Raw genomic sequence first — 57,671 nt, 5'->3', positions numbered from 1 at the left:
CTGGTAGCGCAACAGCGGCATCCCGGAGTCGGTCAGCGTGGTGACGACGACCTCGCCGACCCGGCCGTCGGGCTGGATGCGCTCGGCGGCCGTGTCGATGACCTCGACGACCAGGGCGTCCTCGTGCAGATGGTGGGTCGAGCCGGTCTGGTAGGCGCATTGGTAGCCGATGGGACCGGTCTCACTGGTCGAGTACGAGAGCGACCGCACCCGCAGCTCCGGGCGGGCCTCGGCCAGTTGCCGCTCCCGGCTCTCCCCGAGGATCTCCCCGATGTAGAGGAAGTTGCGTACGGCGGCCAGCGCACCGGCGGTGTCCTCGGTGAGCAGCTTGAGGCCGGCGGAGGGCGAACAGATGACGGTGTCCACCGCGTGGTCGCGCAGCACCTCGGGGGTCTCCGGGGAGGCCAGGGCGCTGCTGCCCATGGGGAAGGACATGGCGTCGAGCAGCCGCGTCACGTCCTGGGCGAAGCTGAACGCGCCGTTGAGCTCGGCCGGGTAGAGGAAGTTGGCCATGCGGCGGGGGATCGTCCCCAGGGCGCTGACCACGCCGCGGGCCCCGAGGAAGGCGACCCTCTCGGTGAACTCCCAGGAGTGGTAGAGGACCTTGCGCCGCCCGGAGGTACCGCTGGAGCGTAGGGCCAGCCCGGAACCGCCGTCACCCAGGACCAGGTCCTCCGTGCTGGGCGGGCAGGTGCTCTGCAGGTCCACCGGTGAGAAGAGCGGCATCCTGGCCAGATCGCGGGGGACCCGGATGTCGAGCGCCCCCGGCCATCCGGCGGCTGCGGCGGGATTCTTTCCGAGTGCCTCTACGGTTCGCGCCAGATTGTTCTGCTGGATTTCTTCCAGTTGCCTTCTGCTCAACGCCTGGAGATCGGCTGCCAGGTGAATCCGGGAGGCTTCACCGAGTGTCTTCTTCCGCAGCTCTGCGAATGATTCGGATTCCCGCAGCAATTTTCTTCCAGCTTTCATCGGTGTTCCGTCACGGATTCCGTCTCGCGGTAACCGGGCCATTTCGGCTGCCGCTTCTCGTTGAACGCTTCGACCCCTTCGACCCAATCGGCGGAGAAGGCCACGGCATACCAGCCCGCGTCCTCGATCTCCAGGCCGGTCGCGAGGTCCCCGCCGTGTCCGAGCCGCAGGGCGCGCTTGGCCGCCCGCAGCGCCACCGGAGAGTTCGCCGCGTAGGTGCGGGCGATTTCCAGGGCCGAGGCACGTACTTCACCCGCGGGGGAGAGGGTGTCCACGAGGCCCAGTTCGAGCGCCTCCACCGCGGGGACCCGGCGTCCGCTGAAGATCAGGTCGGCGGCGCGTGCCGCACCCACTCGCCGCGGCAGCAGCTGGGTCCCCCCGCCGCCCGGAATGACGCCGACGGCGGTCTCGGGGAGACCGATGACCGCGCCGGGATCGGCGACGATCACGTCGCAGGAGAGCGCCAGCTCGTAGCCGCCGCCCAGTGCGTAACCGTGCACCGCGGCGATCACGGGCATCGGCAGCGCCAGCACGCCGGCGTACGCAGCCCTGCTGACGGGGCGGGCCCGGGCCCGGTCCGACTCGGTGTAACTCCGGCGTTCCTTGAGGTCGGCGCCCACACAGAAAGCCCGCTCGGCCGTGGAGGTGATCACCGTGACGCCGACGGACCGGTCGCCCGCGAGGGCGGCGGTGGCGGCGGCCAGTGACGCGCCGAACTCCATGGAAACCGCGTTCATCGCGTGCGGCCGGTCCAGCACCAGCTCCGCGATCCGTCCCTGTCCCGGCCTGCGGACGACGATCGACTCACCGAACCTGCCTTCGATCACCGGCCCCACCCCAGATCGTCCGGACGCGCCTCGGGCGCGGCCGACACGGAGTGGGTGACGTCCGGCTCGCCGCCGGCCGGGGCGGTGGCCGGGGCGGCGGAGGAGGCGGGTGCGGCGGGTGCGGCGAGAGTGAAAAGGGCCGCAGCAAAAGCGAGTCCGGCTGCGGCGGAGAGTCTCATGGCGGAACTCGACACTGTATTTCCATTTCCGTAAGTCGTGATTTATCGGCGGGCCTCACCTTGCCATTGTGTTGCCCCCCACAACCAGGGCTTCAGCACGTCGCATCACCGCCAGGCGCGGATATGATGGCCAGCCGAACGGGCTGACCGCTCGCGCTTTATTTCCCAAAAGGATTTCAAATGGACATACCGGGCACCCCTGGTAGCGTTTCACCACTCCTCCTGAACGGCAGCGCCCTGCGGGCGTACGAGTACGCGTGTGAAAGGGAAAAGGTCACCTCGGCAGAGGTCGCGGCCGGCATCGGTTCGGACCTGGCGGAAGCGGAGGCGCTGATGCGATCACTGTGCGACCGCCATCTCCTGTGGCCCACCGCCGGTGGCGGCTACACCGCCAGCTCCCCACGCATCTTCGGCGCCCAGCTCATCGCCCCGGCCGTACGGGAGTTGACGGAGAGGCAGCAGCACATCATGGACATGATGGAGCAGCTGGACTCCCTCGCCGAGCTCTACGAACAGAGCCCCGCGAAACGGCTCCGTCGTCCCGAGATCGAGGTCCTGCCGGAAATCGATTCCGTGCGCAGCGCGCTGAACGGCCTGTCGGCGGACGCCGGCCAGGAGATCCTGACCTCCCAGCCCGGGGGCCCGCGCCCCGCCGAGGTACTCGAAGAAGCCCTCCAGCGCACCGAGTTGGTGCTCGGACGCGGCGTCACCATGCGGACCGTCTACCAGCACACCGCGCAGTACAACCCGGCCACCAGGGCCTACGTCAAGCACGTCGTCGCTCTCGGCGCCCAGGTCCGGACGCTCAGTGACGCCTTCATGCGGCTGATCGTCTTCGACCGGGAAACCGCGGTGCTGCCACTGCACGGCAATCCGCAGGGCGCGGTGATCGTCAGCGACCGGAGCATCGTGGACTTCGTCGTCCAGGCCTTCGAGCGGGTCTGGCCCGCGGCCAGCCCCTTCCCGGTCTCCTACGACCAGAACCAGGTGATGAGCACCTCCGAGGAGATCAAACTCGCCATCTCCCAGTTGCTGGTCGAGGGAGTGGAGGACAAGGTGATCGCCCGCCGGCTGGGCATGTCCCTGCGGACCTGCCAGCGTCACATCTCCGACGTCATGGCGCGGCTCGGAGCGCGCAACCGGCTGCACGCGGGCTACCTGCTCAGCAAGGTCATCGATGACCCGCGGTGAGCCCTCGTCGACCGGGTCCCGGCGGAACCGTCTGCCGAGCCGTCAGTTGCCGCGTACCGGTTCCGGGTTCAGTGTTGCGGGATGCCGGGCGGGCGGTCCGGGGCCACGCAGCGGGTGACGCCGATGCCGGCGGCCAGGAGCACGAGGCCCACGAGCAGGCCGACGGCCATCCCGGAGTGGGCGGGCGCGGGCAGCCCGGAGGCGGCGCCGCCGACGAGGAGGCCTGCCGTCATGTTGCCGATGATCTCGCCCACCGCGGTCACCACGCTCACGAGGGCGAAGACTTGGGTCAGCTGGCCCGGGGGAACGGTGTCCGCGGCCTCCACCTGGATCTTGGGGAAGGCCAGGCACTCCGCGACCGCGAAGAGGGTGAGTCCGGCGAGGATCACGACCAGCCCGCTGGTGAACGACAGCACCAGTCCGACGCCGCCCGCGACGGCCACGGTCGTGTAGAGCGCGCCCCGTGGCAGTCGCGCGAAGAAGGGGAGCAGGGCCAGCTGGATGGCGATGATGGCCAGCGGCTGATAGCTGAGGAACAGGGTGCGGTGCTCGGCCTGCGCCGGATTGACCACCTCGTAGAGCAGGACCATCGCGTACAGGAACCCCATCGCGAAGTAGATCGCGAAGGTATAGGCCAGCACGACGGCCACGGCGCGGTTCTTCAGCATGGTGAGACTCGCCCCGAAGCCGCGCGTGCCACGGGCGGGCACCTCGAAGAGGAGGCCGCGGCCCAGCAGACCCACCGTCACGCCGACAGCGAGTTCGACCGCCACGAGGACCACCAGGGCGGGGACCCCAGCCCGGCCCACCGGTCCGGCCGCGACGGGTGCCAGCACGTAGGCCACGTTCAGGAAGATGAAGAACACCTGGAACACCTGGCTGCGCCGGTGCTCACCCGCCGCGCCCGTCAGGAGCGACCGCACCGCGGGGCGGGACACGCCCACCCCGAGACCGGCCAGCACGGCGAAGAGGAAGAGAGCGGGATCCGCGGTAGTGACCACGACGGCGGCAAAGCCGGCCGCCTTCAACGCGGACGCGATCGTCAGCGTCCAGGCGGGGTGGAGCCGGCCGAACACCAGCGGGGTGCACACCGCACCCACCAGCGCGGAACCGACATGGACCGACAGCGCGAACGAAAAGACGGTCGGGTCGATCCGGCCGCCGTGCAGCACCGCCACGGGCAGCAGGGTGAGCACCATGGCCAGGCCGGCGTTGGACAGCAGGGTGAACCCCAGCCCCGCGGCGACCGCGGGCGGGTGCCCCGTCGCCGGCCTGGCGCTCTCCGTCACCCCGGTGGGCTCCACGCTCACCGGGCCTCATCGGCGGCGGTGACGGCCCCGCCTTCGGAGAGCAGCCGGTCGACCCAGGCGAAGAAGGCGTCGGCGAGCTGGGACCGGGCGGGCTCGGGGAGGGTGGAGAACTCGGCCATGGCCGTTCCCCATTCCCCGAGTACCGGGCCGTTCTCGGTGAGCAGCCAGTCCACGCAGAGATAGTCGGCCTGAAGGTCCGCGACGATCTGCTCGACGTCGCTGATGACCGCGGTCACATCCGGGTTGGCAGTGGCGGTGGCACCCTGGGCGACGTTGGCGAGGTAGGAACCCTCGGCCGGAGTGCGCAGCATGCTCGCGACGAACTTGCCCTCCACCATCGCGACCCGCAGGTCGCCCCGGTTGGGCAGGTACTCCTGCACGATGTAGTTCTGGCCGGTCTGCGAGACGATGTCGACGGCCGCACGGAGTTGCGCGAAGCCGTCCAGCTTCAGCACTCCGACGCCGGTGCCCATCTCGCGCGCCTTGAGGATGTACGGACCCTCGCCTATCTCCTCGCGGACGACGTCCAGGCCCCTCCTCGCGTAGCGGCCGAAGGGCAGGGCCACCGTTTTCGGCGTCCTGATGCCCAGTACGGACGCCCGCGCCAGGATGGCGAGCTTGTCGCGCTCCAGGCTCTCGGAGCCGACGAGGGAGCGGTTGAGCAACACCGAATCGCTCGCGTCGATGGCGCGGTAGACGCCCCGCAGGAAGTGCGTGGCCTGCGGGTCGCCGCTGACGTCGTCGACGATGTACGCCTGGCGCGTCTCCAGCAGGTCCACGCCGTTGTGCCACAGCCGGGGCCGGTCGCCGCAGGTGGGCACCAGCTCGTTGGCGGAGATGAAGCGGAAGGAGAAACCGTGCTTCGCGCACGGCTCGGCCCAGCGCTCCTCCATCCGTGCCGTGATCTTCTCCACGTACTCCGGAAGGAAGTCGTCCGGATGGCAGATCCAGGTCACCACGTGTTCAGTCGCCACGATCTCATTCCCCCACGAAAAGCCTTTGTCAGGCCGGTCATCAACACGGCGCCCGGTGCGGGCGCGGCCTCGAACACCGCAACTCTTGCAGGAGCACGATCGGTTCGCCTCGATCCGGCAGCCTCGGGTTCCTGCCTGGCGCCGATACGACAGGGGGCCCGCGGGAGGCCGAGCGCTCGCAGCCCCGGGCCGGGGGACCGGTTCGTCGGCGTCGAACCGACCGCGACCGCCGAGGCCGAGCGCCGGGTCACCCGCGACCACTCGGCCAACCACCCGGCCGCCGGCCCCCTCTGCGACGGCAAGGGAGCCCCGCCAGGCGGCCCGGCCACGGTGACTCCGCAACCGGAGAAGGCGGATGCCGCGACCGGGAACGCTCATGAGGCTGCTCCCTCCTCGGACGGAACGCGCCGGGGCGTCGCTCGTGCGGCGCAGCCCGGTGGGCCGGAGGCCGGCCGGGCCGAGCTCGTGGTCCACGCCGGGGGCCTGGATTCCGCACCGGCGGGCAGGGCGGTCGCAGGACCGAGCAGGAGGGGCGCCTGCCTTGAACCTCGCCCGGCAGGCGCCCCTTCACGGATGGCGAATGGAACCCCGGTCAGCGGATGCCGAGGGCGACGATCTGGGTGATCGCCTCCTGGGCGAAGTTGTCGTCGCTGACGAGGATCAGCAGCCGCTCACCGGAGGGGAGGCCCGGGCCCCACGTCATGCCCTCGGTGTTGTCGACGGCCGAGAGGCCCAGGGTGTCGAAGTCCGCCACGAGCCTCTTGCGCATCGGCGTGACGGACTGTTCGGCCAGAGACTCCATCGCCTGCACGTCGGTCGCCCCGCGGGTGGTGGCGTCGAAGAGGCGGATCTTGTAGCCCGCGCCGGCGACCCAGGTGCGCTCCAGCACCAGGTAGCGGTGGGGCTGGTCGGGGAAGGCGAGGAGGGACGGGACGCCGGTGTCCGGGCCCCAGGGGCTGTCGGGGTCGTTCTCGGCGAAGATCTTCTCCAGCGGGTAGGCGAACTGCCCGAGGACCTTCCCGGCGCGGTTCTGCTGCGTGACGCGGACCAGGGCGCCGTTCTTCGTGTCGGGCTCCGGGCCGTCCTGGAGGAGCGGGCCTTCGACGGCGCTGGTCACCACCTTGCCCTTGGAGCCGAAGGTGAGTGCCTCGATCGCCTGGTTCCGGCGCGGGCCGCGCTCCTCCGTCGTGATCTCGTAGTTCGCGGGCAGCTTCAGCTGCCCGAGGTGGTCGCCGGTGGGGGACGCGTACTGGATGGACGGCTGGATCACCGGCGGGCCGGCCGTCTTGGGCCGGTCGCCCTCCTGCCCCCACCAGTAGTCACAGCTGCGCGGGTCGACCCGGATCTCCTCCGGGTCGACGGCCTTGCCGTCCCCGGCCGTCGGCGCCGGGTAGACGGAGCCGTCGGGCTGGAAGAAGGGGTGGGTGCCGGTGAAGTCGACGGCGTGCACTCCGTCGGCGTCCACGTCCAGCCTGGCCGTGTAGAAGCGGGCGGGCTGGAGGTAGGAACGGTCGTCGCTGATGAAGACGTACTCGCCGGTGCACGGGTTGCGGTCGATGCCCGAGAGGCCGCCGACCGTGGTGTTCTGGAAGGCGAGCCTGTGCGGAACGGTCCTTTCGCCGAGGAGGCGGGCCTGTACGGCGCGTCCCGACCCCTCACCGGGGTCGCCCGGTTGGGCGGCGGACACCGCGGGGGACAGGACGGCGGTCAGGAGCAGAGTCAGGGCGCACGCGCGGCGCGTCAGAGAGGAACTCACCCGGTGATCTTGGCCCGTGGGAAGCCCGGGGCGCAGTCACCCAATCGGGTAAGGCTGCCGGATGCTTGCACCGGGACGGTGCTGTGGGACGGCGGGGTCCGCAAGGAGAGGGGCGGCGCACGTCGAAGTACGCACGTAGCGCCCACCCGGCACACAGGTGGGGGCCTTTCGGGGTTCGGGGGCGGCAGCCCGTACCCGCGGCGGCCTGTCCGCGACGGGTGGTGGCTCTGCCTGCGGCCCGGTCCCTCGGCCTCGGAGACGACTGGACGAACGCGGAGTACGAGTTCGAGCAGGCGCTCGCCGAGTACCGCGTGCCTGACGCGGCAGCGCGGCCCGCGGCGCCGACGCCCCGGAATCCCGTTCCTCACAGCCCTCCCAGCCGTGACCCTCGTTGACCGTCGGGTCCTCGGCCGTGGAGGCGTCGGCGAAACCACCACCGGACCGGAACGCGCCCGTGGCCGGTGTGCGGTGCGGCGCCATGAGGGTGAACGCCCGGTGCTGTGCGTCGTGGAGGACCGGTCCCGGTACGATCGCCGGCCGCGACCCCTGGGCGTTCGGGCCCGCCAACAGCCGGCGTCCGCGCCGGGACGCGTTGCCCTCGCGTTCCGGCGCGAGCCGGACCAGCGCGCCACCCCCGGTGAGCAGGCCGGCGAAGACCAGGATTCCCGGCAGCGAGTGGGCCGCGACGAGGACCGGGGCGCCCACCACGGAGGTGAGGAACACGACCCGCAGGCGCACGTTCCGTCCTGCGCAAGGTCTCCCTCGCGCCTCAGTCCGGCCATTCCCACTCGACGCCGTACACGCCGGGCGTGCACTTCGTGGGCAGCAGGTGCGTCGAGTGAAAGCTGTCGGGGGGCACGAGGTGTCGGCTGTGCGGCGGGGCGCCGAGCTGCTTGCAGTAGTAGTGCCAGCACTTCGACGGCACCGCCGAGGGGTGGAAGCGTACGTGGAGCAGGTAGGTCTGCAGGGGGGTGGTGATGCGGCGCTCGTGCTGGTGGGAGATGCCCGCGGTGGAGACGGAGCGGAGGGTGTACTCGACTGCTGCGGTCTCGTTCTGTGCCAGGCGGCGGCCGAAGGGGATGTCGGCGATCACGCAGTTGCGTTCCGGCGCGAACCGCAGGACCGGGGGCGGGCCGCAGGGGACGGTGATGTCGGCGGTGCCGGTCCTCGGCGAGTCCAGGGTGTGCAGGACGGTCAGGTGTCGTACGCCGCCGCGGACGGCTTTGACCACGACGGTGACGCGCATCTCGTCGACGAGGCGGTGCTCGTTCACGCTCACCGCCTCGTGGACGACCAGCCGTCGCAGGCCGGCGTTGAAGTACGGGAAGGCGTCGCCGAGGACCTGTTCGACATCCGAGTTCTCGCCGTACACCCCACGGACGGCGGCCAGGTCGTGCGGCGGGACCCAGCCGCGGGGTCTGCGCCTCAGCAGCGATCGCAGGGTGCCGTTCGGAAGGCCGAGAAAGGGTTCCAGGATGTCGACGGCGCGCAGGGACTGGGACTTCTCCGGCTGGCTGCGACCGCTCTGCCAGTAGCTGAGGGTGGCGAGACTGAGGCTGATTCCCTGCGACTGGAGGTGATCGCGTACGCGGTCCAGCGGCAGACCCCGCCGCCGCAGGGCCTCTTTGAACACGGCCGCGAACATCACGTCCGGGTCGTCGGTGTGGGGGGCGTTCGGCATGGCGTCTTCCAACAGGCGGATCTGTGGTCGGTGCGAGGGCCGGACTCCGTCGGGAGGTACCGGGAGGTGGGCCGGGGGCCGCTCGCCTGTCTCGCGAGCGGCCCCCGACGGTTCTGCTGCGGATGTGTTCAGTTGGTGTTGAGCGTCAGCCCGTAGTACCGGAGAGTGTCGTCGAGCGGCTGGAAGTAGGAGGAGCCGCGGGAGTTGACGCCGCCGGTGCACCGCTGATTGGTCGGGCCGCCGGACGTCATGCCCTGGGCCTGGTTGCCGGAGATGTACGCGCCGCCGCTGTCGCCGCCCTCGACGCAGACGCTGGAGGTGGCCAGGCCGCTGACGACCGTCTCGGGGCCTCCGTTCGGGTCGGTGTAGGTGACGGTGTTGTTGTACGAGCCGATGGCTCCGCAGGTCCAGCCGGTGGTGGCGCCGGACTTGCACAGTGCGGCGCCGGACGAGGCGCGGCTGCTGCCCCTGACGGCGACCGGGTTGCTGTTGCCCCAGGTGCCGACGCTGGTGACGATGGAGTGGCCGGGGTTGATGGTGTCGATGCCCATGTCGACGCTGCGGGTGCCGAGTGCGTAGCGGGTCTTGTAGCCCTTCGCGAAGGCGATCCCGTCATAGCGCAGGGTGTTGGTGACGCAGTGGCCCGCGGTCACCAGGTACTGGTTGCCCGCCCCGTCGCGAGCTCCGTACCCGACGGAACACCACTGGCTGGTGTTGTTGAACGTCATCTTGCTGCCGGGGTAGATCGCGGCCTTCGCCTCGACCTTCTCCTGGCCCCGCAGGATCTGGACGGCGGCGCCGTACTTGGCGGCCTTGGCGAGGAACGCCTTGGCGGCGGCTCCGCGCTCGTTGTTGACCTTGACCGTCACCTTGTCGGAGGCCAGGTCCACGGACCAGGCGACCACACCGGAGGGAACCTCCTTGGCGGCGACGGCGTCCAGCTCGGCCTTGATCTTGTCGAGTGCGGCCTGGCCTCTTCCGGGCACTCGGGCGTCGAGTCCGGCCTTCTCGATCTCGGCCGCTTCGGCGGTGCCGTCGGCGTTGACGGTCAGCTTGCCGGCGGTGTCGAAGAAGGCTCCGTCGCCGGATATCCCTCTCGCCCGGAGACCTGCGAGCTTGGCCTGCTGGGCATCCTGCCGGTCCAGACGGTCGGTCGCGGCTTCCTCGGTCACACCGAGCGAAGCGGCCAGCGCCCGGACCATGTCGGGCTGGTAGCGGGGGGCGGATTCCGTGTCCTGGGCCTGCGCCATGGTCTGGGTCCCCAGGAGGGCGGAGGCGGAGAGAGCGATGCCCACTGCGACAAGGCGGCGGGAGGTACGAGAGTTACGCACGCATATTCCTTTCGGATGACAGTCAGGAACTCGATGGGGGGTTTCGCCGGAATACACCGACAAGGCCGCGGCGAAAGGGGGTTCCTGCCTGGCGGAGAGTTCGGAACTCGCCGCGCCCCGAACTATTGCGTAGCGATTGAATGAACTTCAAGACGCGTGCGGGAGGCAATTTTTAACAGAAACAACGATGTCCCTGTTGAAGGGAAACGCGCCCTGCGGAACGTCAAGACGCTTGGTTTGAACAGCACTTCAGGAGGTATCGGGCCGGTCGTCAGGGCGGGCGAAGAGCGGGTCGGGCGGGGTGCGCCGGCCTTTGCCCGTGCGCGTACCCGGGCACGGGCCGACGTGACCCGCCGTGGAAAGGAGTTGTACGGGCGTGGGGCGCGACGAACCCCGCATTAATGTGCGCCGATCCATTCCGAAGAATTCGCCAGGACCGGAGCGAACAGCACTCTGCCATCATTTCCCGGTGACCCCGCACGCAACGGAAAATCGTGCCTCGATTTCCGCTCTGCGACCGCATCCGTCAACTGCCGCGGAAGCGGACAGGGGGGAGGCGGAAGCGTTTGTGCGGTCTCGTCAGCGGGCCGGTCGTAACGCTGGAGTCGGCGCCCGTGGCGTCCTCGTCGCCGGAGGCGACCACGCGCCCGGTGCGACGGCGCGCACGTGCGGTGTCACCGGCGGGCCACCGGCGGCTGCTGTGCCGCCGAAGGCTCTGTACGGGGCTGTCCGGCCCATGCGTCGACTCCAGTGCGGTGGGGGGTTCGGCCGGAACTCTGAGCCGGTCATGCCAAGGAGTTCCGCCTGCCCGGAACCATAGGGGCGCCGCGTGAGCGGTGGTATCAGGCGGCCTCTTTCACGGATACGCAGAAAACCCGACGCGTGCCGGGGTTCTGCGGGCACCGGCCGTCAGAAGGGTTCGTTCCTGTTCGCCGGAACCCGGCGGGTGGTGAGCCGGTTCGTCGGCCGATGCCGTTTCCGCCGGTCACCGGCCTCCCGCCGGCCTGGCGCGCTGCCCACCGCCGCCCCGGTGGGCGACCTCCCGGTCGCGGGGCCGTGCGGCCGGAGCTTCGGTGGCCGGATCCTGGCGCCCACGGCCCCCCCAGGCCGGGTTCTCGTGCGGTGGTGGGGCCCGCGCCCCCATGACGGCCGGGGTACGTATAGGTGTTTGGCCGATTCCGGATATTCAGAGCCCGGACCGGTTCGTAACGTGATGCGATCTGATCAGCGGTCGAGCGGACGTGCGGCAGCGGCGCGGCCCCCCCGCACCTCCACCGCAGTCCGTACCGGCAGAGCGAGAAAGCGCGAACCCAAGGAGACAGCGCCATGACCAAGGTCTATTTCCAGGTCAATGTCCCCATAAGGAACTCCGCACAGCCCGACCAGTGCGGACTGCACGTCTTCACCGGGCCGGCCGACACCTGGACGGAAGCCCTCCGCATCGCCCGCGAGGCCTGCGACTCGGCGATCGCCGCCCAGAGAGCGGGTGACGCTCTCCCGCGTCGGCGCTCGGGCGGCTGGGGAGAGCGCGGGCTGCGCCCTGGCTGGGTGTTCGACTGGTCGGCCGCGACCGTGGACGCGTGGGAGTCCGACACGATGCTCAGGGCGAACCGGTCTTCCGTGTCCCGCCAGTACGGGCGCCCCTGACAGCCGAGAGGGGCACTGCTGACGCGGTCCGTGCTCCGTGCTGCTTCGGCGTTCACTTCCTGCCCGGCATGCTCGTCCCGTCGTTTCAGAGGGTGCGGCCCAGGCGGTGGGCGAGGTCGCGGCGGGACAGCGCGCCGGTCTTGCGCATGGCGCGGGCGATGTGCTGTTCCACCGTCCGGGGGGACAGGTGCAGGGTCACGGCGATCTCCCGGTTGGTCAGGCCGGAGGCCGCGAGCTCGGCCACCTCCGTCTCTCGGGGGGACAACTCGTCGGCGTGCGAGGGGCGCCCGGGAGGGCGGCCCTTCCTGACCGGCCGCCGCGTGCGCAACAGGGCTCTGGTCCGCGCCGCGTCCCAGACGGCCCCCAGCTCGGTGAAGCGCTGGATGCAGGACTCCAGTTCGCCGATCGCCGCGAGGGCGGCGGGACGGCCGGGCAGCCGGTCCGGACGGCCGGCGGGTCCCCCGGCCGCCGCGGCCGGGCCGGAGTCCGCGTCGGCATCCACGTCCGGGTCGGCCTCCGCTTGGGCATCCGGTTCGGCGTCCGCCGCGAGCACGCAGCGTGCGGCGCCCTCCGCAGCCAGTGCCTGGGAGTAGGGCCGAGGCAGCGCCCCGTAGGCGGACGCGGCCTCCCGGTACAGTTCCGCGGCCCGCAGCAGCTCGTCCTGCCGCTGCCGGGCCGGCGCTTCCGTTTCGGCGAGTACGGCCCTGCTCCACACCAACGCGGCTCGCGCGGCGGGCGCGTCGCGCCCGCCGAGGCCCTGGGTGAAGTCCCGGACCATGGCGTGAGCGGCGGTCCCGTCGCCCGCGCGCGCCACCGCTTCCACTGCCCACGGCGCGAGCTCCGCGGCCCAGGGCCACACGCCCTTCTCCGCCACCACCGCCCAGGCGGCATGCGCGTGCTCCGCCGCGACCGTCACGTCCTGGCGGGCCAGGGCGAGGCGGATCACCGCGCCGACCGCGGTCGCCACCAGGGGCACGGGCAGCTTCTCCGTCCCGAACGTCCCTCGCTGGGACAGCCAGGACATCGCCTCTGCCCAGTCGCCCTGGGCGACGGCCAGCAGGCCTCGCACGACGTAGGCGTCGGAGGCGATGAACGGCATGTCGGAGGTCGCGGCGACGAAGTCCTCGCACCGCTCGGAAAGGCCGGTCCACCGGCCGGTCCACCACTCCTGGAGCAGCCGCGTCCCCAGCGCGTTGTACTCGGTGTACGGTGCGCCGCTCCGCGCGGACAGGTCGGCTCCCGCCGCCAACAGGTCCTCCGCCCGCTCGTAGAAGCCGAGCCAGACCGCGAAGTCGGCGGCGTTGCACAGACCGCGGGCCGCCTGCCGGGCGCGGAGGGGGTCCGTGCTCTCCGCGGGCAACTCCTTCACCAGGTCCCAGGCGTGCGGGTCGGCGCAGCTCATGGCGAGGCCCGTCCGACTGGCCAGAACCGCCGTGCGCATGGCCTCGTCCCCACTGATGTCCGCGGCGGCGGTGGCCTGGACCAGCCAACTCCGGTGGACATCGAGCGAGTTGCCCGGCCAGTAGGGGCTGGACAGGGCCGCCATGGCGCGTGCGGCCAGGCCCGGGCGCACCTCGCGCAGTTCGGCCGCCGCGACCTCCAACACCCGCCACCCCTCGGGGAACCGGCCCATCTGGTTGCAGAGCATCAGCCCCAGGTCGAGACGCAACTCCCCACGTACGGCCGGGGGGAGGGAAGCGTCCTGCACGATCTGCGCGAGCACCTCCACGGTCTGGTCCGAACGCAGTCCGGTGACCGCGCTGCGGGCCAGCAGCGGAGCCAGCCGGGCGCGGGCCCGCGGAGGGAGCCCCGGGGCGGCCAGCGTCCGCTCCAGCAGCGCGACGGCCTGCTGGTGCCGGCCGGACGCGGCCGCCGTCCCAGCCGCCTTCTCCACGGCCCTCAGCCACCCGCGGCTGTCGCCGGCCGCCCGGTGGTGTTCGGCCACCGCGTCCCATGCCACGGGCTGCTGGCGGCTCCAGACCTGCGCCGCCCTCCTGTGCAGGTCCTGGCGGACGGGCCCGGGTACGCAGTCGCGTACGGCCGCAGCTTCCAACGGGACGGCGAAGCCGTAGCGGCCCTCTCCCCGCTCCGTCAGGGCCGCGCCCGCCAATGCCCGCAACAGGGCGCTGCTCCCCGTCTCGGTGCCGAGCCCCGACACCGCGATCAGTTCCGCACGGCCGACGGGCCGGTCGAGGACGGCAGCCGCCCAGACCAGCGGGCGGTGCGCCGGGGCCAAGGCGTGCGTGCGACTCAGCACCAGTTCCGCCAGCCGGGTGGGCACACCGGCCGCGTCGATCTCCGCGGCCGTGCCCGTGAACGCCGGTTGCTGTTCCCGCAGCACGGCAAGCAGGTCGACGACCACCCGCGGCACTCCGCCGGTGCGCTCGTGCAGCCGACTCAGCGACTCGCCCGACCAGTCTCCGCCCAGCGCCGCCACGGCGGCGCGGCGGACGCGTTCTTCGTCCCAGGGCGTCAGCCGGTGCCGGAGCACCGTCAGACGGTGCGGATACGTCACCGGCGAGCCGCCCAGCGGCAGACCGGGAACGCCGAGTTCCTCGGGGCGGTAGGCCACCGCGGCCGCTGAACCCGGTTCCAGCCGTGCCAGCACCCGGCGCAGCTCTCGCAGCTCGTCCTCGTCCGCCCGGTGGACGTCGTCCACCAGCCACAGGGTCGGTTCCCGCCGGTTCCCGCCCGCCTCCGGCGGCGGGTCGCCGACGCCGCACCGCCACCACAGGGGGACCGCACCCGCCGCTCCCGGAAGGCCGGCCAGTTGCCGGAGCAGGTGACTCTTTCCCCCGCCGGCGACACCCTCGACGAACAACAGCGTCGCCCCGGCGCGCTCAGGGGCCAGGGCGCGGGTCAGGGCCCGCAAGACGGACTCGGGCGCCGCGATCACGCTGTCACCCTCGCTCTCCTTCTCCCGTGGGCCGAACACCTCCCGGGGCCGAACACGCCGCTTGTTCCGGGCGGTCCCGAACACGCCGCACCCTCGGCCCCCCCCCGTCAGGACCCTCCACCACCGGCATGCGGAAGCCTGCGCCGCTTCTGCGGGATGCCCTCTTGAGACACACCCTACGTCTGCGCCCGGTCGCCGGCCCGCGTGAGCCGGCGACCGTCACGTTGCAAGGCGGTCAACAGGAACTGCTTCGACTCCTCCGTCCGGAAGCCGTGCCAACACGGAGGCAGGTGTCATTTCCTCCCCCGCGCTGGGTCCCGAGGCGGCACGGCCGTCGACGCCGTCTTCGGACGGCCCCGTCCGGGGTGTACGGGGGCCAGGAAGCGCCCCGAAGTCCCAGAGGCACCGCCGTACCCCGCAGCGGCCTGCGATTTCGCAGGTCAGAAGGGATGCGGTGGCGTACGAGTCGCCTGCTGGGCAGTGCTCGGAGGCTCGCCCGGCACGGCGATGACGACCCCCTCGGCCGATTCCGCCCCCGTCCTGGCGAGGGAGCAGACGACTCCGCGAACCGCGGACGCGCTTCCCGCACGGCTTGGCACGAGCGAGCCGCTCAGGACGGGAGCCGCGGGCGGTGCGGGCACACCCCGGCGGGCCGCCCACCGTCCGCCCGCCCTTCGACGCCCGGCGTCCGGCACGTTCGCCTCCGCGGGTCTGTCCGATTGCGCCAGGGGGTGACTGCGGAGGGCTGGACGGTAGAACCGGATGGGAGAGGGCATGGGTGGATGACCCCCTGAACCACGAGGAGTTCCCGATGCGTGTTCTCTCACTTGTCTGCACGTTGAGCCCGTCGCCGAAGCCGTCCAGCAGCATGCACCTCGCCCACCAGGCGGGGGAGGAGTTCCGCAAGCTCGGCGCGCAGGTCGAGACCGTGCGCGTCGTCGACCACGACGTGCACCCCGGCGTGGGCCTGGACATGGGCGAGGGAGACGCATGGCCCGCGCTGAGGGAGAAGATGCTCGCCGCCGACATCCTGCTGCTGGCCACGCCGATCTGGCTCGGCCATCCCTCCAGCGTGTGCCAGCGAGTACTGGAGCGCTTGGACGCCGAGCTCTCGGAGCAGGACGCGCAGGGCCGGCTGCTGACGTACGGGAAGGTCGCGGCGGTCGTCGTGGTGGGCAACGAGGACGGTGCCCACAAGGTCAGCGCCGACCTCTTCCAGGGCCTCAACGACGTCGGATTCACCCTCGCCCCCGGGGCGGTCACCTACTGGGTGGGCGAGGCCATGCAGGGCACCGACTACCAGGACCTGGACACCACGCCGGAAGCCGTCGCCTCCACCACGCACACCCTTGCCGTGAACACCGTCCACCTCGCGCGGCTGCTGAACGAACGCCCCTACCCCGCTTCCTGACCACTGCGGGGAGCGGGTGCGCACGCGGGTGCCGTCGCGCCGTTGGCACGAGGGGCCGCCCGTACCAGGAACCCGGCACGTTCCCGTCGTGCCCCGAGGCGCCGTTCGCGGTGACCGGGCCCGGGGGAGGGCTGCTCCGTGGCACCGACGGCGGCGTGATCCTGCTCCGGAGACCGTCGTCGTCCAGGTCGTGCGTCGCACGTGCCGGGCTTCGCCCCACAGCCGAAACGGTGGATCGTGGAGCAGGCCGACGGCACGTCGGTGCTGCACCGCCGGCCGGCCCGCGAGGACGACCACCGGCCCGGCACCTCCGCCTCACGCGTCCCACGACACGGACCGGCCCACTACGCGCCCAGCCGGCGTACTCGACCGCCGTCCTGGCCGAGACCGAAGCGCGGCTCGCGGACCTGGACACCACTCGGAAGGCCATCGCCGAACTCGCACCGGTCGGAGGAAGTGAAAGCGGGCCGCCCGGGACGGACACCGCCTGCCAAGCCGTCGTGCCCGCCTTCAACCAATAGCCCGACCAGCCGTTCTGTGCCCGTGAGCTGCATGAACTCCTCGGCATGCCCACCAACGGGGCATCCGTCGACGTCACCCGCGCCCCTCTCTCCGCGGCTTGACGATCTGTGGAAGCCGCGGAGTCGAGCTCAGGCGGTGCGGGCCGCTCCGACGACGAGGCAGAGCCTGCGGGACGAGTCGGTCTGCTCGCTCTGCGCGAAGTAGCCACGCGGTACGAACAGGGCTTCTCCCGTCCGCAGTCGCAGCTTCCGGGGTGACGCCTCCGCGCGCGTGCCCGGCGGGGTGAGCTGCCACCCGCTGCTTCCCCTCAGCTGGAAGACCAGCACGTCGTCCGGGTTCGGGAAGGGCACCGCGGCACACGACGCGGCGGCGACCGGGCGGTCGAGGAGCAGGGCGAGCCCTGCGGCGAGTCCGTCCGGACGGCCTCGCCAGTCCTGGGGAGCGGCGTGCTCGGGCCACAGGATTCCGGCGCCCTTGCCGCTGTGCGCCCGTACGAAGACAGCGAGTTCCTGAAGCTGATGGCCGTCCAAGCCACCCGATCCGTACGGATTCGGCATCGGTATCCCCCTCTGGCGCACGCGGTTCGTCTGGAGCGCGAATGATCCGACCCAGCGTGTCCCAGACGGGTTCCGGTGAAAAGTCACTGCTTTGTGCGACCTGCCGCCGTCGGGCGGGCCCGCGGTTCCGTGTTGCGGGGTGGCGAGGTCCATGTGTCATGAGTCGTCCAGCAGCCCGCTCCGTGCAGCGGCGACCCCGGCCTGGAAACGGCTCTCGGCCCCCAGTTGGTCCATGATGTCCGCGATGTGCCGCCGGGTGGTACGCAGCGCCATACCCAGCCGGCGGGCCACCGACTCGTCCTTGAGCCCTGCTGACAGCAGTTGCAGGATGGTGCGGTCGAGTTCGCCCGCCACCTTGGCGAAGCCCTCGTCGCCGGCGTTGGCGTACGGCGTGGCCGTCTCCCACTTCTGTTCGAAGAGGCCGCACAGGAAGGCCACGGTGTTGGGTTCGCGGATCACGACCGCACCCCAGGCGCCGTCGGTGGTCGGGAGGAAGGCCGTCTCCCGGTCGAAGATGATGATCCTGCCGAACAGTTCGTGGCTGGTCCGGTACTGGCCCCCCAGGGCGGAGGCAGCGGCCACGTAGACCTGGCTCGGGCCGTGGAAGCGCGCCGTGTGGTGGTACAGGGTCCTGAGCCGTACGCCGCGTTCCAGCAGCGGACGGTCCCTGGCCAGGGCGTCTTCCATGGGTTCGTGATCCCGGGCTCCGCCGCCGGGCTGGCACGACAGCACTTCGTCCCGGCACTGCAAGGAGAGCCGGTTGAGCAGGGCGCGGACTTCGTCGAGGGTGGAGATCACCTCCACCCCCCGTGCGCCGCACGCGGCGTGACGCTGGTAGGCGGGGGCGAAGCGGGCCGCAGCCGCCTGGATGCCTGCGATCTGACGCTGCTTCTCCCGGATGTCCTGTTCCAGTAACGCGATGTGTGCACCGGTGGCGACCTCCGGACCGACCGCCAGTTCCCGCGCCGGATCGCCGGCCGTGCGTTGGACCAGGCCGCTCCTGCGCAGTCGGTCCAGGGCGTCCCGAACCGCGTCCGGATCCAGCCCCAGGTGCGCGGCTGCGCGCTCCGTGTCGACCTCCTGGTGCTCCAGCACCCAGTCGTAGAGGGCCAGTTCCGTCTCGCTGGGGTCGCCGTCGCGGCAGAATTCACCGCCGTTCCGCCCCTTTAGGTCCATCTCGTCCCCCCGGCCTCAAACTGCCATGCAACTTGGTGAGGTACATGATCCATTGTGGGGGCCTCGTGGAGTCCGGCAGGCTCCACCCATAGCCGGATTACGCCGGAAGCCCGGCAGGATCCGCCCATGGCCGAATACTCGATGAACTGCACAAAATGCATCTTTCACATCTTCGGGAGTTCCTGTGAAGCGCTTTCTGCTGACCGTGGCGACCGCTGCGCTGATCGCCCTGCCCGCCGTCTCGCATCCGGTCTGGCAGGGTCACGACCGCAGCACGTCGGCGGGTCCCTCCGAGGCTCGGGACCTGCCGCGCCCGTCCTCGTGCGGCGGGCGGTGCGCCGACCCCAACGACGACACGTCCTGGGGCTAGGAACTCCGTGACCGTGCCCGCACACCACCTGAAGGCCCAGACACCAGGAGGCAGCATGAGGGACGCCACACCCAATCTGACCGGTCGCGAGACCCAGGTCCTCCGACTGCTCAGCACAGGAGACACCGTTTCCTCCATCGCCCGCCAGTTGTCTCTGAGCCCGCACACCGTCGACACCTACATACGCCGGCTCCGCACCAAGACCGGAACGGTCAACCGCACCCAGCTCACCGTTTTCGCCGTGCAGAACGGATACGTGGGAACGCTCTGACGGCGCGGTCGGCGCCCGGGTCCGCTGCCGTCGGAAGTCGCTCGGCCGGACCCCGCCGAGCCCCCCGGCCCCGGCCCGAGGTCCCGCCCCGCCCACGTCCGTGGTGCCCGCTCCGGCCCCGCAGCCCGACCGCTGCGGGGCCGGAGCACGTCATGGCGTACGCGTCGGCTTCCCGGGCTCCAGCGCGGTGAGGTCGACCGACGAGAGGTCGCGGGCGATCTCGTCGGCCGCCCCGTAGTCCAGGCTCCGGGTCAGAGCCGTCGGCACCGCCACGACCGTCATGCCGGCGGACCGCGCGGCAGTGACGCCAGTGACCGAGTCCTCGACTGCCAGGCAGCGGGCCGGTTCGACCGCAAGGGCTGCCGCTGCCGCGAGGTACACCTCGGGGTCCGGCTTGCGGCGGGTCACGTCGTCGCCGGTGACCACCGTGTCGAAGTAGTGGCCGAGGCCGTAGTGCCGCAGCCACCGCCACACCCAGCGGCGGTCGGAGGAGGAGGCGACCCCCAGGCGCAGTCCGGCTGCGCGAGCACCCTCCAGGACGCGGCGCACACCGGGCAGCAGGCGGACGTGTTCGGGTGTCATGAAGACCTCCCAGAGCGCCGCGAGCCGTTGTCGCAGCAGGTCGTCGCCCGGCAGCGCACCACCGTCCCGGCAGCGCCGCAGCACGGCGAACAGGTGCGGATAGCCCTCGGGGCGGCCGCAGACCTCGGCCGCCCACACCCCGTGCGGCAGGTGCAGGCCGTACTCCGCGAACAGCGCGGTGCACGCCAGGAAGTCGGGGCGGACGGAATCGATGAGCGTGCCGTCGAGGTCGAAGACCACGGCGTCGTGGTGGCGGGCCGGAAGCACGTGGGGCCACACCCTTCCTGGGGTCACCGGCGGCGGAGCCGGATCGTGACGGGTCGGTGGTCGGAGGCGGGCGGCCGGTCGCCACGCGGTTCGGGGTGGGGGTCGGCGGACGCGTAGGCGACCAGGCCGGGGGCGAGTGAGGGGGAGATCAGGAACAGGTCGATACGGCGCTCCGCCTCTGTGGGCGGCACCGTCCCGAAGGTCGGTGACCGGTCGCCCAGGTGGGCGCCCGCGTCCACGAGGAGAGGGTCCGACGGGTCCCCCAGGAGCAGCCGCACCGGGGCGCGGTCGGAGCCGCCCGGCCCGTCGAGCAGGTGGTCGGCCCTGCGGTGCTTCGGCACCCGGCCCCAGTCCGGCTCGGGATCGCCGGGCGGGAGGCTGTTGGCGTCCATGCCCATCACCAGTGGCGGCAGGGCCGGGTCCGCGTACCGGCGCAGATGATCCGCCTCGATGCGCCGGCCGGTGGGACTGAAGGGGTCGAGGTGCGCCACCAGGAAGCGCAAGGGCGTGGTCCAGCCGGGCAGGCGCAGGGTGGCCAGGCCGTGGCCGTGCCAGTGCGTCAGTGCGTGCCCGGGGTGTTCGGTGTCCACCGGTTCGATGTCGCGCTGCCAGAAGACGGCCTGGTGGCAGCCGGTCTTCGCGAGGAACAGCGCGCCGTCCATGCCGAACGCCGCCTTGGCGTCCTCGAAGCGCGCGCCGCCGTCCCGGTGCCAGCCCCAGCCCTCGGTGGTGAGCAGGACGCGCGGGCGGAGCGCTTCGACGAGTGCGCACTGGGCCAGCCACTGTTCGTCGCGGCCGTGCAGCCGCTCGATCCCGGCCTCGTGCAGATTCCAGAACATCACCAGGTCGGTGCCGGGCGTCGGGGGGTGTGCGGTGCTCACTTGACGCCGACCACCATCGACTCGGGCCCGTCCAGGTGCTCGACGTAGACGTCGCGGAATCCGGTGCGCCGCAGCCACTCGCGGCACTGCGCACCGGTGTAGTCGAAGCCGCCGGGCACCTCCGCGTGCATGATCAGGCTGAGGATCAGGCCGACGGCGTTGCTGCGGCGGTCGTCGTCGATGAGCGTCTCGTACACCAGGACCGCCCCGCCGGGCGGGAGCGCGGCGTATGCCTTCTCCAGCAGCCGCAGCTTCTCCTCCTCCCCCCAGTTGTGCAGGATGTGACCGAACACGATCACATCCGCCGAGGGCAGTGGGTCGCTGAAGAAGTCGCCGGGCCGGAACTCCAGCCGGTCTGCCACGCCGAGTGCCTCGACGTACTCCTCGAAGCCCTCGCGGGCGGGCGGCAGATCGAACCCCACGGCGGTCAGATGGGGGTGATGGCGCAGCAGCCAGCCGGGCAGTGCCCCCTGCGCACAGCCGACGTCGACGAGGGTGCGGTAGCGGTCCCAGGGGAACCGTTCGGCAAGGGCGTGGGCCGATCCGATGCTCAGCGCGGTCATGTCCCGCTGGAAGGCGCGCACGGAGTCCGAGGACGCGTACTGCCCCGCGTAGAAGTCCCGGCCGTCCCGCGCGTCGCCCTTCGCCTCCCCCGTGCGCAGGACGCCCACCAGGTCGTCGGCCATCCCGGCGCAGCGGGCGAGAAAGCTGTCGCCCAGGTAGCTGACCGGTTTGCCGGCGTCCAGGTACTCGGCTGCCTCGGGGGTGTTGGCGTACACGTCTCCGCTGCGTCGCAGCAGGCCGAGGGCGACCAGGGCGTCGAGGAAATCGGCGGCGGGCCGGGGGTGCAGGCCGACGCGTCGGCACAGGGCGGGCGCGGGCAGCGCCTCCTTGGCGAGTGCGGTGAAGACACCCAGGTCGACCGCGGCGAGCAGGGTCCTGGTCTTCCAGTGCGCCCAGAGCAGGTCGGTCACGGGCAACGGGGAAATCATGGGAAGCCTCCGGTTCGGTGGGGCGGGGCCGGTGAGTGGTGCTCGGCGCTGTCCTTCGGGTCGGGCAGCGGTCAGCGTCGGTCGGCCAGCGCGGCCGACGTGCGGTGCGGTACCGCGAAGGCGGCCGTGCAGGTGTCGGAGAACGGCGCCTGCGCGAACAGTTCGAGCCGTACGTCCGCCGCCGGGGCGCCGAAGAAGGTACGGACGAAACGCCACTCGTCGTCCGGGTCCTCACGGCAGAGCACGGCGTGGCGCCGCCCCTCCCTCGTCACCAGCAACTCGGCCCTCGGCCCTGCCAGTTCCGGGCCCGCCGCCTCGTCGGACACCGGCCGGGAGACGACCGTGACCACCGCCCAGCCGCCCGCCCTGGTCCGCTCCACACAGGCTTTGAACCAGCCGTCCGCCCAGCGCACGAGGATGCCGCCCGCGTCGCCGAAGCCGCGACCGTCGACGGTGACCCCGGTCCAGAGGGTGTGGTCGCCGGTGACCGTCCGCCCCAGCCGTGGGACGTCCGACGCCTCGTAGTGGCCGGGCATGGCGAACAGGTCGGCGCCGCGCTCGGCGCGGATCGTGAGGGAGGCCGCGTCCCGGGTGCACGCGTCCCCGGGGCCCGTGAAGGACCAGTCCGGACCGTCGAAGGGGTCTGCCTGTGCCACTGGCGTCCCGGTCACGGCGCCGACATCCCGCCGTCGACGCTGATCGCCTGCCCGGTCACCCGGCGCGCCGACGCCAGGTAGAGGACGAGGCCGGCGATGTCGTCGGGGGTCTGGAACTCCCGCTGCGGGACCATCGTGCGCATGCGCTCCCAGCACTCGTCCTCGGTCTCGCCCGGCCGGACGAACTCCGAGAGGAGGTAGCGCCACATGTTGGAGCGGACGATGCCCGGACAGACGGCGTTGACGCGGATGTTCTCCTTCGCGACCTCTTGTGCGAGGGCGGCGGTGAAGCCGACGACGCCGAACTTGGCCGCGCAGTAGTGGGAGACCTTGGCGAATCCCGAACGCCCGGAAACAGAAGAGAAGTTGACGATGGATCCGCCGCCGGAGGCGCGCAGCAGGGGCAGGGCCTCGCGCGAGGAGAGGAAGACACCGTCGAGGTTGCCGGACACCACGTGCCGGAACTCGGCCAGCTCCATCCGCTCGACCGGGCTCACGTGGGTGACCCCGAAGGCGTTGACGACGGTGTCGAGCCGCCCGGGGCCGTCGGCGATCTCCTGGTAGAGACGGCGCACGGCGTCCTCGTTGGTCGCGTCCACCTCGGCGGCGCTCACGTCCAGCCCGTCCGCGGTGAGCTTGGCGGCCAGTTCGCGTGCCTCCGTGAAGCCGGTGACGGCCGTCGAGCGGTAGTGGTTGAAGGTGGAGGGCAGCCGGTCGGTGTCGGCTGCCACGACCTGGGCGCCGCACCGGGCGAACGCCTCGACGACGGCGGCGCCGATGCCGCGCCCGCCGCCGATGACGAGGGCCACCTGTCCGGTCGCATTCGTGTCGTGTTCCTTGGTCATGGGGTGCTGTCCTTCGTGTGGGCGGATGGGGACGTCGTCGCGTTCGACGACGTGAAGACGTCGGGTGCGGAGGTCACGGGGTGCTGCCGACGGTTCGGGACGCGGGGCCGCTCAGTGCCCCGGGACCGCTCCGGCCACGGGTGGGCTCACGTGGTGCGGACCTCGCGCGGAGACCCTCCCGGCCGGGGCGGCTTCCGCCCCGACGGGCGCGAGGGCATAGGCCAGCGGGGGCAGCACCAGGGCGTCCAGCAGTCTGGGGAAGGCCCGGTAGTCCGCGAGATTGCGGTGCGGTGCCGCGACGATGCGGCGCAGGGCGGCGTCGTCGTGCCCGGTCCGTGCGGCGCGCGCGTCGAGGGCGTCGGAGAGGACTCCGTCACGTCGCCCGAAGAAGTCACGGAACAGGGCCGCGGCGGCTGCCGCGTCCGGGGCGGGCCCGCGGCGCGGCTGGACCCGGACGGCGTCCGGCAGCACCCGGTCGTGGCCGGCGGGGACGGGTGCGGGGCGGCCGGCGAGGGTGTCCAGGAAGGCGTCGTCGGTGTACGCCGTGGTGGCCGGCAGGGAGGCCGGGGCGAAGTCGCGGGTGAGCAGCTTCGCCGTCAGGACGTCCTCGTCGACTCTGCCCAGCGGACCGACGCGGCCCATGTCGAAGGAAGTCCGCGTGTCGAGGACGGTGGGCACCAGGTTCCGGGCGGGCAGCAGCTCGACGGCCGGGCCGACGTCTGCGGCGACCACCGGCACTCCGTGGGCCAGCGCCTCCAGGACCACGCGCCCCAGCGTCTCGCGCGAGGCCGTGCTGGGGAAGAGCAGGACGTCGATCGCGTCGAAGAACGCGGAGAGTTCCTCCTGGGGACGGACGCCCGCCATCCGCACCGCGCTCGGGGGCACCCCTGCCCGGCGCAGCGCGTCGTGCACGCGGGCGGCCTCCCAGCGGGGGTCGTTCGGCTTGCCCGCGCAGACCAGGCTCACGCCGCCGTCCGCCTGGTGGCACCGGGCGAACACGGCCAGGACCTGGTCGAAGTTCTTGGCCAGTGAGAGGGCCCCGAGGTAGCCGATGCGCAGCGGCCCCCCGACGGGCGGGAGGGCGCGAGGGGCCCGCCGGGGCAGGCGGTCCAGCATGGGGTAGGCCACGGCGGACCGGGCGGCGGAGGCGAAGTTGCGCTGGAACAGCCGACGCGTGTACTCGGTCGGAAAGAGTGCGAGGTCACCGGGGCGCACCAGCGGCGCACACAGTTCTTCCTGGGCCCAGTAGCCCGACCACAAGGCGGTGTGCACCTCACGGACGATGCGGAAGCGGCCGGCGGTCCGTTCTCGCCAGTGGTGGTAGAGGAAGGCGTACGGGCCGGAGCCCGCGTACACGACGTCGTCCGGGCCCAGTCCGGCGACGCAGCCGGGGCCCTCGGTGACGTCGTGCAGGACGACGGAGCCGCGCCGGGCGAGGAGGTGGGACATCTCGCGGTGCATGAGGACGGCACCGTCGACGATGCCCGACGTGTCCGGTGACTGGTAGTCATGCGTATGCAGGCGCATGCACGGCCTCCTCCCGGCGCTCCAGCAGTCGGACGAGCCGGTCGCGCAGCTGGGCGGTGCTCATGCCGTGCAGCGGCAACTGGTGGTGGTGGGCGCGGGTGGCGATGTCCCGGCGCACCGCGTGCACGTCGACGGGCAGCAGGTACTCCGAGCGCAGCCGCTCCCCGAAACCCCCGTCGGCGCCGTTGTACTCGACGCTCAGGACGCGGCGGGTGCGCGCGAGGACGTCGAGGACGCCGGGGTCGAGCCGGGGGGTGAGCGAGGCGCAGTGCAGGTGCGGGACGGCGAGGCCCTGGTTGGCGGCGGCCACCAGCGCGCTCGCGTAACCGAAGGTCACCACTGCGGCGTCGGGCGATTCACCGGGCGGGGTGAGCCACACGCCGCCGTCGATGTCGGCCGAACAGTCCTGCGGCAGCGGTTCGAAGACGGCGTCCACCATGCTGAGGACGTGGGTGGTGGCCGGGTCGCCGCCGAGCCGGTCCAGGCAGGCGTGGAACTCGGCGGCGGTCACGGGCTCGTAGACCCGGGTGTGCAGCAGCAGGCCGAGCATGTTGGTGGCGTTGTGCGCGCCGCCCCACGCGCCCCAGCTGCGCCCGGCCAGGACCAGCAGGTTGCGGACGCTGGTGGTCGCCTCCGTGAGCATGCTCAGCGAGTCCATGTAGTACATGGCGTCGGTGGCCACGACTTTGGTGATGTGGTCGGGCAGTGAGAGAGGCATGCCGACCGTCAGGGTCTCGGCCAGCCCGGTGTTGGTGTAGGGGAGGTGGCCGCGCAGACCGAACCTGGCGGCCATGTCCGGTGTGAAAACAGCGAGTTCGGCGCCGGACAGGTCCTGGTGGACGGCCAGCATCCGGCCGGCGGTCGTCACGAACGACACGGGCCGCTCCGGGGGCGCGGGCTGTGCGCCCGCCGGTTTGAAGCTGTGCTCGCCCTTGCGGGTGCGGCAGACGAGCACGGAGGGACCGGGCGCGTCCAGCGCGTCCCCGAGGGCCGTTTCGACGGCTGGGCCGTCGCACCCGTCCACTTCCGTGAGGGTGCCCAGGTAGGCGGCGAGGTAGCGCGTGTTGAGCGGCTTGGCCAGGGGCTCGATGCCTTTGCCGTTGGCGTCGACGACCAGTACCAGATTGGTCAGCCCGGCGTCGTACGCGAATCGCAGCGCCTCGAAGGCGGCGCCTTCGTGGAGTTCACCGTCCCCGGCGAGGCAGACCACCTTGCGGCTCTCTCCTCGTCGCGTCAACTCCCATGCCAGACTGACCGCTTGGACCACGCCGACGCCCAGGCTGTAGCGCATCGTGTTGCGGAATCCGAGCTCGCGGTGCACGACCCCGGTCAGTCCGCCCTGATGCAGGGTGGTCAGCGGCGCGAAGGGCAGGGAGCCGCGCACGTAGCGTTCGGCGTAGAAGGCCGGCGCGATGTGCCCCCGGCCGACCACCAGCTCGGCCCGGCCGCCGTGGTCGACGAGCTCGTGGGCGAAGCACGCGCGGACCAGGGGCAGCGAGGACAGGTTGCTCTGGAGGTTCCCGGAGCCGGCGATCTCGTGCATCCGCAGCAGGACGTGGGCGCTGTCGGTGTAAAGGCGCTCCGGCACCACGGCGGCGACGTGCCGCAGGCTCTCCAGCAGTGGCTCACCGGGAGCACCGCGGTGCTTCATCTCGTGCAACTCACGCGTGACCACGGCGCGTTCCGCTTCGGTGAGGCGGGGCATCGCCGCACGGGCGGGTGCGGCGAAGCGCTCGTAGGGGCCCCTCACCGCTCGTCACCGCAGACCTCGTCGATGGCTGCGCCCAGGATCGTCACGATCTCGTCCACCTCTGCCGTGGTGGTGACGAACGCGGGCGCCAGAACCACCCAGTCGTCCTGACCCCGGATGATCAGTCCGCGCCGCAGGCAGGCGGAGGCCACCCGCTCGCCGGGGCGTTCGCCGCCGCCGGCGAGTTTGACGCCGTACAGCAGGCCCAGCGCGCGCAGGGTGCCGCGCGTGCCGACGGCGGCGCGGAGCCGCGGTTCGGTGTACGCGGCCAGCTCGCGGATCCGGCCGAGGTAGCCGTCCTCGCGGAACATCGTGACGGCGGCGAGCCCGGCAGCGGCGGCGAGCGGATTGGCGGCGTAGGTGTGGGACGGGGCGAACGACACCGGCCCGCCGCTCTCGCCGAGGACCGATGCGATGTGCTCGCCCATCAGCACGGCGGCCAGGGGCGCGTATCCGCCGGAGAGGCCCTTGCCCGCGCACAGGATGTCGGGGGTGACGCCGAAGGTCTGGGCCGCGAACGCCTCCCCCGTGCGGCCGAAGCCGGTGACGATCTCGTCGAGGACCAGCAGGACTCCGTGGCGGTCGCAGACCTCCCTGACCCGGGCGAGGTAGTCGGCGGGGGGAATGGCCATGCCGCGCAGGTGGATGACGGGTTCCAGCACGATCGCGGCCACCGAGTCGGGTCCCTCGGCCTCGATGGTCCGCTCGATCATGGAGGCGGCGACGGCTCCCGACTCGTCCGGCGAGACACCCCAGAAGTCCTCCAGGCAGTCCGGCGGCCACACGTGCACCACGCCCGGCAGCCCGGGGCCGAAGCGGGTGGTGTCGGGACGCCCGGTCAGGGACAGCGAGCCGAAGGTGGCGCCGTGGTAGCCGTGGTAATAGCTGAGGATCTTCACCTTCCCCGGGTTGCCGTCGGCGCGGTGGTAGAGGCGGGCCAGGCGCATCGCCGCCTCCACGGCCTCGGACCCGCCGTTGACCAGCTTGGCCGCCGTGATGCCGTCGGGCGCCAACTCCACCAGGGCGTCGGCGAGTTCCAGCGCGGATCGGTTGGTGCCGTGCAGGGGCGGATTGAAGGGAAGGGTCCGCAACTGGCGGGTCACCGCGCTGACGATGGGCTCGCAGTCGTAGCCGAAGCAGGTCACGAAGACGCCGGAGAGGGCGTCGAGGTAACTGTTGCCCGCGGCGTCGGACAACCGGACGCCCTTGGCCGACTCGAAGAGCAGGGCCTCGGGCCCGTGCGGGACCTCGAAGCAGAACGCCGACAGGTCGGCGGGCCAGGACGACAGAGGTGCGGGGGTCTCGGTGGTCATACGGGGCTCCTTGGCGAGAACGGGGCACGGCGCGCAGGGATGCTGAGGGCCGGGGGAGGTCAGCGGGCCGCGGGGGCGGTGAGCAGACGGTGGGCGGCGAGGCGCCGCGCCGGGGACAGCAGCTCGAAGTAGGCGAGCCACTGCGGGGTCAGGACGTTCCGGTCGAGGATGTCCTTGGCGATGTCGACGATGACCGGCAGCGAGTGCGCCATCAGGACGGGCATCAGCAGGCTCTCGTCGCCCGGCGACAGCAGCCCGCGGTGGCGCGCGTCGCGCAGGAACCCGCCGAGGACCTGCCGGGCGGCGTCGTCGTCCCCGCGGCACGCGAGCATGGCCGTGTCGGCGATCCAGGCGAGGTCGAGCAGCCGGTCGGCCACCTGGAGGTTGTCGAAGTCGAGTACGGCCAGCACCCGTGGCGGGCCGCTCTCGGACAGCAGGAAGTGGTGGGCGTGCAGATCGCCGTGGACCACGGCCGGCCGGGCCGGGCCGTCGGGGCGGTGCGCCAGCACCGGTGCGCTGGACCGCAGTTCGCGCAGCACCTGGGCGGCGGCGCGGTGCCAGCGGTCCGTACCGCGCTCGGCCGCAGGCAGCAGGCGCCGCTGGGCGTCGGCGAGGGCGGCCGGCCAGTGCTCCTCGTCCACCATCAGCGGCAGGCGGACGACGGCCAAGGCGTCGGCCACGTCCGGTGGCAGGCGGTCCAGTGCCTCCCGCAGGTCCAGTCCGGTGGCGACGACGGCTCGCGCCTGTTCCGGTCCGCCGTTCGCCCCCACTCCCGGGCAGTACCGCGTCAGTTCGCACGGGAGGCCGTCGTGGACGGCGGCGGCCCGGCCGTCGGCGGCCGGCACGACGGACGGCACGGGCACCCCCTCCCCGCGGCAGTGTGCGAGGACACGGTCCTTGAGCGGGAGGAAGGCCCCGGGGCGCAGCGCCTCGGCGTTCAGCTGGGCCTTGAACACGTGGTCGCCACCGGCTGCCGTGACCAGCCACAGGCCCGCCGTGTGGCTGAGCGGAGCCGATCCCCCGACGGTCAGCGGGCGCAGCTTCGCGTCGCTCCACGGCGCACCCCAGTGGGTGGCGAGGACGTGGCGTACCCACTGCTCCGTTCCTGTGGCGAGGACCCTCATCGGGGGCCCACGTCGTAGAAGTCCGCGCCGTCGAGGTAGCGGACGGTCGCGAGGTCGCGCAGCACGGTCTCCTGCACCTCGTGACGCAACTCGACCAGCAGGGCGTACGTGAAGTCGTTGACGGTGGGAACGATGGGCTCACCGCCGCGGACGAACTCCCGAAGCCCGTGGTAGCTCTCCAGGCTCTTCACCCGGTCGAGGCCCCGGTAGGCCCGCAGGGTTCCCTCGACCGGTGAGATCATCGGCGCGCCGGCGACGAAGTGCTTCACCTGGTAGCGCTCCTGGTGGCGCGCGAGGAAGGTCTCCGGATCGACGTAGGCGTACACCGTCCAGTTCAGCTGGGACTCGCCGGTGCCCATCCGCGCGTAGTGCGCGGTGTTTCCGCCGCCCATCCGTGCCGCGACCTCGATCACGCACGGTCCGCTGGGGGTCATCCTGATCTGGACGTGGGACGGGCCGTGGAGGATGTCCAGCGCGTCCAGTACCTGCTCCGCGTAGCGGACGGCCTGTTCGATCTTCTCGCCCTCGTAGGGCTGGAGGACCAGACCGTCACAGAGGTCGAGGACTCCGTTCGCGGTGATGTGGGTCGCGTTCCAGACGTCGCACACGTGGTGCTTCCCGTCCCGGCTGACCATGTTGATCGCGTACTCCGGGCCGGCGAGGTACTCCTGGGCCAGGACCGTGTCATTGCGCAGCGAGAAGACGTCCTGCGTGCCGGCCAGGGACCGGTAGGCGCGGACGGCCTCCTCGGGGGTGTCGCAGTAGTGGATGCCGTCGCTGCCCGCGCTGCTGACGGGCTTCACCACGATCTTCCCGGCCAGCTCGCGGTGCCAGCGCTCCAGCTCCTCCGCGTTCTTGACCAGCAGCTGGCGAGCGCCGCGCAGCCCGGCCGCCTTGATCTTCTCGACCATCACGTACTTGTCGCGCCGCGCGAGGGAGCCCGCTGTCCCGTTCGTCAGCAGGCCCAGGCGCTCGCTCAGCAGATCGGCGAAGCCGACGCCGTACTCGCTGTCCGGTATGACCGCGCGCAGGTCGTACCGGGACAGCTCCCGGAGCGTCTCGTCCAGGTCGCCCCGGTGGACGACCTCGGCCACGAATCCGGTGGGCACGACCTTCTGGTACAGCTTGGGCCGCACGGCTGTGCTCTGCACATGGACACACGCGTACCCGGCCTCCTTGAACGCTGCGACGAGACCGCCGGAGAGGCAGGCGGGACTTGCGTCGACGAGCGCGACATGACCACGGACCATCTGTTGTCACCCTTTACTGATGTCGTTCACGTGCCGGGCGTGTGCCCGGAGGGAATGCGGGTCGGCCCGCTCGCCGTTCGGTCGCGGCGGAGCCACACGGCGCCATGCGGCGCGAGCACGTTCCCCGTTGACGTGTCGCTCGCTGTCAACACCGCGTGCCCCGGGGGCAGACTCACCGGGCGGCCGGAGAAATTCACCATGCAGAGAAAGTCCTCCCGCCGGAAAGCGAGGACCTCGGCCCCGGCCGGGACCCAGTCGAAAGCGTCACTCCTCAGGCAGGGCAGCGAATTTCTCAGCCGTACGGCCCGGCGGTAGAGGTTGAGCATGGAATCCGCGTCGGTGTCCTGGGCCGATGCCGCGTACCCGGCCCAGCCGTCCGGTTGCGGGAGCCACGTCTCGTCACCGCCGCCGCTGAATCCGTACGGCGGGGCCTCACCGGACCACGGCATCGGCACGCGGCAGCCGTCACGCCCCGGATCGCTGCCGCCTGAGCGGAAGTGCACCGGGTCGCGACGCGACCCGGGCGGCAGATCCTCCACCTCCGGCAGGCCGAGCTCCTCGCCCTGGTACAGATAGACGGAACCCGGCAGCGCGAGAGTGAGGAGTGCCGCGGCACGGGCACGCCTGGTCCCGAGGGACAGGTCGCTGGGCACGCCGGCGGCGACCGAGCCGAAGTCGAAGGACGTGTCCTGTCTGCCGTACCGGGTGACGGTCCGGGTCACGTCGTGGTTGCAGAGCACCCAGGTCGCCGGTGCGCCGGTCCGCCTGCTGGTGGCCAAGGACGTCTCGATGACCGCGGTGAGCTCCGCGTGCTCCCAAGCGCATTTGAGGAAAGCGAAGTTGAAGGCGGCGTGCAGTTCGTCGTGGCGCAGATAGCGCGCCAGGCGCTCGTTGTCGTCGAGCCAGATCTCGCCGACGAGGAGACGTTCCTCGGAGTAGGACTCGGCCGTCCGGCGCCAGGAGCGGTAGACGTCGTGCAATTCCTCACGATCGACGTAAGGGTGCGGCCCGCCGGAACGGACCAGGTCGGGCAGGCGTGCGTCCTTCTCCAGGAGGCTCGCCGAATCGACCCGGACACCGGCGACACCACGGTCGAACCAGAACCGCAGAACCGAGTCGAATTCGCTCCGCACCAAGGGGTTCGCCCAGTTCACGTCCGGCTGCTCGGGGCAGAAGAGGTGGAGATACCACTCGCCCGGTTTTCCGTCCGCGTCCGTGGTCCTGGTCCAGGCCGGCCCGCCGAACTCCGAACGCCAGTTGTTCGGCGGCTCCTCGCCGGACTTCCCCCGACCGGAGCGGAAATGGAACACCTCGCGTTCCGGGCTCCCCGCGGGAGCGGTGAGCGCCGCACGAAAGAGCGGGTGCTCGTGGGAGAGGTGGTTCGGCACGATGTCGACGATGAGGCGCAGCCCGTACTCCCGGGCCTCGGCCACCAGCAGCTCCGCTTCCGCCAGCGTGCCGAACACGGGGTCGATCTCCCGGTAGTCGGCGATGTCGTAGCCGCCGTCCGCCATGGGGGAGCGGTACCACGGCGTGAGCCACAGCGCGTCGACACCCAGCTCCGCCAGGTAGGGCAGCCGGGCCCGCAGCCCGGCGATGTCTCCCTGGCCGTCGCCGTTGCCGTCGGCGAAGCTCCGCAAGTAGACCTGGTAGACGACTGCGTCCCGCCACCAACCGCGCGGGGACTCGGGCGACCGCTCCGCACCCACCATCAACATCCTTTGCACACCGGGGTCGCTTCCGACCAAGTGAGGGTCTTACTGCACGTCAGGAGCCACTGTCCGGACCACGCGCGCGGGGTTGCCCACGGCGACCGTGTCGGGCGGAAGGTCCTTGGCGACCACGCTGCCCGCACCGACGATCGTGCGGGCCCCGATCGTGACGCCCGGAAGGACGATCACCCCTCCGCCGAGCCACGCACCGTCCTCCACCACGACGGGCTTCGCGTTCTCCCACATCCCGTGCCGCAGAGCCGCGGAGTCGGGGTGATTCGCGGTGTACAGCTGGCAGCGTGGCCCCATCCGGACATCTGCGCCGATCGTGATCGGCGCACAGTCGAGGAACACCGCGTCGAAATTGATCCGGGACCGTTCGCCGATCTCGATGAAGAACCCGAATTCGCAGAGGAACCGAGGCATCACACGTACGCCTGTCCCCACGGACCCCAGCAACTCCTGAAGGATCACGGATCTTTCCCGCTGGTCGCCGAGGGCGGTCGCGTTGAACCGGTCCAGAAGGTTCTCGCATCGCTTGCGGTGGGGCCGCAGCAGCGGATCATTGGCCAGGTACGGCTGCCCGGCCGCCATGCGGGCCTTTACCTCGTCCAGTCCCACAGCACTCAATCACCATCTCCGCCGCAGCGGTTCGGGGGCTTTCGGCGATCGGGGGCCGGCACGCCCGGCCCCCGATCGGCATGCGTGATGCGTCAGCGCTGGTAGTGGATCTTGATGGAACGGGTCTCGACCGTCTTGGCGGCAAGCTCAATCTTCTTCATTGCGCACTCCTTTTCCTGGTGGTGGACACTGTTCAGTGCCCTTGGGTTCGACCGTTGCGGCCTGGTGATTACTCTGCCTCTTTTGAATTCCCCGGCCAAGTCACGGGATTCCGGGACGGAAAGGGAGAGTGTTGTGCCCGTCACCGCAAAGCGCGTCTTCATTGCACAGGAAAGACAGAACCGAAAACGCACAGGCTTCGACCGGGGTTTCCGGTCGAAGCCTGGGCTTTTTCGGCCAATCCGCAGATCAAAAGGTTCGCAGAAGGAGGACAGAAGAGGGGCAGAGGGGGCAGCAGGAGCAGACTGGCCTGGGGGCAGGTCAAGTCACCAAGGCAATCCCGATCAGCGGCGCTGTTCCTTCGACGGGTAGAGTTCCGCCTTTTGGAACGCGGCGAGCCCCGCAGTGTAGTGGGGCTCGCCACGGCCGTCGGGAAGGCCGGCGGCCAATACGTAAAGGGCTGTCTCGCGGATTCCGTCCACGCCGAGGGCGTCCTCCAGTTCGCTGTCCCGGAAGGCCAGTGTCTGGAACGGCCCCAGTCCCAACGCGGTGGCCGTGAGGGCGAAGGTCTGCCCAAGGTGGCCCGCGTTCATCAACATCACCCGGTAAGCGCGCGGCGCGCGGTACTTGCTGCTCATGCGCTCGACAACGGCAGTCACGAAAACCGTTATCGCTGCTTCGCCGACCGCGGCCTGATCGAAGGACAGGTGCGCCGCCTGCTCGCGGGTGAACTCGGCGTCCAGCAGTTCAAGCGAGTGTTCGAGGCAGTTGTAGTGGTAAAGCCCCGGAGCGATGCCGTCGACGGCGAAGACGCCGACGTAGGCCTCCAGTTCTTGACGCGCGCCACCGGACGCACTGGTGCGTTTCATGAGGGCGCCGAAATCCTGCCCGTCCAGGAACTCGCTGGGGCCGAACACCATCGAGAGGAGCCCGGACAGAGTCGACAGCGGAAGATCCACCTGCTTGAAACTGCGGTGGGTGCGCCTCTGGTAGAGCGTGCGGACGAAGGATGCGTCCAGGTCGATCGGTGACCGGGGCAGGAGTACGCGGTCCGCATCGGGATAGTTTTTGAACAGGGCGGTACGACGTCCGGCCCTGAAGTCCTCGTTGACCTCGGCGGACTCGGTGTAGTCGGCGTCCTTGCTCGAAAAGTGGAGGGCTGTGGCCTCCGGCGACCACGTCTGCCATGTCTCGGCCAACTCGGCGTCCCGGTCGCCGTCCTCGGCGGACACCAGGAATCCGTACTTGTGCAGTTCCCCCGCGGCTGCCCGGAAGGAGTCCGGGTCGCTGTCCGGGAAGCTCGCCGCGACGTCGTCGACGGATGCCCATTCGCTGAACGCTGCGAGGATTTCGGCAGCCACCGGCGCGAGGGAGACTTCCGGACCGGCCAGGTAGTTCTGGATGACGAAGGACCCGTCACGCCAATAACAGACAAGGTTGTGCGCGCGCCGCAAAAGCATGGCTTCTCCTTGGCGATCGGGGGCCGGGAACACCGGCCCCCGATCAGTATTCGCGATCGATCAGCGCTGGTAGTGGATCTTGATCGAACGGGTCTCGACCGTCTTGGCGGCAAGCTCAATCTTCTTCATTGCGCACTCCTTTTCCTGGTGGTGGACACTTTTCAGTGCCCTTGGGTTCGACCGTTGCGGCCTGGTGATTACTCTGCCCGTCAGTGAGCCAAGGGCCAAGTCACGGAAGTCCGGTACCGAAATGCAGTGAGGAACTGGACGGGTCGGGCGGCGTATGGAACTTATGGCCTTGTCCGCCGACTGCGAGCTTGAGCTGTACCTCGGCTTCGGCAGTGAAAACGGCCCGGGAAGCAATGTCCTGCCTGCTCGCCTGCTCAACGAGGTGGGCGCCCTGGGACTCGACATCGTGCTCGGCCTCTGTCCGCCCGGATCTGCACCAACAACACCCCGCCGAGTTCCGTAGCGTCCATCCGCGTCCCTGGACACTGGTGAATATCCCTCTGTACCCACCCGGCGGCTGCCACGGTCGGCGGCTCTGTACGACCGCTGATTGTGGAGCACCAACCCGTCACCCCACTGGTCAGCTCCTCTTGGGAACACCCCGGGGAGGCCGGGGCGGGGCCGCATCCGTGTGCGGTGGCTGCGGTGCTCAGGTCGTGTGCGTCCCGGCGTCTTCCCGGACGGCAGGCGCGTGCCAGGAGCCGGGCGTGGGCGCGGGCGGGCTCCGGACCGTATTCCCCGGCTGGCGTGGGCTCGTGGTCATAATGCGCGGGTGAACGATCGAATTCCGTCCCCCGTACGGCTTCCAGGTGGGCGCATACCCGAAGGCGCGGCCCTGTGGCGGTCGGCCGAAGCGCGGCTCCGGTCGACGGCGGTGCCCGTGCGGTGGTGGGCGCGTCCGGTGTGGGCGCTGGTGGTGCTGGGGCTGGCGGGGGCGGCGGTGTGGCTGCTGCCCACAGCGGCGCCGGAACCGGACATCACCGCGGTGTTCGGGACGGCGCCGGACAGCGCGGTCTCGCGCGGGGCCATCGTCCTGACGGTGGAGTCACAGGTGGGCACCTCGTACTACGCCGAGGAATTCTCCGGGGGAGGTTCCTGGCCCGTGGGGGCCCTCTGGGCATGGCTGCCGCCCACGGTCTTCCAGGGGTTCGTGCTCCTGGAGGCGTACTGGATCCGGTGTCGCCCCGCCCTCGCGCTGGCCGTGCTCGCCCCGCTGACCGCCGCCGCGCTGCTCCTCGACGAGGGCATCGCGGACGCGGCGCCGGCCGCGCGGATCACGGCGGGGGTGGCGGCCGTGCTGGTGGGGCTCCACCTGTTGCACCGGGTTCAAGCACGGGCGCGGCAGCGGACGTCGGCGGTCGAGGCCGCCGGTCCGGGGCGCCACCCGGTGCCCGCCGTGCCGGTGCGCGGCCGGCCGTTGCTGGTGCCGGGCGCGGGCGCGGTCCTGCTCGCGGTGGCCGCGTACGTCTGCCTGGCCGTCTGGCGGGCGGAGTCGAAGGGGGTGTTCCTGGTCTCCGGCACCCTCGGCACCGCCCTGCTGGTCCACGCCGTGGCCGGGTGGCGCGGTGCCGCCCGTTTGCGCAGGCACCCTCAGCCCGTCCTGCGGGTCCTGGTCCGGGAGGATGTGGACGGCAGGACCCTGGTGTACGCCGCCGACGACACGGCGGGGGCCGAGCCGCTCCTCGGGTTCCGGGGCCGGGGCGGGTACGAGGGCGGGACGGCCCCGCGCCCGCAGGGCCTCGGGCCGCGTCCGATGCGGGAGGCCGTGCTGTACGGAGTCCCCGCGCCCGGCGCGGAGTTGGTGTGTGTCGGGGCGGTCGACGGGCCCGAGGGACGGGTCTCGGTGGAGCGGGGGACGGCGGTTCCGGCGAGGCCGGAGCGTACGACTCGTACGAGAAGCACGGAGAGGGACGGAAGCACTGTGGAGAACATCGAGCACCCGACGGAGGCCGTCGCCACCGGGCCCCGGCAGTGGGGCGCCGGGACGGTAGGGCGGGGGTTGGGCGCTTTCTTCCTGGCCATGGCGGCGGGGGCGGTGTTCAACCTGGTGACCGGGGAGATGACCTGGTCGTGGTGGATGGCGGTGGTCTCGCTGCCGTTCTGGCTGACGGCGTCCGCGACGGCGTTCAACTGGCGCGTCACCGCCGACCGTTCGGGGGTCTGGGCGGCCGGGGCCTGGCGGGTGAAGCAGGTGCGCTGGCAGGAGATCGTGAAGGTCGACACCGCCAACGACAGCTTCGTGCTGCGTGGGAGTGAGGGCGAAGCCGTCGCGCTGCGGCCCACCGGATGGACTCGGCTGGACCACCGCACCGCCGCCGGGCACACGGCGGGGCACGCGGCGGAGGCGGTGCGCGCCATGCTCGCCGATCCGGAGCTGCGGCCCGCGCGGGAGAGCACGACGGCGGAGCAGGGGATGCCGTTGGGGCCGGTGCTGGTGGTGGGGCTGCTGCTGTGGGGGGCGTGTGTGTACTGGCTGTTCTGAGGGGTGACGGCGGGGTGATCAACTCGGGCGACAGGAGAGGGCCGACACGCCGATACTTCGTCCATGACCACCCCTGCCCCGATGCCTCCGTGTTCCTTCCTGCCCCCGGGGGCGCGGGCTCCCGACGCCGCGCCCTGGAGCAGTGAGGACGCCGAGACCTGGCGTGCCGCGGGCGCGCCGCGCTGGGCGCGGCCGCGCGTGGTGGCGTGGGGGATGACGCTCGTCCTGCTGGTGTGTCTGATCCTCGCTCTTGTCGCGGCGGACAGCGGGCCCGTGTGCACGGAGACGGCCCCGTGCGGGACCGAGTGGGTCGGTTATGCGGTGGTGGCCTTCTTCGTGGCGTTGCCGTACTGGTGCCTCAGGCTGCCCGGGGTCGCCGTCTGGATGCTTCCCGTGGCCTCGGCGCTGGCGCTGACGGGGGTGTTCGACGCCGACATGCCGGACGCGCCCGCCGACCTGGTCGGCACGTGGCTGATGGTGGCCGCCCCGCTGCTCGCCCTCGTCGCGGTGGTCGTGCGCCTGCGGGCGCGACGCCGCCGGCGTGCGCTGTTCCTGGAGGCGACGCAGGGGCGTACCGCGCCGCTGCCCCAGGGGTTCGGCCGCGACGGGAGGGCGGTCCGCAGGCTGTGCGCAGGAGCCCTACTGCTGGCAGTGGCCGGTGGACTTCTGGCCTGGGGTGCGATCGTCACGTCGGCGTCCGACGCACGGGACGCGAAGGCCACCCGTACGGTCGCGACCGTCCTCGAAGCGGTCGACCTGGACGAGGGCGACGGAGGAACGGTACGCGTACGGAAGGCGGCCGGCGGGGAGCAGACCCTGACCTCGCTGTATCCGCTGGACCACCCTGTGGGTTCGCGGGTGACCGTGCTGAGCGACGAGGGCCCGCCGCGCCTGGCCGTCGAACGGTACGACGCCGTCGGCCAGCAGCTGAGCGCGCTGCCCTTCCTGGTCACCGGCGTTCTCCTGCTGGCCAAGGGTCTCCAACTGCACCTGGCGCGGCGGGCACTGCGCAGGGGCGAGCAGCCGGTGCTGAGGGTGTTCGCGGCGGGGCACTTCATGTGGCAGCGGCTGCACGCGGTCACCGACAGGGAGCTGGCGGGCGCGGCGGTCGACTGTGCGGCGCTCGCGTACGGCGAGGTGGTGTGGGTGCTCGGGGAGCCCGAGGAGGGGCCCGGCGAGGAGGGGGAGGAGGGGGAGGAGAACGAGGAGGAGGACCACGGCGAGCACCCCGCCTGGTGCGGGGAGGCGGTCGTCCACGGCGTCCTGGCCGAGGGCGCCGAGATCGCCGTCCTCCAGTCGTGCCTGCCCCTGCTGTCCCTCCTGAACCCGCTGCCCCCCGGCGACACGGCGGACACCACCGTCGGTGAGAACGCGCTGGTCGTCGCCATGACGGTGGGCGGGAGCGACAGCCGCGAGGGGGCGAACCCTGCGGCGGCCGTCGCCGATGGCCTCCGCTGACACATGCCGTTGTCGGCGGCCTCCTCCAACCTCAAGGACATGGCACAGAACCCGCGTTCCGCGACCGGCCGCAAGAAGCCCCGCGCGCACGACCCGGTGAAGATCCGTGCCGCCGTGCTCACCCGGTTCGGGCTGGTCCGGGAGGTCGTCGAGGGGCTCTCCGACGAGCAGCCCGCGGGCCCGAGCGGGCTGGGGGAGTGGTCGGTGCGCGAGCCGGCCGCGCACGTGTCGACGGCGGTCGGTTCGGTCGTACGGAGCCTGGGGGAGCCGTCGTCCGGCGCGGGCGACGAGGGCCGAGGTGCCGTTCGACCGGCAGGTCCTCGCCGCCCGCACCCGCCTCCTCGCCGACGCGCTCGCCGTGGAGGCCCTCGGAGCCTCCACGGAAGTGCGGATTCCGCCGTTCGCGGTGGTGCGGTGCATCGAGGACCCGAGGCACCCCGCCGAACGTGGTGGAGAGCGACCCGCTGACCTGGGTGCGCCTGGCCACAGGACGTGCACAATGGGCCGCCGCGGTCGAGAATGCGCAGCTCAAAGCCAGTGGCGAGCGTGCTGATCTGGTGGAGGTGCTGCCGATTCCGGGATGAAAGGGAACGCCCACCGCGAGGGAAGTGGAACCGGAGTCGCCACCCGTTCCGTCACACCGGCATGCAGAAGACGCCGAAGCTCACGCCGCTGAAATTGCTGGCAGTGCCCGTCACCGCCGCGGCCCTCCTCGCGCTGAGTGCCTGCGGTACGGAGACGACCCCGGGCGCCAAGGCGGACGGCGGCAGAAAGGGCACCGGGCAGGAAGCGGGGCAGGGCACCGTGCAGACGGACCTCGCGCTGACCGGAGTGCGCTGGACGGTCGAGAGCTCGACGGCGGGCGGGAAGAAGGCCGCCGCGCCCAAGGGCACCTTCGTGCAGATCGACGACACGGGCGCGGTCAAGGGCAACTACGGCTGCAACACCTTCACCGGCAGGGCGAAGGTCAAGGGCGATGCCGTGAACCTCGACAAGCTCATGTCCACCCAGATGGTCTGCGACGTCCAGGACTTCGAGCTGGCCATGCGCAAGACCTTCAAGGAGCCGCTGAAGGCGGAGGTGGACGGCGACCGGCTCACCCTGACCACGGCGAAGGGCGACACCCTCGCCCTGACCTCCGCCCCGAAGAAGGAGGCGGCCGCCCCGCTCACCGGGACCAAGTGGACGGTGACCTCCTTCACCGACCGCAAGACCGTGGGCGGCGACGCCACCGCCTCGACCGTGCCGAAGGACACCGCCGGGAAGGCGTACCTGACCTTCGGCGAGGACGGTTCGCTGCGCGGCCGCACGGGCTGCAACTCCCTCAACGGCACCGCCGAGGAGAGCCGCGGCAACCTCGACGTCGGCCGCGTCGTGACCACGCGGATGATGTGCCAGGGCGGTGCGGGCGAGGTCGAGAAGAAGATGCTGAAGGTGCTGACCGGCAAGGTCACGTACACGGTGGACGGCCGCAGCCTGTCCCTCACGGGGCCGGCGGGGGTGGGGCTTGAGGCGACGGCCGCCCAGTAGGTCCCGTACGAGAGGAAGGCGGGCGCGACGGCGGCGCAGCTCGACCGCCGCCGACGCCGCCGCCGGGGCCCGGACCAGGGGACCGGGTCCGAAGCCGGGGTGATGCCGTGGGGGCGACGGCCCCGGCCCTCACGGCGCGGACGCCATCCCGGCTCATCCGGCTCACCCCGCCTCACACCCCCGGATACGGCAGCAGTCCCGCGTCCGTCTTCTCCCACGCGGCCTTCAGCGCGGCCAGCCGCGCGGGTTCGGCCGCCGCCAGGTCCGCCTGCTCCCGTGCGTCGGCGGTCAGCCGGAAGAGCTGGTCCTTCCCGGCCTTCCCCCGGTAGTACTTCCACTCCCCGCGCCGCAGCGCCCGCTCGCCCCGCACCCGCCAGAAGAGGTCCCGCTCCGGCACGCGCTCGCCCCGCAGCAGGTATCCGGCGAGCGAGGTGCCGTCAAGCGGGTGCGCCCGGTCGGGGCGCGCGCCCGCGATCTCCAGCAGCGTCGCCGTCCAGTCCGGCGTGAACACGGGTACGCGGCTGACCTGCCGGCCGTCGATCCGCGCGGGCCAGCGCACGACGGTCGGCACCCGGATGCCGCCCTCCTGAAGGGAACCCTTGTTACCGCTCAACGGCCAGTTGTACGAGAAGCGTTCACCGCCGTTGTCGCTGGCGAAGAAGACGAGTGTGTCCTCCTCCTGCCCCGACTTCTTCAGCGCCCTCAGCACCTCGCCGACCGACCGGTCGAGGTCCTCGACCATCTGCGCGTACTTCTCCACCGAACCGCCGTCCTGGTGCCACAGCGCGCGTCTGTCCCCGGCCTTGATCCGCCGTACGACTTCGGCGCTCGCCTCCTCGTCGCCGTCGGCGATCCACGGCCAGTGCGGGGTGGTGAAGTTGAGGTTGAGCAGCCAGGGCGTGTCGCCGTGGTCCCTCCGTACGAAGTCGCTCGCCCGCTCGGTGAGGATCCGCGTGTAGTACCGCAGGTCCTTGTACGTGGCGTCGCCCTCGTAGAGGTCGTACTCGCCGTCGCCGCTCAGCTTCGAGTAGTACTCCAGCGCCCCGCCGAAGTTCCCGAAGAACTCGTCCCAGCCGGACCGGGTGGGGCTGTAGTCGGGCAGGAAGCCGCAGTGCCACTTGCCGATGAGGGCGGTGGCGTACCCGGCCCCCCTCAGCAGCGAGGCGAGGGTCGGGTGGGTGGGTTCCAGCCCGACGCCCCTGTCGGCTATCGGCTCGGCCAGCCCTCCCTTCGTACGGCCCGGGAAGCGGCCGGTGTAGAGGCTGAAGCGGGTCGGGGAGCAGGTCGCGGACCCGGAGTAGGCGTCCGTGAACCGCACCCCCTGCCCGGCGAGGCGGTCGAGGTTCGGCGTACGGATGTGGGGCGAGCCGTACGAGGACAGGTCGGCCCAGCCGAGGTCGTCGCCCAGGATGAACAGGATGTTGGGCCGCCTGGACCTGCGGCGACCGGCGGCGCGGAAGGGCCGTTCCTCGGGGGTGCTCGCCCCGGCGGGCGAGGTGGCGGCGGCGGTCAGCCCGGCGGCTGCGGCGGCACCGACGAGGGTGCGGCGGGACAGGGGGGTGCGCGAAGTCACGGCTTCTCCGGAAGAAGTCAGGCCAAGTCGCCCGAACCCGGACAGAGTTCGGCGACCTGTGAGAAAGGGGGCTTGCGAAGTGACTAGGCGCAGCGACAGATGGCGCTGGCGACACGGACCAGGTCTACGTGTCGGCGCGCGACGAGCGGGACCGAGCGGTCACCGGAGGGCTGCATGGCCCGTGACTCTGGCGGCTCCCGCGTCCCCGTGTCAACAATCGTCTCGCCCCGTGGACACCACCCTGGACACCCCGGTCCCCGGACCTCCACCTCAGGACCTCCTCCCGGAACTCCCTGACCTGCGCCCCGGCAGCCGAGCCGCCCCTCGGCCCGCGGCCTGGCCTGCTCGCCGCCGGGGCCGCGGCTCCGGCGGGTTCGAGCTCTCGACCGTGCGACTCCCGCCGCGCTCCGGCCGCCCCGCCGCTGAGCCGCCGCGCCCCGGCCACCACCCCCGCCGTCCGCCACCACCGCGTCGCCGGGCCGCTGCCACCACCGCGTCGCTGCGCCGCCCGCGTGCAGCCCGCCTGTACGGGCCGCCCTCGACCCGCCCACCGTGCGCTCCGCCGTGACCACCCGGGCCCCGCCGTCCGCTGCGTCGTGTCGGCCCGCCGTGCCCCGGCCGCCTGCGGCCTCCGCGCTCCGGGTCCGGGCCCTCCCCCCACGCCTTCTGCCCCTGCCGGTAGGACTGGAGGCGGGAGATGGCAGCCTGGACGGGTGACTCAGACGACGGCAGAAACCCTGCAGCACCGCTTCGACGGACCAGAACACGCTCCGGTCCTCGTCCTGGGCCCCTCCCTCGGCACCACCTGGCACAGGTCGGCAGAACCGTCCTCTGGCGTCCGCACGGTCTGAATCGATGCCATTTGTGTAGGCGTGGTGCCCGTGGTCCGGGTGCGTCTACGGGGTTGGTGACACCGGCGTGACACGCGAGGCTTCAGGTGGCCCGGTGCTGCGGCGGTTCTGTGTGAACGGGGACCTGATCCGATGGGCCTCGCCGAATTGCTCCGGCGAGGCCCATCGTGCGGTTGGGGCTGCTCACCAGAGGGCGTCCTGCTGTGCTGACGGACGGGGTGTTATACGTGTCGTGGCTAGGCGCACGCGCGTCTTGTTGTTGACGGTGCGGGGCTCTGTCGCCACGGTGTCCTCGTCGCGTAATTGTCGGACTGCGTCGATTACTTGGGTGGGCCGGTAGACGGTTTCCAGGAGGGTGTACCGCTTGAGTTCTGGGATGGTTCGCCCGTCGGGAGCGGCCGAAATGAACTCGCACAGGATTCGTCGCAGTGGGGCCGTATCGGGTTCGAATGCGATCTCCAACATCTGCTGTTGGGTGTCCCTGAGATCGCGGTAGCGGACGCCGTAGGAGGGATCCACCGTCCACAAGGCATCCTTCATCTTTGCTAGTCCCAGTTCGTGTCGGGTACCGAAGATCAGGTACAGCTTCCTGTTGCCCTCGTCGATCATCTCGAAGTACAGCGTATGGGTGAAGCCGGCCCGGCGTAGCACGGCTCGGTATTGCTCGCGTAGGAAGGTGAATTTCTGCGAGGAAGGCTGCTGGAATACGGCCTGCCATTCCTGGCTGCCGAAGGCGGCGTCGCCGAGTTGGCGGTGGCCATCGTGGTTCTCAGCGAAGCGCATGAGGAAGGAAGGTTCGAAGGTCACCATCACTTCGGTGCGGGGGAGGTGTCCCAACTCTTGCAGGAGTGAGAACGGAATGTCTGGTCCGCCGAAGCTGTCGAGCAGGACGAACAGAGGTTTCCCCAATGCGCCGGTTTTCCGAATCTCTTGCAGGAGGGTCGGGTGGAAGTCGCCATGGCGTATGTCTACAGCCATTCGCTGGGCGACGTCGTCCGACTGGCGGGAGCGGACGAGAGCCATCTGGCGCTGCAACTCCTCCACGCGCCGCGGTAATGCGCGAGTACCAAATGCCTTGATGGTGCCGCTAGAAGGACCTGCGGCGATCGATGGGTGGCTGGAAGGACATCGACCTCAAGATCTGGCCGCAATGGCGCCGCAGATAGGGCCTACGGTGAACGGTGCCGAGCTCGGGTTTGAGCACCATGAAGTGCTCTCCGCGATTCTGCCGCAGTTTGAACCTGCGGTCACAGTTGACGAGGACGGCGGAGTGCACAGCGCATTCCAGGAGCCGCGATGGTGCCGCAGGTCAAACCTGCGGAGACAGGCTTGTCGAGGTCGATCAACCCGGCACCACCGGCGTGCCGCGATGGTGCCGCAGGTCGAACCTACGGAGGCAGCGGGACGTCGCCCGTGCAGACGGTGCGCTGTCCGGGGCCGCGATGGTGCCGCAGGTCGAACCTGCGGTGACAGCTGGGTGGTCAAAGAGCAAGATGTCGATGGTCGCCCGTCCGAGATGGCGCCCCAGGTCGAGCCTGCGGTGACGGAACCTCCTGGGGTTCCCTGAGGCACAGAAGATGTGCCCACGATGGTGCCGCAAGTGGAACCTGAGGTGACAGAAGGGCATTGATGTCGCCCGGATAGTCGACTGCAACGCCGCGATGCTGCCGCAGGTCGAACCTACGGTTACAGCCAAGACACCGCTGTGGTGGTGCCGCGGCCTGAGACCGCAAAGGCAGAGCGCCACGAAAGGCCGCGCAATACGGGGTCTTGCTGCCGTGGTGGTGCGCGGTGAGGGCGCAGAATCAGTTCGAACACCTGGCGTATGATGTTGGCCTTAACGCCGCCGGGATGGTGCTGCGACTGGGGGCCGCAGAGGTGGCTCACCGAACGACATTCCTGCCGTCAGAACCAATGATGCCGTAGAGATGCTCCGGTATTGAGCCGCAGAGACAAGGCTTGATGGCCTGCAGCGTGCCACGCTGTTCCTCGCTGTGATGGTGCCGCAGGTCGAACCTACGGAGACAGTAGCTCTGTAGATGAGGGCCTTCGGTGGAGAAGTCGCCGTGATGGTGCCGCAGGTCGAATCTGCGGTGGCATGGCACAGCTACGCCATCACCGTGGCCGAGCTGCTGTTGCCGAAGTAGTGCCGTAGGCCGAACCTGCGGTGGCCGAGTCTCCTGCTGAGTCCGAGTACGGATTAGAGATCGGGCCACGATGGTGCCGCAGGTCGAACCTGCGGAAACGGACCTGCTCACTCGGAAGATCTTCCCCGAACGCAACATGTCACGATGGTGCCGCAGATTGAACCTGCGGAGACAGTAGCGGCGAACCGGACAATGGTGGCCGGGGACGAGCTGCCGTGATGGTGCCGCAGGTCGAACCTACGGAGACAGCAGCTCTTCGTGCTGGCGGACCGCGTACGGAGTGTCGCCGCGATGGTGCCGCAGGTCGAACCTACGGAGACAGCGCGGGCAAGCCCACGCCCGAACGGCGGGCCATGTGGCCGCGATGGTGTCGCAGGTCGAACCTACGGAGACAGACCGTGGCCAGCCGCTGCTCCAGCTTCATCAGGGCGCCGCGATGGTGTCGCAGGTCGAACCTACGGAGGCAGGGCGGCCTCTTCGGCGGTGGGGGCGTCGCTCTCGTCACCGCGATGGTGCCGCAGGTCGAACCTACGGAGACAGCCTGTCTGGACTCTGGTTACTACGTTGAGTGATCTGTGTCCGGGATGCGCCTGACGGATTAATGGGTGTAAGACGCCTATTTTCCTTCGGTGTGGTGCGGGGTCGGCGTGTGTGCTTGGGGTTCCAAAGTGGGTTCAGGGGTGAACGGGTTGGCCTGGCTTGAGGGGGCCGTAGGAGTTGGAGAGGCGGGTGCGGGGTGCGGTGTAGAGGGCGGTGATGCCGAGGTTGGTGAGGTTGGTGGGGTTGGGTTTGTGGGTGCGTACGTGGGGGTGTTCGAGGAGTGTGGTGATGGCGGTGGGGGTGAGGGGTGGGTGCCAGACGGGCCAGGTGAGGGCGGGGCCGTTGGGGGTGTGGGTCCAGCTGGTGGTGTGGGCGTGGAGGGTGGTTCCGGTCAGACGGAGAGCGGGGAAGGCGTGGAGAGCGAGCCAGGTGGCTCCGGGGACGCCTTGTTGTGAGGGGGCGCCGTGGCTGTGGGTGTGGGCGTTGCCGGTGGAGTAGTGGTCGAGGTTAGCGCCGGCGTAGCCGTCGACGCGCTGCCAGCCGGTGAGGGCGGTGCGGAGCTGGGTGGGATCTTTGCGGCAGTGTTCAGCGGCTTTGGTCCAGTTGTTGGCCAGGGTCATGCGGCCGGCGGGGGCGAACAGCGGTGTGGTGGTGGTGTACCACGCCTCGCTGGGCGCTTCCCGTTTTCTAGGTTTGGTGGGGTCTTTGGGGGCGATGCGCAGCTGGTTGACGAGGCCGGTGAACCAGCGGGCGCCCGGGTCGTTGTCGGTGCGTTCGCGGCGGGCGCGTTCGCGGAGGCGTTGGAGGGCGAGGCCGATGGGCATGCGTAGGGCGTCGTTGGGGGCACCGGGCTCGCGGTCCAGGGAGAGGATACCGGGGGCCAGCGGGAGTGGCTCTTCGTCCGGCTGGTCGGGGAGTTGCTGGTGCAGGAGGCCGGCGAGGTCTTGGTAGGTGAGGTGTTCGTGGGTGTGGAGGACGGCGGGGGCGGCGGGGCCGCGCCAGGAGAGGCGGGGCGGGGCGATGAGGTGGGGGGTGGTGAGTTCGAGGAGGCCGAGTGCGGCGAGGAAGCCGAGGGGGGAGTCGGAGAGCAGGGCGGGGAGTTCGAGTTCGTGCATATCAGGTGCCTTCCTCGGAGCAGGCCATGTCGGCAAGGCGGACGAGGGTTTCGAGTAGGGCCAGCCCCCAGGGCCCGTACCGGCGGTTGAGGGTGTGGAAGCGGTCGGGGCTGTCCCAGTCGACGCCCATGGAGGCGCTGTTCACCGTGACCTGTTGGCCGTCGGGCATGGTGCAGGTGACTTCGGCGGGGTCGGGGTCGGTCACCGGAGGTAGGAGGGGGCGGGCGTGGCCGTGGTGGGCGGCCGCGAGGTGGACGAGGAGGTCCTCGTCGAGGCCCTCGGTGTGTTCGGGGCGTGTGGCGAGCCAGGCGGCGACGGCGGTCGCGCTGAGTGCTTCGTGCCGCAACTGGGCGCCCCAGTGGGCGAGTTTGGCGGCGCGGCGTCGTCCGGCCTGGTCGGCGGGGTCCATGCCGGACTTCGCGAGGAGGTGGGGCTGGGATTCGGCGAGGAGCCGGTCGCCCGCGCAGAGCATGATCTGAAAGCGCGGATGGGCTTTCCCTACATCATGGGCCCAGGCGGCCGTCGCGACCGCGGACACCAACGGCGCGGGAAGTCCGACCGTGTCCGCGAAGTACCTTGCCCGCTTTGCGACTGCTGTGCCGTGGGCGTCGAGGGCGACGGGGCGGGTGAGGGAGCTGGCGTCGCCGTCCTGGTCTCCGACCCCCGCCGTCCGTTCCCGGCAACCGTCCTGCGGGTGGGGAGGCACCAGCACGATCCGGGCGGTGTCGCGGCCCGGTGTCGCGATGGCGTGCCCTGGCCGGGCCTTGGCGCGGGACACGCGCGCCTCGGTGTCGATGTCCCACACGGTTACGGCTTTCAGGTCGGTGAGGCGCTGGTGGAGAAGGTCGCTGTACGAGCCGTGAGCCGGTGTCTCCTGGGCGTCGAGGTGGGCCAGGAGGGAGTCCAGGAGCAGGTGGATGACCTGGGTGGGAGGTTCGTCCTCGTCGCCGGCGCACAGGCGCTTGTGCGCCTGGTGGAGATCTTCAGCGACCGCGGCCAGGGTGGCGTCGTCGAAGTCTGCCAGGGTGGCGAGGAGTTGGGGGTCGAGGCGGGTGGGGGCGGTGTCGGTGCGGGGTGGGTAGTCGCCGAGGTCGGCGACGGGGCGGCCGGGGGCTGCGGTCCAACCGTAGGGGTCGTGGCCGCTGTAGTGGGAGGGCAGGACGATAGTGCTGCCGGGGCGGATGTCGCGGGGCTCGGTGGCCAGCGTCCAGGTGTCCGTTTCGGGGTGCCAGCGCAGCACGGGTGCCATGGCCTGTGCCGCCCGCCGGGCCTTGGGGGGTACTTCGTCGTCGGGGATGCCTTCGAGGTCGCTGGTGGTGTCCTGGCCGGGCTGGGTGAGGAAGCGGCGCAGCTGCTGGGCGGGCACGGGCACGGTCTCGTCCGGGTGCGGGGGCGCCTGCCGCATCCGTTCCTCCCACACCTCCTGGTGATCGGGCTTGTTCTGGAGGGGAGGCAGGTCAGCGCGCCAGAGGACCTGGACGTCTTCGGGGGAGGTGTTCATGCCGTGCAGGAACGGGGCGGTGCTCTGGTCCGGGACGGGTGTGGGGGAGGTGCGTGCCCAGGAGTCGAGAAGCGTCCGGTGGACGACGGGGATCAGTGGCTTCGCCACGCTCATGGCCGCCAGGTCGGCGTTGGCCAGGAGCCTGGGGAGGGTGGTCGGGTTGACCACTTTGCCGTGTACCGCGACCGCGCCGAGTGCCTCGGCGTCCAGTTCCGTGGACTTGAGCAGGGGGGCGTGGGTGGCGAGCCAGTCCCAGGTTTCCTGGGCTGCTGTTCCGTAGACCGGGATGTCGGCGAAGTCCGCGGGGGCGTGGGCGCGGATCACCAGGGCGGGTGCCGCAATGGTGGCGTCGCCGGTGCGGTCCAGGCGGCCCAGCCGCTGGACGAACGCGGCGTAGGAGGCGTTCTCCGTGACGAGCCCGGCGAACGAGACGTCCAGGCCCACTTCCACGGTCTGGGTGGCCACGACCACCAACGGCCGCTTAAGGTCCGCGTTGACCCCGGCCAGGAGGTCGATCAGGTGCGGGCTGTCCAGGAGGCGGGTACGGTCGCCTGCCCGGGAGCGGCCGGTCAGCAGTACGACGTCCAGGCGGTCGTCGGCGGCGAGGAGCCGATGGGCGGCGCGGGCGGCCCGGATCGTGTTCGCGACCACCCCGATCACCGGCCGCTCCACCACCGGCAACAGCGCCTCCACCCCCAACCGGGCGGTGATGGCGAACGCTTCGGTGGCGTTCTTGGCCGAGGCCGTGGCGTCCAGCAAGGTCACCCGCCGCCGGGCGCGTAGCCGTCGGCGGGCGACTGGATGGTAGTGGTCTGCCTCGGTCAGCGAGTGCCGGGGGCGTCCGTCGCCGCTTGTGGCGGTGGCGGAGAGGCTGACCACCTTGACCGCCCGGTCGGCGAACGTGGGGTCGGTGGCGGTGGCCTGGTAGCGGGCGCAGTCCGTCGCCGTCTCCAGCAACGGCAAGGCGATGTGGGCCTTGTCGACGGCCAGGAGGGCGTCAATGCCGCACAGGGCGGCGTCGACCGGGCGCATGCGGGGGCTGGTGTGGTAGCCGCGGAACAGCAGGCGGCTGCCGTACTGGTCGACGGTCGAGGTGATTACGGCGGGCTGGGCGGGGGAGCGCAGCCAGCGCGACGCCCAGTCCACCCCGCCCCGCATCCGCAACGTCTCCAGCGCCTGCCCCTCCCCGCCGAGCGCGGCCAGCGCCCGCGCCACCCGCACCACCACCTCCTTCCTGGCCTGTGCGGGGCACTGGAGTGCGTCCTGTAGGACTTTGCGGAGGGTGGTGGCGTGTTCGTGGGCCTGGTCGACGACGAGGCGGCGGTCGACGACGAAGAACAGCCGCAACGGTACCGTCCGCGCCTGCCCGTTTGCGTGCTGCCAGGCGAGGAGGAAGACCCAGATGTCGATCAGGCTGGTCTTCCCCAGTCCGGTCGGCACATCCAGGTCCGGCCACACACCCGACTTCGCCGCACTCTCCACGTACGCGCACTGCCAGGGAAACGGCTCATACCCGTGCACCGCCTCGAAGAAGACGGGAAATTCCTCCAGATCGACGGGGGCCAGCTTCGGTGTGCTGTCCATCAGGCGTTCCTCCACCCGTCGATGGGCAGGCACAGCCCCAGCCCGAAATTCTTCTTGCTGCCCAGTACCACGGGCCCCTGCACCGGCCGGTCAAACCGCACCCGCACATGTCGGGCTGGCAACGGCCGCTCACCCGCCTTGCGCCGCAGCGCACTCACCGGCAGCTCCCGCGCTCCCGGCACGTACGCGCCGTGTGCCAGGACCTCCACCTCGACCGGCTGCGGGAGCCCGGCGAGCTGACAGCTCACCGCGACGGACTCCTCGATCAGGCGGCTGTTGCGCTTGGGGAAGCGGTCCAGGACCATCGGCAACGCTGTCGTCCACCGCGCCGACGCTTGGGTCCACCGTTCCGGACGCACCGATTTCAGCGTCTCCACCACTGGGCTCCCGGCACTCACGTAGGTGAGCGGCACCGGACGCGACAGGGTGGGGACCGCGAGGCGGCGTAGGCCGCCGCCCTGGCGCAGCAGCATCGCCAGCATCGCCCGCCGATGTCCCGGATCCAGGCCGTGCGGCAGGGCGACCGCGACGCCGCGCAGCCGCCCGTCCGCGTGCCGGTGGCCGACAAAGGGGAGGGCCAAGTACGCGCACAGCCGAGCACTCTCACCAGGGGCCTTGTGGCCGTGGACGGCGACCATGGCCTCCACGTCGTGGCCGGCCTCCTCCAGCATCCCCATCACCTTGCTCCGCAACGAGCCCGTCACCGCCATCGTCAGCGCCGCATCCAGCGAGAACGACGGCGGAAACGCGAAGACCACCACGTCCTCGTAAGGCCCGGCCACCGCTTCCACTACAGGCGTTTCCGGGGCCCCATGCAACCGGTAGGGGAAGGACTGGGCCTGCTGCCAGGCTGGCTGCCCCTGCTCGAACGCCTCCCGCAATCGCGCCAGGTACCCGCCGTACGGCGCCCGCAGCTGACGCACTCCTGCTCCCCGCTGCTCGGGGGCCGGCTCCCACACCTCCTGCCCCGAGTCCTCCCCGGGCTCGGGGTCACCGGCAGCCGGGGAGGGAGCGGTTGGCACCGCGGCGGCATGGACGAGGGCGTGCCCGCTGGCCCGCCCCACATACGGGACGGCCTTCGCCAGCACCGCCAGCACCGCCAGCACCCCGAGCGGCGGCTGTGCCTCCCACTCGAACTCCACCAACGGCTCACCCAACGTCCGCTGCGGCCACGTCTTCGGCTTGCCCCCATTGGTCCGTCCCGGCAACACCGCATGCCCGGGACGGGAGACGGCCGCGTTCACCGGCACCCACGCCACCCGCGGACTCTCCGCCTCCGCACTCAACACCGGCACCCGCACCACCGGAGGCTCCTGACGCTCCAGCCACTGCAACGCCGCCTCCTGCACAGGATCCTCCGGATCCGCCACCGACACCAGCGAGCAGAAGATCCGCGCCGGGTGCGGCGGCCACTCCGCCGACTCCCGGTCCACCGAAGACGCCTGATAAGCGGACTCCAGGAAATGCACACTCAGACGAAACGGCACAGGATCACTCGCCCTCGGCCTCGCCGATACCGGCGATCATGTACGACTTGTCGATCGCCTGCTGCAAACTCGCATTCGGACGCACCACCACCGGCTCCCGCGCCCACTCCAGCCCCGCGGCCTGCGCACGCTCCAACGCCACCTCGAACAAGGCCAACGCCTCCTGCGGTGACGCCACCTCCAGCGCCTCCACCCCCGGACGACCGTCCCGCCCGCGCAGCACCCACTCGACCCGCTCACCCACCAGCATCAGATCGCAGCCCGAACGCAGACGCAGCGCAGGAGACGCGAACGCCAGCCGGTCACCCAGCAGTGCGATCGCCGCCACCAACGCCCGCCCAGCAGCCGCGAGTTCCTTGCCGAGCGGGCCAAACCGCAGAGCGGCCAGCTGCGCGAACGACAAGGTCGCGCAGCGCTGCACGCCGGTCACCGAAACCCCGCCCAAGCCCTCGGACGGCGGGATCATGCCATGACCCAGGGCCGACATCTTCGCCGTCTTCGTCCCCTTGGCCAGCTTGCCGTCCGCTGACGGAGCCCACCCCGACTCGGTCACCTCGACCGTCTCGCCGGTCAGGTTAAGCCGGTCCACCCGGCCCGCCGCCCGCACCCCGACCAACGGCGCCACCCCGATCATCTCCGAGGAATACGCCCGCGGGATCTTCACCTGGATACGCCGCTTGCGATGCGAATCCCACACCCCGTACGCCAAGTCACTGGGCACCAGCCGCAGATACGCGCTCACATCCCCCGCACTGGCATCCCGCAGCGCCAGCCCCGCCTCCGTCCGGTCGAACGCGACCCCGTCCGCGTCCACCGCGTCACGGAAGTACGCGTCCCTGCTTCGATGCGGGGCATCCAGGCTCGTCACCCGTACCGCCACCCCCGCGGACTCGGTCTCCAACGCCAGGTGCGGCAAAAAGACTTCACCGCGCTGGACCGCATCCAGCAACGCGGCCTCACACCGGTTGGCCTGCGACTGCCGCTGGTCCAGCAACACCACGTCCTCCCGCGCCCCGCCGACGTACCGCGGCTCGATCAGATAGCCCGCCGCATCCATCGCAGTGATCTTCACCGTCGGCGGAAACACCGCCGATCCGGCCCCGCCCAACGGCTCGTACTCTGCGGTGATCCGCACGGCACCGTCCGACGACCGCAGGTTCGCCGCCGCCAACAACCGCTCGTAGGCCTCGTGCACGTTTAGCCCCTCCTCGGCATGCAGAACATGGGTACACCACGCCTCCTGCCGGGTGAAGTAGCAGGTCAGCTCGGTGAGATGACGTGATGGAAGCAAGTGGTTAGGGGCGGTGCAACCGAAGGCCACGGCAGCGAGGTCCGATTGTCAGACCGACGAGTTACGTTGCGAGGTTGGCTCCTATTGCCTCTCGAGCTGGCTTTGGAGTGTCGAGCCGTCGCACGTCTTCCGAGGCCGAGGAGCGTGTCACCTCACGAGTGCGGCCGGGCTGAGGTGCACGTGGGGCACATCAACTCGGCCTGAGCCGCCAGCGGCCCGCCACCTTTTCGAGCGGGATGTTCGAATAATGCCCCTCGGTCGTTCGATGGGGCTGAGGTGAGTCCGGCGCGGGGCGAAGTGGGGGGACGTATTTTGGTAGTCCGCAGGTCACGCGCGCTGTTGGTGCAGTGTTGTGAATTGCCCTGATGGGTACCAGGTCGGCGTAGCCGTCCAGAGGCGTCTAATCAGTCCAGTGCGGACAGATATGCCGCGTTTGACGGTCGCTAGGCGGAGGGCGTCCGTGGGGTGCGTGACTTCCGGGTGACATCTGTGACCGCCGCGGAGCACCGTCGGGCTCTCCCGACGGTGCTCCGGGGCGCAGCTGGGCATGGAGGTTAGCTTCTCCCAGCGGCTGCATCGCCCTTTGCCGGTCTGTTGCTTCTGGGGCACCTCGTGCGCCGGTCTACTCGGCTCCGTGCGGTCGATGCGCGGGACACGTGGGCCTTGATCCTGGTGAGGTCGCTCCGCTGCACCACCAGTGGTGAACAGCCCTGATGCCGTTCGGGCGTCAGAAGTCGGCACCCAATATGGCAAGGGGGCGACGATCGATCTGGGCGATGCGGACCTTTTCGCGTAGCCAGCTGGCGACATCGCTTTCCTGCTCAAGTAGGACGATGAGTTCCCGCAGTTCACCGAGAACGATCACTCGCTGGCTCAGAGCCCTCTCGCTTTCCTTGATCGCTGGTGCGGTGAACCCGGATGCGGAGATGAACAGCGCACGGACTTCCGAACGTCCGTAAACTCGAACCAGGTGACGACTCATCGCGTTGATTTCAACCGGCTCGCCCCACCACTTGATTTCGACGAGGTACTGGGCCCCGTCCAGTTCCAGCGCCCCGTCGATCTGCTCGGTCACCTGGCCCTCCTCGTTGCGCAGGGCAAAGGACTCCCTGACCAGGATCCCTTCGGCTTTGAACACGTCGTTGAGTACGTCTTCGACGGCGATGCCCCGCTTTCTAGGGTCCGCTTCGTTGAAGAGGGCGGCGAGTCGGTCTCGGAGCGTCACGAATTTCGCGTGTCGCCGAGCCAGGCGTGTCGCTTCGGCAGTGCGCGCCGCGAGTCGCGCTGCTCGTTCATCGTCATGTGCCTGATTCATTCTGGTGAACGCGTCCTTGACGTTCACCAGGCTTCGCACATTTGCTTGCAGCCCTTGGGCTGGTAGCCGATCGTCCGGCCATAGTGTGGAGAAGTCCTCGAACTCGATCGCCCGCTTGAGTAGCTCTCGTCGAACTCCCAGGCCGGTGTCGCCCTGCTCGTTGATCTGGCTGAGCATGGCACGAACGATCTTGTGTTTGCTGATCGCTGTCCTGTCCGCAGCGACCTATTGCCGGTGCTCCGCGAGCAGTGCCTCGCTGACGCCGGCTCCCCGTAGGAACCCCAGTACTCCCTCCTTGCTTCGGCTCAGCCGTGGCACCAGCTCGATCAGCAGCTCCAATAGCTCGGGCGGCCAGTGGTAGGCGTCATCGTGGACCATTCGGCATCCGCACCTTCCACGTCGAAGCCATCGCGTAGGCCCCTTCGCCTGCGCCGGTCCGACGAACAGCACTTCCTGGCAACTTGATTGTGCAGTGCGCTCCTCAACTCCGCTGTCGAATGGTGCGATAGGCGACGGCTGGCTCGTCCGCAGATGGACTTCCACCGGAAGGCACCCAACAGCCTTCAGTCGACTGGGACATGCGGACCCGCGTTTCGATGGTCGTCCTCGTCGAAATGGCCATCTCCCCCTGCAAGCCCTGCAGGAGCAACAAGTTGGCGATGGTGGACGTGGGCTTCCTGCACAAGAGAGGCCCAGCGGCGCCTGGTGTATGTCCGGTCAGAGGTACGTGGATGCCTAATGGGCAAGCCGGGAGCGGCAGCGTGGGCAGGCGTGTGCGCTGTCGGGGCCATATCGGTGGATGGGGGCAGCACAGCCCGCGCAGGGGCCGATGTGCCATTCGGCGCATCCGTGGATCACTGCGGCTTCCCTGCGCTGCTGTGGCGTGATGTTCAGGCGTCGCTCTGTGCGTGGCGGCACGCGCAGGAGCTGTCGGGGGATGTGATCGAAGGTGTGGAGTCCGCTGGCGTCTCCGGTGGTTCGGCGCAGACGCCGGTCGTTGAAGGTGAGGGTTTCCTCGCCGTACCGGCAGGTGTGGTCGAGGGGTTCCATGGTGAAGGTCAGCCCGCGGTCCGGTGCCTTCTCCGGGGGTTCTTCGGAGGTGCCGACGAGGGCGCGCCATTCCTCGCGGTCCTCCGACGGTACCCGCATGCGCGAGATGGTGTGCGGCTTGCTCTGTGCCGGGATGCGCATGGGCACGTAGGCGCCGTCGGCGCTTGCGGCCACGAGTTCGTCGATCTCGGTCTGCCGCTTCTGCGGGATGCACAGGGCGGGCAGTTCCCAGAGTGCGTGGGCGCGCCCGCATGCTTGGCGGTTGTGTCCCGTGGTGGGGCAGCGGCGTTCGCTGAAGCGGCTGCATTTCCAGCGCTGGAGGTGGCGGATGCCGGCGCGGACGAGGAGGGAGTTCCGGGAGGCGATCGCCTGCCAGGGGACGTCACCGACCATGGCCCAGGGGGCCCGGTCGATGAGGGCGGCTCGGTCGCTGTTGGTGACCCAGAGCGGGATGATGCCGTGGTCGACGGCGGCTTGGGAGCGGCGGCGGACGGTGCTGGCGGTGATGGGGGTGTACTGGGCTTCCCAGCCGATCCTGCCGGCTGACCCGGTGACTAGGACATCGGTGCGTATCTTGCCGTCGGGGCTGCGTGCTTCCGTCTGGGCGGCGAGTCCGTGGCGGTGTGCGGCGCGGGCGATGCGTTCCTTCATCGCTTTGTGCTTGTCGCTCTCCTCGGCAGTGGCTTTGGTGCGCACCGGCAGGTGCGCGGCGACGAGGGTGGTCTGTCCGTTGACGGTCCGGCGGCGGATGGACATCCAGGGGGAGCGGTCGTGGTCCTCCGCTTGGCACCGGCCGGTCTCGTGGTGCTGGAGGCACTGGAGGAGTTCGCGGTCGCGCTGGTCTATCGGCTGGGTGATCTCGTCGAGCAGGCCGGGGCGGTCGGGATGCCCCAGGTCCGGATGCGTGAGTTCGATCTTGATGCTGTACCCCGTGTGGAACACACCATTGGCCATGCCGAAAAACGGTAGACCGTCCCACTGACAATGCGCACCCCCGCGCCTTGTGACGGGGTGTCTTGGCTGTGCCGGCTGCGTGTTGTTCCGCATGGGAAGGCAAGCTGTCGGCTGACGGCGCATATCAAATGCGCGGGCGTGCTGGCAGGTGGCAGCGCATTCCAGGGGGAGTGCATTTGCTGCCGCGCATCAGGGGGCTGCTGTTTGCAGTGGGCTCGCCGTGTAGTGGCGGGCCGTCTTTGGGAAGAATGGCGAAGAACACCGCCACAGCGCCGGGAGCTGACTCCTGACATTTCTGACCGGAGCGTCTTGACCATCCTGTGTCGCTCGCGGGGCGAGGCGGTGGGTTCAGCGGCTGGTTCGGGCGAGTGTGTCTGGAGCACTGCCTTGCGTGGCGTACCTGCAATGTGTCACTTGTGACCGCTCGTCCGAACCGGCAGCAACGTCGGCATGACGCGTCGACGGGGATGGACAAACGATTGATGCATCAGACCCTGTCCTGGTAGCAGACGCTGCTGCAGACGGATCCGAGATAGTTCTCGGGGTGGACACGCACCGTGACTACCACGTGGCAGCGGTGCTCTCGATGACAGGCAGGACCCTCGGAATCGAGCGATTCCCCGCCACCGCGAGCGGATATCGCCAGCTGCACGCATGGGCTGTCCAGTGGGGTGCCATCCGTGGTGCCGGGGTGGAGTCGTCGGGGAATTACGGGGCGGCCCTGTCGCGGTATCTGCTGTCGCAGAGCACTCCTGTCCTGGAAGCACCGGGGCCTGGGCGTGCGGCGCGCCGTCGGCAGAGCAAGTCGGACCGAGGGGATGCAGAGCTTGCTGCCCGTGCCGTGCTCAGTGGCCGGGCGCGCTCGCCGGTGAAGTCGGGAACAGGCGCGGCGGAGATCGCGCGTCTGTACCTGGTGGTCAAGGACTCCGCGGTGAAAGCCCAGCGCCAGGCCGTGAACCAGCTCAAAGCAATCCTGGTCACCGCGGACCCAGCCTTGCGCGAAGAGCTGGCCGGCCTGTCCCGCCGGGCCCTCGTCTCAGCCTGCCTGGCACTGAACGAAGGCGACGACAGGACAGATCCTGTGGTGCGGGCGACCCGCTTCACGCTGCGGGTACTGGCCGAGCGAAACGAGCAACTGAGAGCGCAGGCCCTCATGCTGGAGCGGCGCCTATCCGACCTGATCCGCAGCCACTACCCACAGCTCGTTGACGCGGTGGGCATCGGACCGCACAGTGCTGCCGTCCTGCTGACTGCCATGGGCGACAACGCCGACCGCCTGCGCGGCGAAGCCTCCTTTGCCGCGCTGTGCGGGGCGAGCCCCGTGGAGTACTCCTCCGGCAACAGGCAGCACCGACGGCTCAACCGCGGCGGGAACCGGCAGGCGAACGCTGCCTTGTACCGCATCGTCATGACCCGGCTGCGCTGGGACCCACGCACCCAGGCGTACTACGAGAGGCGGCTGACGGAAGGGAAAACTCGCCGGGAGACCATCCGCTGCCTCAAGCGCTATGTGGCCCGCGAGGTCTACCGCCTGGTCCACGGCGGGCATCGGTCTGACCGCTGCGGGACTCATCACGACGAGCTCACCACGGCCCGGCCGCCGAGCAGTTAGCGCTCGTACGGTGCTGTCCCGGCAGAGCAGGGCCGGTGAGCGGAGTGAGCGGCGCACTTGCGCGGCTATTCCGTGCGCGGCCCGGGGAGGTCGTTGTACTCGGGGTTGCCGCTTTCGAGGACGCGCAGTAGTGATGCGGTCACCACGCGCGTCCCGCGGCCGATGCGCAGCACTCGGCAGGGAAATTCTCCGCGTCGGATCAAGTCGTAGCCCTTGGCCCGGGAGAAGCCGAAGGCCCTGCAGGAGTCCGCCACGCTCCCGGTCCCGGACCAGTGGGCACGGATGTGGGCGGGGCTGTACTCGGGGGCGTGCGTCACGCTATGGGGAGGCATCTCGGGTGGTCAGTACCTTTCGGGCGGCACCGATCCGAGGTGATCGATGCCGGCCAACGGGGGCGGTGCCAGCTGCGTCGGTGACGGCTCTTTCGTACCGGGCAGCGGGTGGCGGTGGGATACCCACGGTCTACGGGATCGCCGGTTTGGCCAACCGGGGGTCCCGCGCTATCTTCCCGCCCGACTTCCCGGGTCGTGGTGAGAGCTGGCGGCGACAGATTCGACCACGCCCCGCTGACCTGCAGGTATCCCATATTTACGACGAGGTGTGCTGCATGTAGGACACGGGAGGGTCACGTGTGCAGCTTGCTGAGGAAACGAACTCCGACCTGTGTGAGGTGCTGGTCGGGACGACAGGATTTGAACCTGTGACCCCTTGACCCCCAGCCAAGTGCGCTACCAAGCTGCGCCACGTCCCGATGCTGACTCGACCTGCGATTTCTTGCAGGACCTGCGTGCACGGCAATGGTATTAGGAGTACAGGTGCCACTTGGCGGGACGTCTCTGTGCTGAGGTCTCACGGGCAGTCGTGCCGCTTAGACGGTGTCCTATGTGGTGAGTCGGAGGAGCCGCTTGTAGCAGCAGAGAGCTGCGGCGAGGCCGAGAAAGGCCAGGTAGTTGGCGGGTTGGCGT

The 57,671-nt window shown here is 70.4% G+C and carries 43 protein-coding genes, 1 tRNA gene and 2 pseudogenes (1 of these 46 running past the window's edge); 11 read left to right on the top strand and 35 right to left on the bottom strand.

Annotated features, from left to right (window positions below; all coding sequences use genetic code 11):
• The 3 genes from ACIP93_RS35275 to ACIP93_RS35265 all read right to left on the bottom strand — a co-directional run.
• Window positions 1-726, bottom strand: the 5' portion of a protein-coding gene (locus ACIP93_RS35275) for a phenylacetate--CoA ligase family protein (protein WP_380837770.1). Its footprint begins 414 nt before the window's first position; the window shows 726 of its 1,140 coding nt (coding positions 1-726); the start codon lies at window positions 724-726; its stop codon lies beyond the left edge, outside the window.
• A 239-nt stretch (window positions 727-965) separates the two neighbouring features.
• Window positions 966-1,796, bottom strand: a complete 831-nt coding sequence (locus tag ACIP93_RS35270) for an enoyl-CoA hydratase-related protein (RefSeq protein WP_345218124.1) — start codon at window positions 1,794-1,796, stop codon at window positions 966-968.
• Window positions 1,793-1,975, bottom strand: a complete 183-nt coding sequence (locus tag ACIP93_RS35265; RefSeq protein ID WP_401766028.1) for a hypothetical protein — start codon at window positions 1,973-1,975, stop codon at window positions 1,793-1,795. The genes ACIP93_RS35270 and ACIP93_RS35265 overlap by 4 nt, the downstream gene beginning before the upstream one ends.
• Before the next feature lie 180 nt (window positions 1,976-2,155).
• Between ACIP93_RS35265 and ACIP93_RS35260 the strand changes: the two genes are divergently transcribed.
• Entirely contained in the window at window positions 2,156-3,166 is a 1,011-nt protein-coding gene (locus tag ACIP93_RS35260; protein WP_401766025.1) for a LuxR C-terminal-related transcriptional regulator, read from the top strand.
• A 68-nt stretch (window positions 3,167-3,234) separates the two neighbouring features.
• Here ACIP93_RS35260 and ACIP93_RS35255 read toward each other — a convergent pair whose 3' ends face one another.
• The 5 genes from ACIP93_RS35255 to ACIP93_RS35235 form a co-directional block, all read right to left on the bottom strand.
• Complete coding sequence (locus ACIP93_RS35255) at window positions 3,235-4,476, bottom strand: MFS transporter (protein WP_401766022.1); 1,242 nt, start codon at window positions 4,474-4,476, stop codon at window positions 3,235-3,237.
• On the bottom strand, window positions 4,473-5,450 hold the full coding sequence (locus ACIP93_RS35250) for a hypothetical protein (protein ID WP_345218131.1): 978 nt from the start codon (window positions 5,448-5,450) through the stop codon (window positions 4,473-4,475). The genes ACIP93_RS35255 and ACIP93_RS35250 overlap by 4 nt, the downstream gene beginning before the upstream one ends.
• A 592-nt stretch (window positions 5,451-6,042) precedes the next feature.
• Window positions 6,043-7,206: an esterase-like activity of phytase family protein gene (locus tag ACIP93_RS35245; protein WP_401766018.1), complete on the bottom strand. Its 1,164-nt coding sequence runs from the start codon at window positions 7,204-7,206 to the stop codon at window positions 6,043-6,045.
• Window positions 7,207-7,975: 769 nt separating this feature from the next.
• Window positions 7,976-8,887 (bottom strand): hypothetical protein, encoded by a 912-nt coding sequence (locus ACIP93_RS35240; RefSeq protein ID WP_345218175.1) that lies wholly within the window; start codon window positions 8,885-8,887, stop codon window positions 7,976-7,978.
• Between the two features lie 128 nt (window positions 8,888-9,015).
• Window positions 9,016-10,137, bottom strand: coding sequence for a S1 family peptidase (locus ACIP93_RS35235; RefSeq protein WP_401766127.1), 1,122 nt, complete (start codon window positions 10,135-10,137; stop codon window positions 9,016-9,018).
• A gap of 1,407 nt (window positions 10,138-11,544) precedes the next feature.
• Here ACIP93_RS35235 and ACIP93_RS35230 point away from each other — a divergent pair.
• On the top strand, window positions 11,545-11,865 hold the full coding sequence (locus tag ACIP93_RS35230; RefSeq protein WP_401766015.1) for a hypothetical protein: 321 nt from the start codon (window positions 11,545-11,547) through the stop codon (window positions 11,863-11,865).
• An 85-nt stretch (window positions 11,866-11,950) separates the two neighbouring features.
• Here the strand turns inward: ACIP93_RS35230 and ACIP93_RS35225 are convergent, their stop codons facing one another.
• Window positions 11,951-14,761 carry a LuxR C-terminal-related transcriptional regulator gene (locus ACIP93_RS35225; RefSeq protein ID WP_401766012.1) on the bottom strand — a complete coding sequence of 937 codons (2,811 nt, stop codon included), beginning with the start codon at window positions 14,759-14,761 and terminating at the stop codon, window positions 11,951-11,953.
• An 811-nt stretch (window positions 14,762-15,572) separates the two neighbouring features.
• Between ACIP93_RS35225 and ACIP93_RS35220 the strand changes: the two genes are divergently transcribed.
• On the top strand, window positions 15,573-16,172 hold the full coding sequence (locus tag ACIP93_RS35220; protein WP_345219050.1) for an NAD(P)H-dependent oxidoreductase: 600 nt from the start codon (window positions 15,573-15,575) through the stop codon (window positions 16,170-16,172).
• Between the two features lie 650 nt (window positions 16,173-16,822).
• On the opposite strand, the gene ACIP93_RS35215 is transcribed toward ACIP93_RS35220, so the two are convergent.
• A complete protein-coding gene (locus tag ACIP93_RS35215) occupies window positions 16,823-17,251 on the bottom strand; it encodes a hypothetical protein (protein ID WP_401766010.1) in 429 nt (142 codons plus the stop codon).
• Window positions 17,252-17,407: 156 nt separating this feature from the next.
• Complete coding sequence (locus ACIP93_RS35210) at window positions 17,408-18,427, bottom strand: LuxR C-terminal-related transcriptional regulator (RefSeq protein WP_401766007.1); 1,020 nt, start codon at window positions 18,425-18,427, stop codon at window positions 17,408-17,410.
• A gap of 184 nt (window positions 18,428-18,611) precedes the next feature.
• Between ACIP93_RS35210 and ACIP93_RS35205 the strand changes: the two genes are divergently transcribed.
• The gene (locus tag ACIP93_RS35205; RefSeq protein WP_345218184.1) at window positions 18,612-18,797 is read left to right on the top strand and encodes a hypothetical protein; all 186 of its coding nucleotides are present in this window, start codon (window positions 18,612-18,614) and stop codon (window positions 18,795-18,797) included.
• Between the two features lie 55 nt (window positions 18,798-18,852).
• Window positions 18,853-19,068, top strand: a complete 216-nt coding sequence (locus ACIP93_RS35200; RefSeq protein ID WP_345218186.1) for a helix-turn-helix transcriptional regulator — start codon at window positions 18,853-18,855, stop codon at window positions 19,066-19,068.
• Window positions 19,069-19,218: 150 nt separating this feature from the next.
• Here the strand turns inward: ACIP93_RS35200 and ACIP93_RS35195 are convergent, their stop codons facing one another.
• The 13 genes from ACIP93_RS35195 to ACIP93_RS35135 form a co-directional block, all read right to left on the bottom strand.
• Window positions 19,219-19,917 (bottom strand): HAD family hydrolase, encoded by a 699-nt coding sequence (locus ACIP93_RS35195; RefSeq protein WP_401766003.1) that lies wholly within the window; start codon window positions 19,915-19,917, stop codon window positions 19,219-19,221.
• A gap of 23 nt (window positions 19,918-19,940) precedes the next feature.
• Entirely contained in the window at window positions 19,941-20,798 is an 858-nt protein-coding gene (locus tag ACIP93_RS35190; RefSeq protein ID WP_401766000.1) for an endonuclease/exonuclease/phosphatase family protein, read from the bottom strand.
• On the bottom strand, window positions 20,795-21,772 hold the full coding sequence (locus ACIP93_RS35185; RefSeq protein WP_401766124.1) for a methyltransferase: 978 nt from the start codon (window positions 21,770-21,772) through the stop codon (window positions 20,795-20,797). The genes ACIP93_RS35190 and ACIP93_RS35185 overlap by 4 nt, the downstream gene beginning before the upstream one ends.
• Window positions 21,773-21,861: 89 nt before the next feature.
• Window positions 21,862-22,461: a DUF1349 domain-containing protein gene (locus tag ACIP93_RS35180; RefSeq protein WP_401765998.1), complete on the bottom strand. Its 600-nt coding sequence runs from the start codon at window positions 22,459-22,461 to the stop codon at window positions 21,862-21,864.
• A complete protein-coding gene (locus ACIP93_RS35175) occupies window positions 22,458-23,291 on the bottom strand; it encodes an SDR family NAD(P)-dependent oxidoreductase (protein WP_345218195.1) in 834 nt (277 codons plus the stop codon). The genes ACIP93_RS35180 and ACIP93_RS35175 overlap by 4 nt, the downstream gene beginning before the upstream one ends.
• Window positions 23,292-23,402: 111 nt before the next feature.
• Window positions 23,403-24,818: a glycosyltransferase gene (locus tag ACIP93_RS35170; protein WP_401765996.1), complete on the bottom strand. Its 1,416-nt coding sequence runs from the start codon at window positions 24,816-24,818 to the stop codon at window positions 23,403-23,405.
• Entirely contained in the window at window positions 24,799-26,568 is a 1,770-nt protein-coding gene (locus ACIP93_RS35165; protein ID WP_401765993.1) for a 1-deoxy-D-xylulose-5-phosphate synthase N-terminal domain-containing protein, read from the bottom strand. Before ACIP93_RS35165 ends, ACIP93_RS35170 begins: the two co-directional genes overlap by 20 nt.
• Entirely contained in the window at window positions 26,565-27,881 is a 1,317-nt protein-coding gene (locus ACIP93_RS35160; RefSeq protein ID WP_345218201.1) for an aminotransferase class III-fold pyridoxal phosphate-dependent enzyme, read from the bottom strand. Before ACIP93_RS35160 ends, ACIP93_RS35165 begins: the two co-directional genes overlap by 4 nt.
• Before the next feature lie 59 nt (window positions 27,882-27,940).
• On the bottom strand, window positions 27,941-29,005 hold the full coding sequence (locus ACIP93_RS35155) for a phosphotransferase (RefSeq protein WP_401765990.1): 1,065 nt from the start codon (window positions 29,003-29,005) through the stop codon (window positions 27,941-27,943).
• Entirely contained in the window at window positions 29,002-30,255 is a 1,254-nt protein-coding gene (locus ACIP93_RS35150; protein WP_345218204.1) for an ATP-grasp domain-containing protein, read from the bottom strand. The genes ACIP93_RS35155 and ACIP93_RS35150 overlap by 4 nt, the downstream gene beginning before the upstream one ends.
• A 26-nt stretch (window positions 30,256-30,281) precedes the next feature.
• Complete coding sequence (locus ACIP93_RS35145) at window positions 30,282-31,967, bottom strand: alpha-amylase family glycosyl hydrolase (RefSeq protein ID WP_401765988.1); 1,686 nt, start codon at window positions 31,965-31,967, stop codon at window positions 30,282-30,284.
• A gap of 45 nt (window positions 31,968-32,012) precedes the next feature.
• Complete coding sequence (locus tag ACIP93_RS35140; protein ID WP_401766121.1) at window positions 32,013-32,582, bottom strand: sugar O-acetyltransferase; 570 nt, start codon at window positions 32,580-32,582, stop codon at window positions 32,013-32,015.
• Between the two features lie 509 nt (window positions 32,583-33,091).
• A complete protein-coding gene (locus ACIP93_RS35135) occupies window positions 33,092-34,207 on the bottom strand; it encodes a SagB/ThcOx family dehydrogenase (protein WP_401765985.1) in 1,116 nt (371 codons plus the stop codon).
• A 781-nt stretch (window positions 34,208-34,988) separates the two neighbouring features.
• Between ACIP93_RS35135 and ACIP93_RS35130 the strand changes: the two genes are divergently transcribed.
• The 5 genes and pseudogenes from ACIP93_RS35130 to ACIP93_RS35110 all read left to right on the top strand — a co-directional run bounded on the left by ACIP93_RS35130 (window position 34,989) and on the right by ACIP93_RS35110 (window position 39,686).
• Window positions 34,989-36,698 carry a hypothetical protein gene (locus ACIP93_RS35130; RefSeq protein WP_401765982.1) on the top strand — a complete coding sequence of 570 codons (1,710 nt, stop codon included), beginning with the start codon at window positions 34,989-34,991 and terminating at the stop codon, window positions 36,696-36,698.
• Between the two features lie 63 nt (window positions 36,699-36,761).
• Window positions 36,762-38,156 (top strand): hypothetical protein, encoded by a 1,395-nt coding sequence (locus ACIP93_RS35125; RefSeq protein WP_401765979.1) that lies wholly within the window; start codon window positions 36,762-36,764, stop codon window positions 38,154-38,156.
• A 3-nt stretch (window positions 38,157-38,159) separates the two neighbouring features.
• Window positions 38,160-38,543, top strand: a pseudogene (locus ACIP93_RS35120) (maleylpyruvate isomerase N-terminal domain-containing protein); the annotation flags it as partial.
• Window positions 38,455-38,740 (top strand): annotated as a pseudogene (locus ACIP93_RS35115) (sterol carrier family protein). The pseudogenes ACIP93_RS35120 and ACIP93_RS35115, both read left to right, overlap by 89 nt.
• A 61-nt stretch (window positions 38,741-38,801) precedes the next feature.
• The gene (locus ACIP93_RS35110; RefSeq protein WP_401765977.1) at window positions 38,802-39,686 is read left to right on the top strand and encodes an META domain-containing protein; all 885 of its coding nucleotides are present in this window, start codon (window positions 38,802-38,804) and stop codon (window positions 39,684-39,686) included.
• 172 nt (window positions 39,687-39,858) lie between these two features.
• Here ACIP93_RS35110 and ACIP93_RS35105 read toward each other — a convergent pair whose 3' ends face one another.
• The 9 genes from ACIP93_RS35105 to ACIP93_RS35065 form a co-directional block, all read right to left on the bottom strand.
• Window positions 39,859-41,259: a sulfatase-like hydrolase/transferase gene (locus ACIP93_RS35105; protein WP_401765974.1), complete on the bottom strand. Its 1,401-nt coding sequence runs from the start codon at window positions 41,257-41,259 to the stop codon at window positions 39,859-39,861.
• An 83-nt stretch (window positions 41,260-41,342) separates the two neighbouring features.
• Entirely contained in the window at window positions 41,343-41,435 is a 93-nt protein-coding gene (locus tag ACIP93_RS35100; protein WP_368861140.1) for a putative leader peptide, read from the bottom strand.
• A gap of 858 nt (window positions 41,436-42,293) precedes the next feature.
• Window positions 42,294-43,154 (bottom strand): three-Cys-motif partner protein TcmP, encoded by an 861-nt coding sequence (tcmP, locus tag ACIP93_RS35095; RefSeq protein WP_401765971.1) that lies wholly within the window; start codon window positions 43,152-43,154, stop codon window positions 42,294-42,296.
• Between the two features lie 1,777 nt (window positions 43,155-44,931).
• Window positions 44,932-45,912: a hypothetical protein gene (locus ACIP93_RS35090; protein ID WP_401765968.1), complete on the bottom strand. Its 981-nt coding sequence runs from the start codon at window positions 45,910-45,912 to the stop codon at window positions 44,932-44,934.
• Between the two features lies 1 nt (window position 45,913).
• Window positions 45,914-48,997, bottom strand: coding sequence for a type I-U CRISPR-associated helicase/endonuclease Cas3 (gene cas3u / locus ACIP93_RS35085; protein ID WP_401765966.1), 3,084 nt, complete (start codon window positions 48,995-48,997; stop codon window positions 45,914-45,916).
• Window positions 48,997-50,466 (bottom strand): type I-U CRISPR-associated protein Csb2, encoded by a 1,470-nt coding sequence (csb2, locus tag ACIP93_RS35080; RefSeq protein ID WP_401765963.1) that lies wholly within the window; start codon window positions 50,464-50,466, stop codon window positions 48,997-48,999. Before csb2 ends, cas3u begins: the two co-directional genes overlap by 1 nt.
• A gap of 22 nt (window positions 50,467-50,488) precedes the next feature.
• Window positions 50,489-51,679, bottom strand: a complete 1,191-nt coding sequence (gene cas7u, locus ACIP93_RS35075; protein ID WP_401765961.1) for a type I-U CRISPR-associated RAMP protein Csb1/Cas7u — start codon at window positions 51,677-51,679, stop codon at window positions 50,489-50,491.
• 823 nt (window positions 51,680-52,502) lie between these two features.
• The gene (locus ACIP93_RS35070) at window positions 52,503-53,267 is read right to left on the bottom strand and encodes a restriction endonuclease (RefSeq protein WP_401765958.1); all 765 of its coding nucleotides are present in this window, start codon (window positions 53,265-53,267) and stop codon (window positions 52,503-52,505) included.
• Window positions 53,268-53,825: 558 nt separating this feature from the next.
• Window positions 53,826-55,094, bottom strand: coding sequence for a hypothetical protein (locus ACIP93_RS35065; protein ID WP_401765955.1), 1,269 nt, complete (start codon window positions 55,092-55,094; stop codon window positions 53,826-53,828).
• A 544-nt stretch (window positions 55,095-55,638) separates the two neighbouring features.
• Between ACIP93_RS35065 and ACIP93_RS35060 the strand changes: the two genes are divergently transcribed.
• Complete coding sequence (locus tag ACIP93_RS35060; protein ID WP_401765952.1) at window positions 55,639-56,706, top strand: IS110 family transposase; 1,068 nt, start codon at window positions 55,639-55,641, stop codon at window positions 56,704-56,706.
• A gap of 65 nt (window positions 56,707-56,771) precedes the next feature.
• Here ACIP93_RS35060 and ACIP93_RS35055 read toward each other — a convergent pair whose 3' ends face one another.
• Together ACIP93_RS35055 and ACIP93_RS35050 are read right to left on the bottom strand one after the other, a co-directional pair.
• Window positions 56,772-57,023, bottom strand: coding sequence for a hypothetical protein (locus tag ACIP93_RS35055; RefSeq protein WP_401765949.1), 252 nt, complete (start codon window positions 57,021-57,023; stop codon window positions 56,772-56,774).
• A 357-nt stretch (window positions 57,024-57,380) separates the two neighbouring features.
• Window positions 57,381-57,457 (bottom strand) — tRNA-Pro (locus tag ACIP93_RS35050).
• Window positions 57,458-57,671 lie beyond the last annotated feature (214 nt).

This window comes from Streptomyces sp. NPDC088745, assembly GCF_044751045.1.
GTDB lineage: Bacteria > Actinomycetota > Actinomycetes > Streptomycetales > Streptomycetaceae > Streptomyces > Streptomyces cremeus.
The sequence above is the reverse complement of the archived record's forward strand: the minus strand, read 5'-3'. Positions and strand labels throughout refer to the sequence as shown.

Coding starts and splice junctions, on each gene's coding strand:
- ACIP93_RS35265 (WP_401766028.1), bottom strand. CDS start 1,975: ATGAGACTCTCCGCCGCAGCCGGACTCGCTTTTGCTGCGGCCCTTTTC.
- ACIP93_RS35260 (WP_401766025.1), top strand. CDS start 2,156: ATGGACATACCGGGCACCCCTGGTAGCGTTTCACCACTCCTCCTGAAC.
- ACIP93_RS35240 (WP_345218175.1), bottom strand. CDS start 8,887: ATGCCGAACGCCCCCCACACCGACGACCCGGACGTGATGTTCGCGGCC.
- ACIP93_RS35235 (WP_401766127.1), bottom strand. CDS start 10,137: ATGGCGCAGGCCCAGGACACGGAATCCGCCCCCCGCTACCAGCCCGAC.
- ACIP93_RS35230 (WP_401766015.1), top strand. CDS start 11,545: ATGACCAAGGTCTATTTCCAGGTCAATGTCCCCATAAGGAACTCCGCA.
- ACIP93_RS35220 (WP_345219050.1), top strand. CDS start 15,573: ATGCGTGTTCTCTCACTTGTCTGCACGTTGAGCCCGTCGCCGAAGCCG.
- ACIP93_RS35215 (WP_401766010.1), bottom strand. CDS start 17,251: ATGCCGAATCCGTACGGATCGGGTGGCTTGGACGGCCATCAGCTTCAG.
- ACIP93_RS35210 (WP_401766007.1), bottom strand. CDS start 18,427: ATGGACCTAAAGGGGCGGAACGGCGGTGAATTCTGCCGCGACGGCGAC.
- ACIP93_RS35200 (WP_345218186.1), top strand. CDS start 18,853: ATGAGGGACGCCACACCCAATCTGACCGGTCGCGAGACCCAGGTCCTC.
- ACIP93_RS35175 (WP_345218195.1), bottom strand. CDS start 23,291: ATGACCAAGGAACACGACACGAATGCGACCGGACAGGTGGCCCTCGTC.
- ACIP93_RS35170 (WP_401765996.1), bottom strand. CDS start 24,818: ATGCGCCTGCATACGCATGACTACCAGTCACCGGACACGTCGGGCATC.
- ACIP93_RS35160 (WP_345218201.1), bottom strand. CDS start 27,881: ATGACCACCGAGACCCCCGCACCTCTGTCGTCCTGGCCCGCCGACCTG.
- ACIP93_RS35155 (WP_401765990.1), bottom strand. CDS start 29,005: ATGAGGGTCCTCGCCACAGGAACGGAGCAGTGGGTACGCCACGTCCTC.
- ACIP93_RS35150 (WP_345218204.1), bottom strand. CDS start 30,255: ATGGTCCGTGGTCATGTCGCGCTCGTCGACGCAAGTCCCGCCTGCCTC.
- ACIP93_RS35145 (WP_401765988.1), bottom strand. CDS start 31,967: ATGGTGGGTGCGGAGCGGTCGCCCGAGTCCCCGCGCGGTTGGTGGCGG.
- ACIP93_RS35135 (WP_401765985.1), bottom strand. CDS start 34,207: ATGCTTTTGCGGCGCGCGCACAACCTTGTCTGTTATTGGCGTGACGGG.
- ACIP93_RS35125 (WP_401765979.1), top strand. CDS start 36,762: ATGACCACCCCTGCCCCGATGCCTCCGTGTTCCTTCCTGCCCCCGGGG.
- ACIP93_RS35110 (WP_401765977.1), top strand. CDS start 38,802: ATGCAGAAGACGCCGAAGCTCACGCCGCTGAAATTGCTGGCAGTGCCC.
- ACIP93_RS35100 (WP_368861140.1), bottom strand. CDS start 41,435: ATGCAGCCCTCCGGTGACCGCTCGGTCCCGCTCGTCGCGCGCCGACAC.
- ACIP93_RS35090 (WP_401765968.1), bottom strand. CDS start 45,912: ATGCACGAACTCGAACTCCCCGCCCTGCTCTCCGACTCCCCCCTCGGC.
- cas3u (WP_401765966.1), bottom strand. CDS start 48,997: ATGGACAGCACACCGAAGCTGGCCCCCGTCGATCTGGAGGAATTTCCC.
- ACIP93_RS35070 (WP_401765958.1), bottom strand. CDS start 53,267: ATGCTCAGCCAGATCAACGAGCAGGGCGACACCGGCCTGGGAGTTCGA.
- ACIP93_RS35065 (WP_401765955.1), bottom strand. CDS start 55,094: ATGGCCAATGGTGTGTTCCACACGGGGTACAGCATCAAGATCGAACTC.